Here is a 50,302-nt window from a genome sequence, read left to right as displayed (position 1 = left end):
TTCGCGTCCGTGTTCCCCTGGCACAAGGTACCCAGAGAGGCCACCTGCTCATGGGAGTCATAGGCATAGAAACCGCCCACCAGGCGCTTGCGGGTGCTGTAGGTCGTGCGCACGCGGCCGTCCAACTGGACCGGCACGCCGGCCTGTGGCTGTCCGGCCGTATCCAGGGCCAACAGGGTGACGCTGGACTTTTCCCCGCGCGACATCCAGCGGCCCGTGCGCAGGCCGACCACGACGGCCGAGGGCCAGACCCGCGCCGTCTGGGCCAAGGTCTGGATCTCGCCGGAAGGATCGGCGAAGGAAGCCTCGAACAGCCAGGACTGGGGCGTTGACGGGCGCGGCAGATCTGCCAGATCCACCCGCGCCCCACCCTGCGCGTCCAGGGTCAGGGCATGGCGATCCAGGATCAGCCGCCGTAGACCGGCAGCCCCCGCATCGGCAGATTCCGGATTCCCGGATTGTGCATCGTCCTCGCCGGATCTCTGCACGCCAAAGCTGAAGTCATCGTATTCAGGGAAACTGGGCGTCAACGGCCGCGCCACCGCTGACAACATGGCGGGCAGATCGCGCGCCGGACCACCTGAAATCCAGGACAGCTGCAGATCGGCGCGGACCGATTGCGGCGCCACCAGCGTCCCGCCGACCTGCGCCTCATCCCCCGCTATTTTCAGCGAACCCGTCAGCAGCGGCAGCTTGAAGGACTCGACCCGGAAATCGCCGGCATGCAGCCAAGGGGTCCAGTCGTCATCCGCACCTGCCGAAGGCTGCAATTCGATCGAATAGCTGCCCAAATGCGCCTTGCGCGGGATCGTGTAATCCAGCAAGGCATACTGGCCCCCGCCCGGTTGGGTCTTCCAGTCCAGCGCCAACGTTTCAGCGTCTCCCGAGCCCTCGTGCGACAGGCGTACCTGCGTGGGCAAGCGATCGGCGGGCAGATTTTCCACGCCGTTGCGGCTCAAGCGGCGCAGGAACAGCTTCATGGAAACCGTTTCGCCCACCCGCAGCAGCGTGCGATCCAGCACCGCATGCGCCACCAGATCGGGATCCCGGGACCGGCTGGTCGGCACATTGAAACGCCAGGGCTCGATCCCCCGGTCCCAGCTCGACCAGGCAAAGGAGAAATCCGCCTGACCATGGGCCTGAGGATGGTCGGCCGCGATGCGCGCCGTGACGAACACGCCCGACTGCTCCGTACCCTCGCAATACCCGTCCGTCGGCACGGGCGTGTCCGCGTGCCAGACCCCTTGCGCATCGGTCTCGCCGTCCAGCAGACGCTGGCCGTCGCAATTCAGTACGGCCACCCGGGCGCCCGCGACCGGTTGCCCCCGATCCAGCGTCGTCACCCAGACCAGGGTATCGTCGCGGCCGGTCTTCAGATGTACCGCCAGATTCGTCACCAGCACGGCCGAACGCACGTGCATGATTTCCTCGTCCGCCGACGCGCCTGCGCGCTTCAGCAGCGCGGCCCCCAGACGAGGGGAAGCGACCTCCAGCACGTGCAGACCGGGCTCGGCCAGAGGGATGCCGACCATCTCGATGTCCTGGCCTGCCGCATCCTTGACCCCGGGCAGCGTCAGCGTCCGGACCGCATCCTTGGGGCCGAACACCGAACGCGAGCGCACGTCGATGCGGCGCTCGTTTTCCTGGGCCTCGCGCGGCACGCGCAGCGCCAGCCGGTCGGCAAACTGGCCGGCCGTCAACGAGCCCTCCTGGAGCCCCTTCACCCGGGCATACCATTGCAGGGCCTGGACGTCGTCCGTGATCACCTGGTCGCTCACCTGGCCGGCGGACAGGACGAGATCCCGAGTCTGCAAAGGCGACTCCACCCGACGCAGCGCCAGCGGCGCCAGGGCGTGCCGATCCTGGCCCGGCGCGCCTTCGACGAAGCGCTCGACGATGCCGAACTCTCCGGAGGCGAATTTCGCCAGGGGCGGCATGGCGTCCAGCGGGATCGTCAGGGGAAAGCGGTCCGCATTGGCCAGCGGCGACCCCATATCGTCGCGCAGCGCATCGGGCAGTGTCAGCGTCAAGGTCGACCGCTCCGCGAAGGGGGGATCGAATTGCAGCGTCTCGATCGCGTCGCTCGACGCATCCTCGCCATCGGGGCCGAACTGGCGCGCCACGCGCGGCCCCTGCGGGGTGTCCAACGCAACCCGTGCCGCCAGGTCCCGGGGCACCGGCCTGGAGAAAGCCACGAGGATGGGGAACAGCGGCGAGCACGGCGCCTGCGCATTCGTGCGCGTGCAGCTCATGACCGCGTTGAACGCAGTGCGGACCTCGAAGTCCTCGGCCAGCCCGACCCTGGACGGCACCCCGGGCTGGCCAGCCTGCCCTGCGGAACGCACACCGGCCTCCACCACCAGCCGCACCCGCGCCTTCGGCGGCAGCAGGCGCTTGCATTGCAGCAGGCGAGCGTCCGCCCCGGCATCCTCTTCGCCGGACAGACCGGTCGCCTTCAGGATCAGCTCGCGGTCCACCCCCGTCACCAGACGCGTGGGCACGGCCTCGCCCAAGCCCTCGACCTCGCAATACGCATGCTCCAGCAAAGACTTCGTATCCGGCGCGGCATTGAAGCGCAGCACGAAGACCTGATCCTCCGAAATCGTCCGGCCCCAGGGCCGGACCAGCCGGGCACGCGGCCCGCCCGTGGCGAAGCGCCGCGCGTCACCGGCCAGCGGCTGGCCCTGCACGTCGCGAAAATCCGGATTGGGGCGCGCCTGGCACGACACCGCCCCCGCCAGGGGCTTGGCGAAGACATAGATCCAATGCTGCGGATCAGTCCAGCGGCCCGAGCCCTTGACCGCATCATCGTCGCAAGAAATCAGGAACGGATCCGCCGCGCCGTCATTGCCCAGCGACACGGCGGGCACGTCGAAATCCGCCTGCACCCGGGCGATCCGGGCCATCATGCCCTCGGGGGAGAACCGTGTGACCGACAGGGCCGAGGCCGAGGAGGACACGCACAGGACCAGCGCCGCCAGCGCGGTCCGTGTAAGAAGATGCCGCATGGGGTGCTCTCCCGGGTCATTGCTGTTTTTATGCTTGGGGATCAGGTTACCATCCTGACGAGTACGTCGTCATGACGGGATGGGACACCGACGAACGTCGACTGCGCGTGTGTACGCACCGCACGCGGTACGCGCTGCCCGCCCTATGCGATAATCCCGGACTTCCAGCCCCGGACATCCCATGCTCCGGACGGAAGCGGGCCTCTAGCTCATGCCTGGTTAGAGCAGTGGACTCATAATCCATTGGTGCCGAGTTCGACTCTCGGGGGGCCCACCAGCATTCTTCTCGCCTGTCGCCGCCGCGAGACACTTCCCCACCCCCACATGTGACCAATCATGGCCACTCCCGCTGAAATACGGAGAAATCCGGCAACTGTGTAAGCGCTGGCAAATCCAGCGGTCCACGCTCCGCCGCCAGGGTCATAATTTCCATCATGAAGACCCTGCACACCCGCCGCGCCGGCCGGCTGATTCTTGCGCTGGCCCTGGCATCCGCCCTGGGCGGATGCGCCGTCTACGAACCTGCGCCCACCTACTACGACGATGGCGGGGTCGTTTATGGCGGCCCGTCCGTCTATGTCGCGCCACCCGTCTACGTGGCGCCGCCGACCTATTACTTCGGGTTCAGGTCATGGGGCGGACACCGGGGCTACGGCCACGGCTGGCACGGCGGTCCGGGTCGGCACGGAGGCCACGGCTGGCGCCGCTGACCCGGATCGACACCCTGCGCCTTACTGTGCGGCGGCGCGCCGGGCGCGTTCTGCCTCTACCCGCTCCGTCACGTCACGCGCCATGGCCACCGAGCCGATCGCCGCACCGCGTGCATCCTCGACCAGCGCAAAGGTCATTTCCACATAGCATTTGCCGCCGTCCTTTTTCAGGCCCCGCGTCAGGGTCGGACGCCCTTCGAGCTTTGTCCGGCCACTGGCCAGCGCAGCATCGAAACCGGCCCAGTGCGCCGCACGCAGATGTTCCGGAATGATCAGATCCAGGCTGGCGCCCAGCGCCTCGGCTGATGTAAAGCCGAACAGCCGGCTGGCCGCCTGGTTCCAGCGCACGATTTTGCCCGCACGATCTGCATAGATCAGGGCATCGGTCGTCTGCTCGACGAGTCGCTCCGCCAGATCACCGGGTTGCGTCTCGGCGTCCCGGATGTCGCTCAGGATGCGGCAGAACAACGCCGCCGGCATCGAGGTCCGTTCCGGCTCGGATTCGCCGGTCAGATGCAGGATGTCCAGACCCTGAGTCGATGCCAGGACACGGCGCAGCCCCTCGTTCTGGGCGAAACGCGTGCGCAGCGCCCGCTCGACCAGGCCATGGTGGGCATCGGCCCCGAATTCGAACTGCGCATCGCCCCAGTAGGCGAACTGCTTGTCCGCCCCCTGGCCGCACGCTTTGGCGTCCCAGGCCGAGGAGGCAAAAGCCTGCGCCCGGGACGCATGGCCCGGGGGAAACTTGATGCCCTGGATGAAGCCCTCGACGGATGCCAGCAACTGGCCTTCGAATTCAAAGGGCGACAGGCTGAAATTGGACAGGGCGACGCCGCGCCAATCATCAGAGGTGAACGAGACGTTGATCGTCTTGCGGGTCATGCGAGGCCTCCCATCAGCAACAGATCGAAATGACCTCGGCCGGTCGCCGGCTGAGGCTGACATAGACGTGACCGACGCCACTGTCGAAATAGGCGGCCTCGTGCCGGCCGAGTTCGACCGTCTCGCCGTTTTCGAACAGAATCCGCACCCGCCCCGAAAGCACCATGACGAATTCCTGTCCCGGATGACGGATGGTTTCCGAAAAATCGCCCGCCTCGCGCGCATTGATCAGCGCCACCAGCGGCTGCATCTTCTTGCCCGGAAACGCGCCGCACAGCACGCTGTATTCGTACTGATCGGTCTCATAGCGCTGCACGTCGTCGAAGCGATCCTTGACGACCGTCGGGCTGGCGGCTATGTCCGGTGCCAGCCGCGCGTTCGCGGGCATGAACAGGCGCGTCATGTCGATGTCCAGCGCGCGACCAAGCTGCAACACCTTTTCGTAGCTGAGCGCGATCTGTCCGCGCTCGGCCTTCGACACGGTGGACACTGCCAGACCGCTGCGCTGAGCCACTTGCTGCAACGTCAGTTGCCGTTCCTTGCGCGCGGCGCGAATCCGCGCACCGACCTCGTGCCGCCCCGCCAGGCCCGGATCGACGACCGGGACGCTGGCGCCCGGAAGCACCTTGGCAAGGACCTGAGCAGCGCGGGTTTTCATGCGGCGGCATCCTGACGGCGCGCCACACGCAGCCAGCCTACGAACGCCAGCGCCATCAGCACGAAACCGATGTAGCCATAGATCGGATACACGATCCCGACCAGCTTGATGAAACCGACGAAACTGCCCGCCAGCGCCAGCACGCCCGCCACGACGGCGCCGACGCGGAACTTGCCGGTTTCGGCAGGCACGATGCGCGCCATGAAGGCATAGAGCATGCCGACTGCCGTATTGAGGATCATGCCGAAAATCACCAGCGACATCAGATGGCCCAGCCAGGGCGAGATCTGCGTGGCGATCGACAGCATCGGCATGGGCATGCCGCCGATCGTGTCCATGCGCAGATACATCGCCACGGCGATCAGCAGGATCAGCAGGCCCAGCAACAGGCCGCCCAGGGCGCCGCCCCAGAACGCGGTCGAGCGCGATTTGGCCCGTCCGCCCATGATCACCAGGAACGGCATCCCCGCCACAAGGTTGTAGGACACGTACAGCAAGGCCGCGACCAGCCACTGCCCGGCGCCCCGGGGCTGGGTCTGCGCGGCTGCCGCGAGTGCCTCATGACCGGCGTGGGGCGACATCAGCACATAGCCGGCCACCACGACCGTCATGAACATCAGGAACGGCGTGACAGTGCCGATGAAGGCGATCACGCTGCGGATGTCCAGGCATACGATCAGGATGGTGAAGACGGTCGCCAGCACGCTGCCCCAGACCTCGGGGACGCCCAGCCACTGATTCAGCAGCGAGCCGGCACCGGCCAGCATCACCACGGTGATCGCAAACAGGAAGAAAGTGATCAGCACGTCGAATACCAGGCCCAGATGGCGGCCCAGCATGGCGTGGACGACTTCCTTGTGAGATTCCGCCGCCAGGCGTTGGCCCATGGTGGAAAACGCCATCGACAGCAGGGCGAACAGGGCGCCCGAAACCACGCAGCCGATCAGGCCGACGAGGCCGAAACTGGCGAAAAACTGCAGGATTTCCTGCCCCGACGCGAAACCCGCGCCCACGATAACCCCCACGAACGCGCCTGCGATCCTGCAGACGTCCTTGAACGAATCCATGCCTTTGTCTCCCTAAGGTCTAGTGATGTTGCCTGGTGATGAAACGGTTCGGACTCAGACGGTCGGCGACGACCCCCTCGCGCGTCAGAAATTCCGGCAGTGCCCGGCCCAGCAGCAGCGCACACGCCGCGGCCGACGCCCCCGCCGAGGTCTGGATGCCGTAACCGCCCTGCCCGGCCAGCCAGAAAAACCCCTGGCACTGCGTATCCCAGCCGATGACGAAATCGCCATCGGGGGCGAAGCTGCGCAAACCCGCCCAGACGTGCCGAGGCCGCCGGATGCGCAGACTGGTCATTGATTCGATATGGTGGATGCCCAGGGCAATGTCCAGTTCCTCGGGCACGACGTCATGCGGCGCTACCGGGTCCGCATTGGCCGGCGAGCCCAGCAACTGCCCCGCGTCGGGTTTGAAGTAGAAGCTTTCATCGATGCCGATGACGGCTGGCCAGGCGCCGACATCCTCTCCTTCCGGGGCGGCAAACGTGAACGCGGAACGGCGCCGGGGCTCGATCCCCAGCGTTTGCGCGCCGCATAACGCGGCCACCGGATCGGCCCAGGCGCCGGCGGCATTGACCACGGCACGCGCCAGCACAGAGGTGCCGTCGCCAAACGTCAGCGCCCATAGGCCATCCCGCGTGTCGCGCACGGCACCGGTCAGTTCGGCCTTGCAGCGCAACTGCGCGCCCAACCGTGTCATGCCGCGCAGAAAGCCCTGATGCAACTCGGCCACGTCGATATCCATGGAATCCTGATCGTGCACGGCACCGATCATCCGCTCTGCTTCCAGGCACGGCACCAGCGCCTTGGCGTGCGCCGCATCGATCATGTCAGCCCGCAGGCCATCGCTCCGGTACATCGCCAGCGCGTCTTCCAGCAAGGACTCCTGCCCCGCCGTGCCGATGTACAGCACGCCGCGCGGATGCAGCAAAGGATGCGCGCAAAAGCCTTCCGGCGGCTGCTCGAAGAATGCGCGGCCAGCCCGCGTCAGGGCACGGATCTGTTCCGTGCCATAGCTTTCCATGAACATGGCCGCCGAACGGCCCGTGGAGTGGTAGCCCGGCTGGGATTCGCGTTCGAGCACCACCACGGACGCGCCTTCCCCGGCCAGCCGATAGGCGACCGATGCCCCCGCCATGCCGGCACCGATCACGGCAAAATCGAATACAGAATCACTCATGACGCACAGTCCAATTTTTCCAATAGGAAAATTATCGTATAGGAAAAAAATGGACAATACCCGGGTTTACCCTTGCTCATTCGACACCGGCCGCAGGAGCGGCGGCCGGGTGTCTTCAGTGCTCACCCCGGAAAGCTCACACCATATTCACGCCCGCAAGCCTCCAACTGCGGGACGATGGCGGGATGCAAGACCAGACCTTCACGCAATTGCTCCCGCTTGCGGGCCACCCCTCGATCACCCGGCATCCGCACCGGCCCCGCGCCCGGACGAGGCGGATTTTGGCGACACGCATCGCCCAGCCAATCGGTCTGACGCGTAAAGCCCGCCAGCCCGCCGAAGGCCTCGGGGTCGTAGAGCGACAGGAAGACCGTCGCCCCCCAGCCGTCCGGCGGATCGGCACGACCATGCGCGGCCAGCCCTCCGGTCAAGGCCTCGACGAGCAGGGCCAGGCCATAGCCCTTGTGCCCCGACTCCAGACCGCCCAGCGGCAGGATCGTGCCCGGAGGGTCCTGGGACAGCACGGCGGGATCACGACTGGGGCGGCCCTGCGCATCCAGCAGGCAGTCATGCCCGTACGAAGTGCCCGCCGCGTCCATGCGGGCGGTCAGGCCGTTGGTGACGATCGACGCGGAAATATCGACCATGAAAGGCGTGTCCGACGTCGGGATGCCGGCGGCGATCGGATTGGGCGTGAACACGCCGCGTGTACCCCCATGGGGCGCCACGCTGGCCCCCGCCGGATCGGAGCTCGCCAGCACCGCCATCAGCCCGCGCTCGGTCGCCCAGGAAAGATAAGCGGCCAGGCAGGCAATATGATGGCTGCGCCGGATGACGAGCGTCGCCGTTCCGTACTGGCGCGCGCGCGGCTCGAGCGTCTCCAGGCCACGCCGCACCAGCCAGGGCCCCGGCAGCCGCCGGCCGTCCCACAGCAGTGCGGCCCCCCGGTCCGACAAGACATCGGGCGCGCCCGATGCCGTCATGGTTCCGGCCCGGATTTCTCGCACATAAGGCGCCAGCAGCGCCAGGCCATGCGTATCGTGTCCCAGCAGATCGCCTTCCACCAGGACTTCCGCAACCACCTGCGCCATCTCGGCGTTCATGCCTGCCGCCGACAGCAGCCGCTCGGCGAAACGCTGCAGGGACTCGGCGCAATGGCGCGTGCTCATGAAGCCCGTTGCGCCGTGGGATGCAGCAATCCGCGCGCCGCCAGATTCGCGTACAGGGCACGGATACCGAAGGTCCAGGGCGGAATTTCCGTCGACAGGCCCACCGTATTGACCAGGGCGCCCAGCGCCGGAGCCGAGATCGTGACGACATCACCCACATGGTGCGTGAAACCGCCCCCCTGGGCATCCCGGTCCTTGATCGGCGAGAACATCGTGCCCAGGAACAGCATGAAGCCATCCGGATACTGATGGTGGGCGCCATGGACCTGCGCCACCAGTTCCAGGGGATCGCGCGTGATCTGCACCATGTGGCTGGCGTCTTCCAGCACGAAGCCGTCATCGTGGCCCTCGATCCGCAGCGACACACTGATGTTGCGCACGGCCTGCATGTCGAAGCGCTCATCGAACAGCCGCACGAACGGGCCGATGGCGCACGATCCGTTGTTGTCCTTGGCCTTGCCCAGCAGCAAGGCGCTGCGGCCCTCGATGTCGCGCAGGTTCACGTCATTGCCCAGCGTGGCGCCCACCACCCGGCCATGGCTGTTCACCGCCAGGACCACTTCGGGCTCCGGATTGTTCCAGTGCGAAGTGGGCAGCAGGCCGACCTGCGCGCCGCTGCCGACCGAGGACATCGGAGACGCCTTGGAGAACACTTCGGCGTCCGGCCCGATGGCGACTTCCATGTACTGGGACCAGGCGCCCCGGCGCTGCAGTTCGGAGCGCAGCCTGTCCGCCTCCTCCGAGCCCGGGCGCACCCGGGACAGGTCGGTGCCGATGAGCTGCTGGATTTCCTGCCGCAGCACCTGCGCCCGGGCGGGATCGCCATGCGCCTGCTCCTCGATCACACGCTCGAGCAGGCTCACGGTGAAGGTCACGCCGCAGGCTTTGATCGCCTGCAGGTCGCAAGGCGCCAGCAGATAGGGCACGCAGTCATCGCGTTGCGTGCTGGCACGCAGGATCGCCTCGACCGGACCGATGAGTTCCGCCTTCGCGGTGCGGGCGATCTCGACCGCATCGGCGCGTTCGAGCAGATCCGCCATCGTGGCCGCATGCGGCGTGATGTCGAACACCTGGCCGTCACGCACTGTGACCACCGCCGGACCGGCCACGGGGTCCGGACGCCAGACGCGGCCCACCAGGACGGCATCGTTCGCGTCCTTCGGCAACCATGTATCGGATAAAACGTTCATTGTTGACTCATGCCTCCCAAGACACCAATTTCCCTGGATTGAAGATGTTGTTGGGGTCGAACGCGTGCTTGATCATCCGCATCAGGCCCAGCGCCGCCTCGCCGTGTTCGACCTTGAGGAATTCCATCTTGTGGATCCCCACCCCATGTTCGCCCGAACACGTGCCGTCCATCTCGATGGCGCGATGCACCAGCCGATGGTTGATCTCCTCGGACATCTGCCATTCCGTCTCGCTTTCCGGATCGATCAGCATCTGCACATGGAAATTGCCGTCTCCCACGTGGCCCACGATCGTGTAGGGGAAAGGCACGTGCTGCAAGTCTTCAGCCGTCGCGGTCACGCAATCGGCCAGGCGCGAAATCGGCACGCAGACATCGGTGGCGACACTGCGGGCACCCGGCCGCAGCTGCAGGCCGGAGTAATGCGAATTGTGGCGCGCCGTCCAGAGGCGCGTACGGTCCTCCGGACGCTCCGCCCATTCGAAATCCACGCCGCCGTGTTCTCGCGCGATTTCCTGGACGATCTCCGCCTGCTCCTGGACCAGGGATTTGCTGCCATGGAATTCGAACAGCAGCAGAGGCGTCTCTTTCAGGGACAGCTTGCTGTAGCGGTTGACCGCATTGACCGCCCGCTCATCCATGAATTCGACCCGGGCGATGGCCGTACCGGACTGCATGATCTCGATCACCGCCTGCACGGCATCGGCCAACGTGGGGAAATTGCACACGGCCGCCGTGATGGATTCGGGCAAGGGATAGACTCGCACCGTGATCTCGACGATGATGCCCAGCGTCCCCTCGCTGCCCACGAACAAGTGCGTCAGATCGTAGCCCGACGAGGATTTTCGGGCCCGGCTGCTGGTGCGGATGATGTCCCCTTGAGCCGTCACAACTTTGAGCGACACCACGTTCTCACGCATGGTCCCGTAGCGGACGGCATTGGTGCCGGAAGCCCGGGTCGCCGTCATGCCGCCAATCGAGGCATGCGCCCCTGGATCGACCGGAAAGAACAACCCCGTATGGCGGATTTCCTCGTTGATCTGGGTCCGGATCACACCGGGCTGCACCGTGACGGTGAAGTCTTCCGCATCGATCGACAGCACCCGGTTCATCTGGGCGAAGTCCAGGGTGATCCCGCCCTGGATGGGCAGCACGTGCCCTTCCAGCGAAGAACCGATGCCGAACGGCACGATGGGAATGCCGTAGCGGTTGCACAGCTTGACGGCGGCCACCACTTCGTTCTCGTTCAGTGGAAAGATCACCGCATCGGGCGGGCACAGCGGATACGGCGATTCGTCCTTGCCGTGATGATTGCGCACCGCTTCGGACGTGACGAAGCGATCGCCGAACAGCGATTCGAACTGGGGAATGCTCTCGGCGGGCAGCGGGCGTCGAACGGATTTCGGAAGATTATTCATGATTCAATGATTGTTGCGAGCTTCACCGCGGGTCTCGATGACGTTCAGATACAGCGTGGCGGGCTCCATGCAGGCGCCCGTGCCATGCTGGCCGACGGTAGTGCGATAGATTTCTTCCCAGGGCGTCTGGTTTTTGAAGATCGGGGGACGCCAGGCATCGCGCCGGTCCTTGAGTTCCGCGTCCGGGATCAACACATCCACGCGCCGGGTATTGAGATCCAGCCGGATCATGTCGCCTGTCTTGAGAATCGCCAGACCGCCCCCGATGGCGGCTTCCGGCGTGACGTTCAGGATCGAGGGGCTCGCCGACGTACCGCTCTGCCGGCCATCCCCCATCGTCGGCAGGGTATCGATGCCCCGCGCGATGAGCGCCGCCGGCGGCTGCATGTTCACGACCTCGGGGCCGCCAGGGTAGCCCACCGGCCCCACGTTGCGGATCACCAGGATCGTTTTTTCGTCCACCCCCAGCGCGGGGTCTTCGATGCGGGCGTGATAGTCTTCCGGCCCCTCGAACACGACCGCTTTCAGTTCCACCTGATTCGGATGCGCCGGGTCCGACAGATAGCGCTGACGGAATTTCTCGTCGATCACGCTGGTCTTGATCACCGCATTGTCGAACAGATTGCCGCTCAGCACCACGTAGCCGGCATTGTCGCGCAGCGGCTTGTCGTAGGCGCGGATCACCTCGCGGTCCGGTTCTTCGACGCCCGCCAGGTTTTCAGCCAGGGTCCTGCCCGTCACCGTCATCACGCCGCCGTCGAGCTTGCCTGCGGACATGAGTTCGCGCATCACGGCGGGCACGCCACCGGCCCGATGGAAAGCCTCGCCCAGGAAGCGCCCCGCCGGCTGGCAATCCACCAGCAGCGGCACGTTCGGCCCGAGTCGCTGCCAATCGTCGAGCGTATGCGCCACACCCATGTGCCGCGCGATCGCGATCATGTGGATCGGACAGTTGGAAGACGCCCCGAGCGCCGCTGCCGCGACGACCGCGTTTTCAAAAGCCGCCTGCGTCATGATGTCCGACGGGCGCAGGTTCTCATGCACCATCGAGACGATGCGCTTGCCCGTTTCATAGGCCATCCAGCCGCGCTCGCGATACGGCGCGGGAATCGCCGCACAGCCCGGCAGCGACATCCCGAGCGCCTCGGCCAGCGAGTTCATGGACAGGGCCGTCCCCATGGTATTGCAATGTCCGACGGAAGGCGCCGACGAGGCCGCCGCGTCCATGAACTTTTCGTAATCGATTTCACCCACCGCCAGGAGCTTGCGGGCTTCCCAGATCAGCGTGCCCGATCCGGCCAGCTTGCCGCGCCACCAGCCGTCGAGCATCGGCCCGCCGGAGAGCACGATCGCCGGGATGTTGACCGTCGCAGCCGCCATCAGGCAGGCGGGCGTGGTCTTGTCGCAGCCCGTCGTCAGCACGACCCCGTCGATGGGGTAGCCGTGCAGCACTTCCACGAGCCCCAGATACGCAAGATTGCGATCCATCGCCGCCGTCGGGCGCTTGCCGGTTTCCTGGATCGGATAGACCGGGAATTCGAGCGGAATGCCGCCGGCGTCACGGATCCCGTCGCGCACCCGCTTGGCCAGTTCCAGGTGGTGGCGGTTGCAGGGGGTCAGGTCCGATCCCGTCTGCGCGATGCCGATGATCGGTTTGCCCGACTGCAGCTCCTCGCGCGTAATGCCGTAGTTCAGATACCGCTCCACATACAAGGCCGTCATGCCCGGATCGTCCGGGTTGTCGAACCAGCGGCGGCTGCGCAATTGAGTCTCTTCAGACGCTGACATGTCAATTCCCTACCTGCTTTCAAAATATGGCGCACGGAACCGCCCCTCCCGGGGTGATTCCGGCACATGCGTCCGACGCCCGCATCTCGCGAACAGGCGCCGGTTCTTCACCAGCCAGCCTTACGCGCCCTTCTGCGCCTCGGCGGCCGCCTTGACCACGGCGTCGATCGTGTCGGGACCGATGGCATCACGCAGTTCTTCGACCACCGGCTTCACCTTGTCGCGGATGATCTGCTTTTCCGCAGCCGAGAAAGTATCGATCTGCACACCGTGTTCCTTGATGAACGCCATCGCCTTCACATTGCCTTCCTGACTGATCTTGCGCTGGTAGGCCTGAGACGTCTTGGCGGCCTCCTGGATCACCTGTTTCTCATCGGCGGTCAGGCCGTCCCACCACTTCTTGGACGCCAGCAGCACGAAGGGCGTATACACGTGGTGCGACAGGGTCAAGTACGGCTGAACCTCATAGAACTTGCTGGTCTGGATCGTGCTCAGAGGGTTTTCCTGGCCGTCCACAGTCTTCGTTTCCAGGGCGGTGAACAGTTCCGTGAAAGGCATCGGAATCGCATTGGCGCCCAGCGCCTTGAACACATTGAGCGCCACCTGGTTCTGCATCACGCGCAGCTTGATGCCCTCGATATCCGAGGCCTTGGTGATGGGGTGACGGGAATTGGTCAGGTCGCGGAAACCGTTCTCCCAATACAGCAGGCCGATCAGCCCCTTGGCGGGAAGCGCGTCCAGCAGCGCCTGGCCCGGCTTGCCATCCAGCACGGCATAGGCCACTTTTTCGTCATCGAACAGGAACGGCAGGTCGAACACGCCGAAGCCCTTGACCATGCCCGCCAGCGGTGCGGTCGAGACGAAGGTCATTTCCTGGGAACCACCGACCAGAGCGCTCTGCATCTGCTCGTCCGAACCCAGGGCGCCATTGCCGTAGGTCTTGACCTTCATCTTGCCGTCGCTCAGCTTGGCGACTTCTTCGGCAAAGAATCGCGTGGCCTGCCCCGTCGGACTGGTGTCGGCCAGGCCGTAACCGAAGCGAATGATGCGCGAGTTGATGTCCTTGGCCAGGGCATCGGCCGAGCCCAGGCCGAAGGCCATGGCGGCGGCCAGCCCCATCGCCAGGCCCTTGAGGTGCAGATTCTTCTTGAGTGTGAGAGTTGCTTTCATCTTGCTCCATCCTTGGAAATGACGACCGGATCGCCTGCCCAGCGGAATGCTGGTGCGACAGTCCCCCGGCCTTAATAAAACCAACGCAAAGGCGTCAGCACGATCTGCGGGAACAACACCATCAACAGCACCATCGCCGTATACGCGATCACGTAGGGCAGCACCCCCTTGATCACGTCCTCCATGCGCACCCGTGCGACCCCGCACACCACATTGAGCACGGTTCCCACAGGCGGCGTGAGCAGACCCGCGCAGCCCACGATCACGAAAATCACCCCGAAGTAGACGGGATCGATCCCCGCCTTGTTGATCACCGGCATCATGACCGGCGCCAGGATCAGGATGGTGGGCGTCAGATCCATGGCCGTACCGATGACGGTGAGCAGGATCACGATGCTGATCATGAGCAGCGTGGGCGAATCCACCAGCGGGCCCAGCAGGTCGATGATGGCTTCGGGCAGATCCGCCAGCGTGATCATGTAGGACGTCACCAGCGCCGCCGCCACCAGGAACATCACCACGCTGGTGGTCATGGCGGTATTCACGAGGATCCGGAAGAAGACCTTGAGCGAGATTTCGCGATAGACCACGATACCGACGAACAGGGCGTACATGGCCGCAACCGCCGCCGCCTCGGTCGGGGTGAAAATACCGCCGCGTAGCCCTCCGATGATGATGATGGGCAGGAACATCGCCCAGATCGACCCCCGCAGCGCAATCAGCCGTACCGCCCAGCCTTCCTTGGGCGAGGTCGTCATGGTGCGCACCCGGCGGCAGGTATACGCCCACACGAAGGTCAGGGTCAGCCCCATCAGCAAGCCCGGGACGATGCCCGCCATGAACAGCTTGGTCACCGACACATTGGCCACCACCCCGAAAATGATGAACGAGATCGAGGGAGGAATGATGGGACCGATGATGCCGCCCGCCGCGATCAGGCCGGTGGACTGACTCATGTCGTAGCCCCGGCTGCGCAGCATCGGCACCAGCATCGATGCCAGCGCGGCGGCGTCCGCCACAGCCGAGCCGGACAGCGCAGCCAGCAGGATGCTGGCCATGATGACCACGTATCCCAGGCCGCCATGGATGTGGCCCACGAAGGTCACCGCCAGGTGGACCAGCCGCCTGGACATCCCGCCGGAATTCATGGCCTCGCCCGCCAGGATGAACAGCGGCACCGCCATGAGGGCGAAATTGTCCGCGCCGGTCAGCAGGTTCTGGGCGATGATCTGCGTGTCGAAAAAGGACAGATGGAACATCAGCGCGATGGCACTGAGCAGCAGCGCGAACGCAATGGGCATGCCGAACGCCATGAAGCCCAGCAGCACGCCAAGAAAGATCAGGACGTTCATGTTCAGATCTCCTCGGCGCTATCGACGGACGTGCAAAAGCGCGCGATGTTTTCCCGGGTCGCGGGCGTCCTCAGAGCGACGACCAGATCCAGCAGGATCATGAGCGCCATCACCACCGAGGCGAACAGCGCCGCGCCACTGAACACCGCGATCGGCATGCCGACGACCGAGGTCACGGTATCCATGCCGATCACCGTCTGCCGCCAGCTACCGTCGATCATCAGCCACAGCACCCACAGAATCACGCCCTGACGGACGATGTGCGTGATCTTTTGCGCTTGCGGAGAGAAACGCTGCACCAGCATATTGATCGCGATGTGCTGGCGCGAACGCAAGGCGACGACGGCGCCGACGAAGGTCAGCCACACGAAGCTCAGGCGTGCGACTTCCTCCGACACCGTAATGCCGGAATTGAAGCCATAGCGCAGCACGACGTTGCCGAACACCAGCAGCAGCATGGCCAGAACGCAGATCGCCAGCAGACACATCAATGCATAGAAGAGCGCATCGGCGGCCTTTTCGGGCCAGCCGGCCGTCTTGTCTCCCACCTTCTGATTACTCATGAAAGTCTCTTTTGTGGTTGGAATTCATCAGGACCCAGGGCGGCGGCCCGGTACAAGGCCAGAAGCCGACCGAACCGAGGAAAGCGAAACCTGGCGCGTCATGACGGGCACCCGCCCGATCCGCTGTTCGATCGCGCGGCAGGTCGCCAGCAGAGGCTCCACATAGACGCGTTCGAGATCGGGTTGCTGCCGGAATTTCAGCGTGCTCACGCTGACGGCGGCGATCGGGTAGCCTTCACCATTCAGAATCGGCGCACCGAAGCATTGCACGCCCGGTTCGTTTTCTTCGTCGTCGGTCGCCCAGCCTCGTTCCCGGACATCGTTCAGCCGGCCCCTCAGCTTGTCAGCCGACATGATCGTGTTGGGCATGCGCGGATGAAACTCCAGATGATCCAGCAGGAACTCCCGCTCGGACGCGGGCAAGAAAGCCAGATAGGCCTTGCCGACCGCCGTGGAATTGAGCGTCGCGCGGGCGCCGATGCCCGACACCAGGCGCACCGCACTCAGGCTTTCCAGCTTTTCGATATAGATCATGCAGCGATCCCCCGGAACCGCCAGGTGAACGGTTTCGCCGGTGCAGTCGCGCAGGTTCGTCAAGTCTTCGGATGCGATCAGCCGAAGCTCGGAACCGCCCCAGCTCTGGCTGGCCAGGCTGATGAGGCCCGGTCCCAGCACATAGCCTTTGCCCAGGATGCTTTCGGCCAGCAGGCCTTCGGCCAGCAGGCCCGCAGCCGTCCGGTGGACCGTCGCGCGCGGGTAACCGCTTTGCTGCGCCAGTTCGGCAACGGAGACCGGTTCCTTGCTGGCTGCGACCAGACGCAGCAAATGGACGAACTTGGAAAAAGCAGCCGTACCCGCCGGCTTTTGAGCCGGCCGGGAACCTTGCGATCCGGATGAGGATGCCCACATAGTGAACTCTTTGTCTACAACATGGGCACTATGGTAAAAAAAAACAACCGCTCTGAAAACTAGGGTTATCACGGGCGGCCTCGGCCGCTTCGAACTACATTAATGGTCAGATCATCTACGTGGATGGCGGGGTGATGTCGATCCTGTAAATCCCCCGGCTCCTTGCAAGGCTTTCCGAATCCGGCATGAAGACTTTTTCCCTCTACCTCATCACGGCACTCGCCGAGATCGCGGGCTGCTATTTGCCATGGCTCTGGTTGCGCCAGGGGGGATCGGCCTGGCTGCTGCTGCCCGCCGCGCTCAGCCTGGCGGCCTTCGCCTGGCTGCTGACCCTGCATGAAGCCGCATCCGGCCGGGTCTACGCCGCCTACGGCGGGGTCTACATCGGCGTTGCCATCCTGTGGCTCTGGGCAGTCGACGGCGTGCGTCCCACCGTCTGGGACATCGGCGGCGTCGCCGTCACGCTGGCCGGCATGGGACTGATCGCGTTCCAGCCGCGCTAGCCGGGATCACCCGATCTGAGCGGACTCCGGCTCGCTCACGCGCGCCAGCGTGATCACCCGGGCGGGCGGCAGATTGGCCCAGATGGATCGATCGCTACGCAACTCGAAACCGTCCGATAACTCAGCGGCGGGCAGGCCACGCAGCGCATAGGTGAACTGGATCAGCGGACAGCCCGGCCGCAGCAGCGTCCGGCACTGATCGAGTACGGCGGACACCACACCTGCTTCCAGAGAACGCAGCGGCAGGCTGGACACGATGGCATCGACCGGTATTCCTGGCGCGCTGGCATCCAGCACATCCGACAATTGGGCGGCATCGCCCTGCAGGATCGCCACTCCCGGGAACCGCTGGCGCAGATGCCGCACAAAGGCCGGGGCGCACTCCACCACCCGCAAGCGCTCCGCCGATACGCCCTGATCGAGCAAGGCCTGAGTCACCACGCCAGTCCCGGCGCCCAATTCCACCACCAGACCATCGCCCTGGGGATCGATCCGGGCCGCCATACCCTGAGCCAAACGCTCCGAACTGGGCCAGACGGCCCCGACCCCGGCTGGTGCCTTCAGGAATTCACGCAGAAACAGCCCCGTCGGCGCCGCCCGGATCACTCCGGCCATGCGACGGGAATCGGCCGCATAGCGTAATCCAACCGCCCCGACAGCCCGCAAGCCTTCGATCAAGGGCAACAGCCCGACACCCGCGTTTTTCGGCATGGAGACCCCTTCCAGTTCTCAAGAAAAAGCGATGCCGATAAGGTATCAAATGCGATGCCGAACCGGAGTATGTGTTCGTGACAAGGAGAATGCACCATACTGGAGCACACGAAACATCTTGGTCACACCCCTTACTTGTCGTACAGCCCAGCCACGTTTTCCGGCGCAGCGCCTTCTCCACCCTGCTTCGCCACCATCCGGCTGTCCAGGACACGCCGCAGGCGCACCGCGTCGCCAAAGCGCGCCCCACTCATTCCCTGCGCGTTGAGCAGCACCATGGCCAGGTTGCGCCCGTCAAGCCGGACCATCATCACCAGGCAGTCGCCGGCCTCGCGGGTGGTGCCGGTCTTGGAAGCCAGGATGTCCCAGCCTGGGCGGCCCACCAGCATATTGGTATTGCGAAACGTCCGGCCGTCCACGCTGTATTTCGGATCCGTGGTGAATTCCCTGATCAGCGGCTGTCGGGATGCCGCATGCACCAGCTTGGCCAGATCCCTGGCCGAAGACACGCTTTCATTCGACAGGCCGATGGGTTCGACAAACCGGGAATCACCCATGCCCAAGGCACTGGCCCGGGCGTTCATTGCCTCGACGAAAGCCGTCATGCCGCCTGGATAGCTGCGCCCCAGGGCATGCGCCGCGCTGTTTTCAGACGAGGCCAGCGCCAGGTGCAGCAGATCGGTGCGGCTCAGGCGCGCGCCGGTCGACAGGCGCGAAGGCAGCTCGCTGGGCACGTCGACGTCGCTGGCGTCGATGGTGATCTTCTCGTCCATGGGCAGACCGGCACCCATCACCACCAACGCCGTCATGAGCTTGACCAGCGAGGCGATCGGCCGCACGGCGGCCTCGTCACGCGCGAACAGGACTTCGGAGGTGTCCATGTCCTGCACGAACGCCGTGGTGGCCTTGAGTTTTTCGATTTCCTTGGCCGGGTCTTGCGTGACCAGGGATGCCTTGGCCACGGCATCGGGATCGAGTGCTTCGGGCACCGCCCCCCAGCGTTGCACGGCGATGCGCCGGCCGTAGCCGTGCAGGCAGATCGGCAGAGAGGGCTGGGCATTGCAGGGATGGAAATTGGCGACCTGGGCCCGCACGGGCAAGGGCCAGCCCGCGCCCGCAAGCAAGGCCGCCGTCATACACACCAGTCCCAGGATCCATCCCGAATGCCGCCAGGCCATGATGATCCGACTCCAGGCAAGAAACGCAAGAAAACGTCAGCCGCGTCCCACGAACGGCATCCGGGTCGCCATGACCGTATGAAACAGGACATTCGCATCGAGCGGCAAATTGGCCATGTACAGCACCGACTGCCCGACGATGTCCACGTCCATGCGCGGCTCCACCGCCATGTCGCCGTTGGCCTGAAGAATGCCGTCTGCCATGCGCGTCGTCATGCTGGTGGCCGCATTGCCGATATCGATCTGGCCCACGGCAATATTATATTTACGCCCATCCAGCGCAGCGGTCTTCGTCAGACCGGAAACCGCATGCTTGGTCGCGGTATAGGGCATCGAATTCGGCCGTGGTGCATACGCCGAAATCGAACCGTTATTGATGATGCGACCGCCCTGGGGCTGCCTGGCCTTCATGACGCGAAAGGATTCGCGAATGCACAGAAACATGCCGGTCAGATTGACATCGACGACCTGCTGCCACTGCGCCAGCGTCAGGTCCTCCAGGAGCACCGCCGGCGCACCGCCCCCGGCATTGTTGAACACCACGTCCAGACTGCCGAAGTGGCGCACGCAGGTCTCGAAAAGACGAATGACGGACTGCTCGTCCGTCACATCGGTGGGGACTGCCAGGGCGCGATCGCCGGCACCGGAGTGCGCCGCGACCTCTTCGAGCGGCTGCGCACGGCGCCCCGCCAGCGCCACCCGGTAGCCCGCATTCAACAAGGCCAGTGCCGCAGCCCGACCGATGCCGGAACCCGCCCCGGTGACGATGGCAATTTTCGAGTTGTTGGAACCCACGCGAATCTCCTGGCGCAAGCGATGCCCGGCATGGCACCGGGCAGATACACAATGCAAATCATCTTACTATCATTGTGGATCAAAACCTGCACAGGAATCACGCATCCTCAATCAAAAAATCGAGGGGCGGCGTCCTCAGCCCTCGGTCACCGCCGGATATTCACGCGGCCGCAGCAACTCGGCGGGCTGCAACAGATCATCGAGCTCTTCGGCGCTGAGCAACTGGCGCGCCAGCACCACGTCACGGACATTCAGCCCCCGCTGGAAGGCCTCGGCGGCCACGGCCGTCGCCATCTTGTAGCCGATGACCGGATTCAGCGCGGTGACCAGGGAAATCGAACACTCGATATTCCGGCCCAGCAGCGCGCGGTTGGCCGTGATGCCGTCCACGCAGTTTTCCGCCAGCGTGATGCAGCCATTGCCCAGATGCTTGAAACTGCGCAGCAAAGCGCAGGCGATCACCGGCTCGAAGGCATTGAGCTGCAACTGACCGGCCTCGGCGGCAAACGTGACGGTGGCATCGGTGCCGAAAACTTCGAAGGCGATCTGATTGACCACCTCGGGGATGACCGGGTTCACCTTGCCCGGCATGATGGACGAACCCGCCTGTACCGCCGGCAGATTGATTTCGCCCAGGCCGGCGCGCGGGCCGCTGGAGAGCAGGCGCAGATCGTTGCAGATCTTGGACAACCGCACGGCAATGCGCTTGAGCGCCCCGGACACCTGCACGAAATCACCGCAGTCCTGGGTGGCGCAGATCAGGTCGGCCGCCGTGGCCACAGGCACTCCGCTGATCCGCGCCAGATGTGCACAGGCCAGGCGGGCATATTCCGGATGCGCCGTGATCCCGGTGCCGATCGCGGTGCCGCCCAGGTTGATCTGCTGCATCAGCACGGCCGATTCGCCCAGGCGCGCCCGATCGCCTTCCAGCATCGTCACGAAGGTGCCGAATTCCTGGCCCAGCGTCATGGGCACGGCATCCTGCAGTTGCGTACGGCCGATCTTCAGCACGTCATCGAACTCGGCCGATTTACGGGCAAAGGCATCGCACAGCACCTGCATCGCCCCCTGCAATCGCCCGATGGCGAACCAGAGCGCCAGGCGAATGGCCGTGGGGTAGACGTCATTGGTGCTTTGCGCCATGTTGACGTCTTCATTCGGATGCAGATACTGGAATTCGCCACGCCGATGGCCCAGAATTTCCAGCGCCCGATTGCAGATGACTTCATTGGCGTTCATGTTGGTGGACGTACCCGCCCCGCCCTGCAGCACATCGACCACGAAATGATCGTGCCATTGCCCGGCCCGGATTTCCTCGCAGGCCTGCACGATGGCATCACGTTTTTCCGGCGACAGCAGACCCAGATCGGCATTGGCCTGGGCCGCCGCGCTCTTGATGCTGGCCAGCGCGATCACCAGATCGGGCAGACTGGAAATGGGAGTCCCGGTAATCTGGAAATTTTTCCGAGCACGCTCAGTGTGAACCCCGTAAAGAACATCCTGAGGGACTGCAAGATCTCCGATGAGATCATGCTCGATTCGCGATGCGGTCATGCTTTTTCCGAATAAGAGAATGTGAGGACGACGACCCGTGCCTGTCGCCAGACGAGCCCTCGAGTGTAACGAGAGTCACAAATCCCTGAAAACCGAAAATGTCGAAAAACCCGAAACGTTGCTTTTTTGGCAACGCGGACCATGGAGGGGCGGCCCTCTGCCGCATGTCGCTCATCACTGGATCAGTTGATTGATCTCGATGATGGGCATCATCACCGCCAGCACGATCACCAGCACGATGCCCCCCATGGCCAGAATCATCACCGGTTCGAGCACTGCAGTCAGGGTCAGGGCCCGGCGCTCCAGATCGGCGGCCAGCACTTTTGACGCGCGATCCAGCATGGCGGGCAGTTCGCCCGTGCGTTCGCCGCTGCCGACCAGATGAATCAGCAGCGGCGGAAAGACCTTCTGCGCCTGCAGGGCCTGTACCAGCGAACCGCCTTCACGCACCCAGCGAGCGGCATCGGTGGCGGCCGCCCGCAACTTGCGATTGCGCAGCGTGCGTCCTGCAGCATCCAATGACTCCAGCAGAGGCACGCGGCTGCCCGTGAGGATGGCCAGCGTGGCAGCGAACCGGGCCACGTCCACACCCTGAACATAGCGCCCCAGCACCGGCAGGCGCAGCAGCCTGGCATGCCAGGCCAGCCGCGCCTGGGGGGAGCGCAAGCGCAAACGCCATAGCACGAAGGCGACCGCCAGCCCCGCCATCAGCCATAGCCCCCATGCCCGGACGCCCGCGCTCGCCGCCAACAACAGCCGCGTCAGCCAGGGCAAGGCCTGATGCGCTTGCGTGAAGGCGCTCACCACCTGCGGCACCACGTAGCTGAGCAGGAAAATCACGATTGCCACCGACACCACCGTAACGATGCCCGGATAGATGAAGGCGGTCAGCACCTTGTTGCGCAAGGCGCCACGGGTTTCGATGTAGTCGGCCAGCCGTTCCAGAACGCGGTCGAGATCGCCCGACTGCTCCCCGGCATCGACCAGCGCCCGGTAGATATCCGGAAAATCGCGGGGATGGGCGTCCAGGGCCTGGCCCAGGCGCAAACCGGCGCGCACATCGTCGCATACGGCGGCCAGCACCCGTGCGACCTGCGGACGTTCGGCCTGTTCCAGCGTCGCGCGCAGCGCAGCCTCCAGCGGCAGCCGGGCCGCCAGCAGGCTGGCCAACTGGCGCGTCAACCACCCCAGATCCGCGTCCCGCAGCCGCGCGTGCGCGCCGATGCCCGCGCGCCCCCGGCGGCGCGCCTCGACCACGCTCAGGGGCAGCAGCCCCCGATGACGCAGCATCTGGCGGGCGCCCCGCTCACTGTCGGCTTCGATCCGCCCCCGCTCTTCTCGGCCGGCGGCATCGACCGCCTCATATTGATAGGATGGCATGCCGATGGCCCTCGTTATTTCACGGATCGCGCGCGACGCGCTCGATCTCGGCCCGGGCGACGATGCCCGCCCGAACCCAACGCTCGCCGTCCTGGCGCAGATCGAGCATGCCGCCGCGCCGCGCGGCGTCCCGCAGGCTCTGTTCCCCACAATTTTCGTGGACCATGGCACGCAGCGTGTCGTCCAGCACGAACAACTCATGCACGCCGGTGCGGCCGCTATGCCCCGTGTGCCCGCACGCCGGGCATCCCGCCGGATCACGCTCGGCCGTCCCGTCCCCTCCGGGCCTGCGGCACTCGACGCACAACTTGCGCACGAGCCGCTGCGCCAGAACGCCCTGCAGCGTGGAAGCCAGCAGGAACGATTCCACCCCCATGTCCAGCAGGCGCGTCACCGCCGACACGGCATCGTTGGTGTGCAGCGTGGCCAGCACCAGATGGCCGGTCAGCGAAGCCTGGACGGCGATCTCGGCGGTTTCCAGATCCCGGATTTCACCGATCATGACCACGTCGGGGTCCTGGCGCAGAATGGCCCGCAGCGCCGAGGCGAACGTCAGATCGATGCGCGGATTGACCTGCGTCTGACCGATGCCGAGCAGGTCGTATTCGATCGGATCTTCAACCGTCAGGATGTTCGTCGTCGCGGCATCCAGACGGCTGAGGGCCGCGTAAAGCGTGGTGGTCTTGCCGCTGCCGGTCGGGCCGGTCACCAGCACGATGCCGTGGGGCCGCCGGATCAGCCCGTCCAGCCCCCGCAGCACCTCGGGCGCCATGCCCAGCCGGTCCAACTGAAGGCGGCCCGCTTCCTTGTCCAGCAGGCGCAGCACGACCCGTTCGCCGTGCCCTGTTGGCAGCGTGGACACCCGCACGTCGATGGGCCTGCCGCCCACGCGCAGCGCGATACGCCCATCCTGGGGCAGGCGTTTTTCGGCGATGTCCAGACTGGCCATGACCTTGATGCGCGACACCAGGGCATTGTGCAGCGCACGGCGCGGACTGACGATATCGCGCAGCGTGCCATCCACCCGGTAGCGCACCACCGAATGGGTCTCGAAGGGTTCGATGTGAATGTCGCTGGCGCCATCGCGGGCGGCCTGGGTGAACAAGGCATTGATCATGCGGATGATGGGCGCCCCCTCGCGGGTGTCGAGCAGGTCCTCGATCTCCGGCAGATCCTGGAGCAGACGGCCAAGATCGACGTCGTGGGCCGCCTCGTCGACGATGGCGGCGGCGTCCCCCGCGTGGACATAGGCTGCGGCCAACAGCGTACCGAGGGCTTCGTCGGACACTTCCCGCGTCGGCATCACGCCGTGCACCCGGCGGATTTCCGCCAAGGCCCACGGCGGCGTGCGCGCCGAGATCGTCAGCGTGTCGCCCGCCGCACCGGTCTCCAGCAGCGCGCGCCAGGCGTGCGCCCAGGCGTAAGGCAGACGGTGGCTCATTGGCGGACCGGTGCGGCCACCGCCGCTGCACCGCCGGGCGCCGTCGCACCGGCCGGCGCCGCGGAAAACTCGTCGGCGCGCCGGAAGCCGCGCAAATCCAGCAGCCCCGTCTCCGGGTCTCGCTGCAGCCCGGGCAGGTCGGTCACGGCGTCGTCCTGCATCAGCCACGATGCCTGGATCGGCAAGCCTGACTGCGCCGCCCGCATGAAGTTGTAGCGATCGAGCGTCAGACGGGCGCCGTCCTGGGCGGTGCGCACGATGTGCGGCCGCAGGAACAGCATCAGGTTCGTCTTGCTGTGGCTGCGCTTCTGGTACTTGAACAGATTGCCCAGCACGGGGATGTCGCCCAACAGGGGGACGGATGCCGTGGAATCGTCCATCATGTCCTCCAGCAGACCGCCGAGCACGATAATCTGGCCGTCGTCGACCAGCACATTTGTCTCCAGGGCCCGCTTGCGGGTCACGATCGAACCATTGGTCAGCGACGAGGCCGGATCGAGGCTGCTGACCTCCTGGTACAGGGCGAGCTTGACCGTGCCGCCTTCGGAAATCTGCGGCCGGATGCGCAGGGTCAGGCCCACGTCTTCGCGCTGCACCGTCTGGAAGGGATTGCTGGCGCCATCGCCCGAGGTGGTATAGGAACCCGTCACGAACGGCACCGTGCGGCCCACGATGATGCTGGCCTGCTCATTGTCCAGCGTCATCAGATTGGGCGTGGACAGCACATTCACGCCGCCCTGCTTCTGCAGGGCTCGGGCCAGGACGCTGAGATTGAGAATCTGCGTCCCCAGAGCGCTGACCGTCCCGTTGACGACGCCCAGGTTCAGGCCCTGGCCCAGGGCGTCGATCGTGGTGCGTGTGCTGGCCGGATTCAGGCCGATCCCCGTGCCCCCCAGGTTGGCGCCGCCGAAGAACGCGGCGCCATTGCCGTTCAGGCCGTTGCCGCCGGCCATCCATTGGACGCCGAACTCGGCGGCCTTGTCCGCATTGACCTCGACGATCAGGCTTTCGATCAATACCTGAGCGCGCCGCTGGTCGAGCTGGTCAATGACTTCGCGCAGACTGCGGTACAAGGGTTCCGGCGCCGAAATGATCAGGGTGTTGGTGGTGGCATCGGCCTGAATCGTGGCGCCCGCCGCCGAGAAGGCCAGATTCTGATTGCCGGCAGCCGGCAGCGCCGTCGTGGCGGCGTCCGTCTGGGACGACAGCGCGGCATCGGGCGGGCCCTGCTGCCCCATCGTCTCCTGCGCGGCGACCGAAAGAGAGGGGCCGGACAAGGATTCGGCGCTCCCGCCCCGCCCCATCAGCGCCCCCCGCAACACTTCGGCCAGATGGGTGGCCTGGGCATTGCGCAGATAGACGACATGCAGGTTCCCGGTGCGGGATTCGGGCGTATCCAGGCGCAGGATCAGCTTGCGCGCCTGCTTCAGGCGCTCGGGCGTGATGGCGCGCAGCAGCACCGAATTACTGCGGGGGTCCGCCAGCACGGACACGTCCCGGGTCTTGCGGCCGCTGCCGTCCTGCAGCAACTGCTGCGCCAGGGCGGCCACGTCGAGTGCCACGCCGTATTCGATCGGCACGACGTCCGTGTTCACGGCCAGCGGCGTGTCGACGCGGTCGATGATCTGGGCGATACGATCCAGATTGTCCGCATAATCGGTCACCACCAGGGAGTTGCTGCCCTCCTGCGCGGCCAGGGTATTGTTGGCCGCCACCAGGGGGCGCAGCACCGGCACCAGATCGGCGGCATTCTCGTAGCGCAGGGAGAAGACGCGGGTCTGCAGTTCACCTCGACGCCCCTGCGCCGGGCCCGACACCACAGCCCCCCCCTGCAGCTTGGCATCGGCCTCGGGCACGACACGGCTGACGCCGCCGACCTCGACCACGGCAAAGCCTTGCATGCGCAGGGCACTCAGCAGCATGGCATACGCCGTGTCGGCATCGACCGGCGTGTCCGACACCAGCGTCAACTGGCCGCGCACACGCGGATCGACCACAAAATTACGCCCCGTGAAACGGGCCAGGGCGCGGACCACCGAACTCAGCTCGGCTTCCTGGAAATTGAGCTGGGTCATCGGCCCAGCCGTGCCGGCAGCAGCGGCGGCAACAGGCACCTCGGGCCGTTCGGGAATGGGTTGCAGCCGTCGAGGCTGCGGCGCCTGCCGGAGTTCCCTGGCCGCAGCGCCCGGGCGCCCGGCCGGCGTCGGCGACTCCGCCCCCACCGAGGTATAGACCACCAGGGGCGATTCCTGGGCTTGACGGGAGGCGTTCGGCGCCGCGCAGCCGGCCAGGGCCAGCAGAGTCAGCAGGGCCAGGTATCGGACAGTTTCTGTTTTCATGAATGCATCCGCAAGGGGGTTGCTCCGTCGGGACCGGCTTTCGGCCCCAGGACATCCAGCAGGCGGCGCAGCGCAGCCTGTGTTTCGATCGGCACCGAATCGTCTGGCCGGGCCTTGCCATCGAAGCGCAGCCGGCCGGCCGGCGTCACGGTTCCGCTGCCCTCCAGGCTCAGGGGACCTCGGTCCGTCCTCAGCGTCAGGGCATACATCGGCTCCGGGCCGGCGGCGGTCTCCACCGAGAGGCGGTAATCGCCCAGCGGCGCAACACGGCTCAAAGCGGACCGTGCGTGCTGCCAATGTGCCAGCAGCAGGGGCTGTCCCGGTGCAGCCTGCGCGCCGCCGCGACCGACGCGGAGATCCGGCCACCGCAGCAGGAGTTCCCCGCCGGGCTCCAGCGTATTGAACACCGCGTGCAGGGTCGTCAGGACCGTAGCCGGGACCTGCAGCGTCTGGCCGGAAATACGCAGTCCGCCCCAGACAGGACGGATCTCCAGCGGGCCGAGCAGCCAGGCGTGCGACAGCACCAGGTGCGGGCCACCGGCCCATGCCAGGTGCCAGCGCACAGGCTCGGGCAGGCCGCGCCGCAAAGGCCCCGTGCCGACCGCCAGCGAGGCCTGCGCCGACCACAGGCTGCCCCGGGCATCGGTGATCGTGACGGGCGAGGTCTCCGGCACCCAGGCCATGACCCAGCGGGCGGGCAGCGCGCTCAACGCCGTCAGCGCGGCCACGGCGACCAGCGCCAGAACCCCGGCCAGGCACATGGGACGGCGCGTCGGATCTACCCCGTGCCGCGCCCACCGGTATCCGTGCCCGGAAAAGTCCGGCGCACTCATGGCAGAGCCCCCATCGGCAGCATCAATTCGACGGTTCCGCTGAGCAGGCCCGGGCGGTCCCGGCCATCAACGTGGCTGCGCGCCAGTTCGAGACGCCACACCCGCACCCGGGCGACTTCGGGCAGTTGCGCCAGCCAGGCCAGCAGGCTCGCAACGGGCGCGCGGTCCACCGTCAGCACCCGTCGGAGCTGATCACCCTCCGCGCGCACCGGCCCGAAGCTGCCGTTCGCCTGCAGGCCGGCCCGCTGCAGGCTGTCCTGCAGCGCAGCAGCGGTTTCCTCGACCGACAGGGTTCCGCGCCGGCTGCGGCCCAGTGCCCGGGACTCCAGCACGATGGCGTCGAGCTCGGCCGTCTGCGCCTGCAGCACGGGCAATTGCTCCCGTACCTGGCGCAGCGTGTCCAGTGCGGGGCGCAGGCCAGCCAGCCACAGAACGGCGGCCCCCAGCAGCAGGATCATCAAGCCCAGCAGGCGCTGCTCGCGCGGACTCAAGTGCCGCCAGGACGCACCCCAGCGATGCAGCATGGGCTGCACCCGCGTGAGCCAGGCGCCCCGCCAGTGGAGCCTGTTCGGGCCGCTCATGGCTCGTCTCCCGCCGGCCGCACCGCGCCTTCGGCAGCATCCGGCCGGGTGGCATGCCAAACATGTGGACGGACGGCATCGCGCGCCAGCCGGAGCCCCTGCCCGGCCGCCGTCCGCGCCAGGGCCGCCTCATCGACCAGCGGCCGGTAGCCTTCCGCCAGCGTCAGCGTCAGCCGGTTGTCTTCGTAGCGCAGGCCGAGCACATGGCCCTGCGCGAATCCCAGGACTTCCGCCGTCGCCAGGGCCAGGGGCATGAAATCGTCTGCGGCCGCATCACCACCGGCCAGCCGCAGGGCGTCACGCTGTTGCCGGGCCTGATGCAGGGGATCGATGACCACAGGGATCTGCGGATAAGCCTGCTGCACAGTCTGGCGCATGGACTCGCGCAACGCCTCCAGCCGGCCGCCCTGCCTGGCCGCATGGACGTTCAGGCCCAGGACCCAGACCGCGCAAGCGACGGCGGCCCAGGCGAACGGCCGGCGCCAGCGCCCCGCCCCACCCGCCGGACGGCGGGCCGAGCCGATGAAGGACCAGGCCGGCAGGGGAGCCAGCCAGCGAGGCCCCGCAGGCAGTTCGAGGGGCCGGTCGGGATGCGGATCGCCCTCTGGCAAAGCCAGGGCATGCGGCACCAGGGACACGACGTTCAGACCAGCGGACGCCAGCAGCGACCAGGCCCGTTCCAGGGGCTCGCGCGCCGTCCACGCCACAGCCACTGTGCCATCGGTCCGGCGCGGACCGTGGGCCACCAGCAGGTGATCCGGGTCGGACAGTGTCATGGGTTCGACACTGCTGCGGACCGCGTCGCCGAGCCGCCGGGCGGCGACGGGCGGCACCGTGACGCAGGTGACCACCGTGTCGCCGTCGCGCACGATGGCGTGCACGGGCCACGCGCCCGCCAGCGCAGCCAGGGGCTGCGGCTCCAGGTGTCCCGAGCGCAGCAGGCGGCCATCGCGGTCCACCAGCACAAAGGCCAGCGGCATGGCGGACGTCAGTTCCGACAGAGGAGGCAGCAGCAGCCGCACGTGTTGTCTCATCATTCTTTTTATCTTGTCATTCGTAGCTGACCCAGCGGACCGAGGCTCTCCCCTGCCTGTCACGCTGGAGCAAGGCCCGCAGCCCGACTATCGTATCACCCACCGAGACCTCGCCCGCCACGCTGAACCAGTCGCTGCGGACATCCAGGCGACGCACCTGCTCCGCCTGCAACGCCGGCAGGCGGTTGATGAGATCGCCACGATTGACGAACCACAGTCCCCGGTCGCGCTGGGCGGCCAGGTCCCGCGCCCCGGCCAGGCCCAGCCCCTCGATCACCGCGCCCAGCACTTCAGCAGACGCGGTATTGGCATTGAGCGGCACCGTTTCGGGGAGATAGGCTGCATAAGGACGCAGCGCTTCCACTCCCGGCAGGCCCAGGCCCTCGATGCCTTGCAGGTCGTCGAGGCTGCGCAGCCCCATCGCGACGGGCGCCCGCCCCAGCCCCGGCTGGCTGTCGGCGACACGCTGCGCAAGCACGCGGGCCAGCGACGGGTCCTGCCCCAGCCATTGCAGCAGTCGTTCCAGAGCAGCGACGGCGGCGGGGCTGGCCTGACCGTCCGCCGCCAAATCGCGCAGATTGAACTTGCCCTGCGTATCCTCGATCCGCCCGGAGAATAAGGCGGCGCGGGGGTTGTCGGCCGGTCCCACGGGTAGGTCCGCCAGCGTCTGCGTCCATAGGCCATCGAGCCGGGTCGTGGCGTTCTCGCGCGCATCCAGATGCAGGATGACGCGGGACCAGTCCAGTCCGCCGTGCAGCAACCAATGCGCCTGAGCCAGATGCCGTTCGGTGGACAAGACCCGCACCAGCCGGCCCTGTCCTTCGATCAGAGCCGTCGCCAGCGCGGCAGCAGCGATCACGACCAGCATGGCGGCGATCACCGCCATGCCGCGTTGACGGAATCCGGCGGCCCTCATGGCAGCAGCACCACTTTGCGGTAGGTTCGCCGGGCGCCGTCTTCCTGGCGATGCAGCACGAACTCCAGGCCTGCGGTCTCGTCCGCCGACGCGGATTCCGTTCCCGTGCGCCGCCCGCCACGGGCAGCCGCACGCGGCGCGGCGGTCGCAGCCGCCGACGCGGCCTGCGGGTCCATCCAGCCCTGGCCGGGTCGCCATTCGCGCAGCGACCAGGCGCGCATGCCATCGAGGACCGCGACCGCCGTCCCCGGCTCGGGCAGGGGCAGGCGGTACGATGGGGCGCCAGCCGCCCGATAGAGAACGCCCTGATCCACGTACCAGCGCAGCCGCTGCCACCTGCCATCGCCCGTCGAACGCACCAGGAGCAGCCCCGACTCACGGGCCCAGGCGATGCCTGCTGCAGGAAAGGACAGGCCGGGCGAAGCCGGCCCGCCCACGGCCGCCTGCCAGGCAGGCAGGACATCCGCCCCGGCATGACGCCGCAGATCGCGCTCCACCTGGCCCAGGGCCCGCACCAGGGACAAGGTCTCCTCGGCGCGCGCATCAAGCCGTTCGGAGACACGGTGCACGGCATCGAGCCCGCGCCAGGAGATCAAGCCCAGCAGCGCCAGCAGGACCAGGGCGACCAGCACCTCGATCAGGGTGAATCCACGCTGAGCATGGGCCGGGATCTTCATGGCAGACGCGAGGCCAGACCGTCGAGTTCGGAAAGCACCGGCCCGTCTCCCAGCCGGACGCGCACTGTCACGCGGCGGAAACGCGCATTGGGCGTAGCCTGCACCCACTGCTCGCATTGCAGCGCCAGATCCGCCTGCGGACAGGGCCGTCGATGCCGGCCGACGGCCGGAAAGTCTCCCTGCAGGCGCATCTCCGCCAGGACATTTTCCGCCGACTGCAAGGCCAGGCTGCGCAGCCTGAGCGCCTGCGTGCCGCCGATGCCCACGCCCAGCGCACGGATGCTGGCCGCCAGCGCGACGCCGACGATCGCCAGCGCCACCAGCACTTCGATCAGCGAGAAGCCGCGCTGGCGATCGCTGCGCCCGGGGCGGCCCGGCGCGCTCACGGCCGGACCTCGTAATGCCCGTTGCCCGAGCGCGAGAGGCGCACGGTCCGGCCGCCGGCGCTCAGTGTCACGTCCAGCGGGGAATGAACCCAGTCGCCATCGAAGACCAGGGCGCCGGCCGGCCGGATGCCGACCAAAACCGGTCCATCCGAAAGCCAGGCGCGCGGCCGCAGGGGCACATCCGCCGAAAAGCGCTCATCCCGCGCCCCGGCTGACCGGGCCGCCACCCGAGCCGGCAGGACCAGCGGGCGCGGCAGTCGCTCGAACGCGAACCCCTGCTCGCCGGGCCGCCAGGCGATGCGCGCGCCGCCGGCCCGGGCCTCGATCTGAGCCGTCATGAACAGCCCTGCCAGTCTCTGGGCATCCTGGCGCAGCGTACGCATCCGCGCATCGCCGAACGCTGACACGCTGGCCGCTCCCATCGCAACGCCCATGATGAGGAGCACGACCATCGTCTCCAGCAACGTGAACCCGCGCTGCGGGTCAACGCGCATCGATCCCGATCTCGGCATCCACGCCCTCACCCCCGGGCTTGCCGTCGGCACCCAGGGAAAACACATCGACTTCGCCCCGCACGCCGGGATTCAGATATTGATAGGGGGCGCCCCACGGATCGCGGGGCACGCGGTCCATGTAACGGGACTTGCCGGCCGGCCCACCGGCCAGGATGTCCAGTCCCTGTTCGACGGTCGGATAGCGGCCATGATCCAGACGATAGAGCTTGAGCGCCTGCTGGATAGAGGCCACGTCCTGCCGGGCCGCGATGGTCCGGGCCTGGTCGGGGCGGTCCATGACGTTGGGCACGACGAGCGCGGCCAGGATGCCCATGATGACCACCACCACCATGATCTCGATCAGTGAAAAGCCGCGCTCCAGCGTCGCGCGCGAAAGATAAAGACCTGGTTTCATGATGCTCCACGATGCGCGGATCGCCGATCCGCCTGAGGTCCGGTCCACGAAACGCGCGGCCGGCACTATACTGGACCACTTCGACGTTCCGGACCTCGTGCCCCGCGATCCATGCCCGTCCTTCCTCTTCCCGTGACCGGATTCCTGCACCGCCACGCGCCCGGCCTGCTGCACGCAGCGGCCCTGCTGGCGATCGCCGGCGGCATCGGCTTGTGGGGCGCCCTGCTGCTGGCGCCGCAACCCGATCCGGCGCCTCCGATGCTGGCGGTGGAACCCGCCCCGGCGCCGTCCCTCGACGCCCTGGCCGGCTGGTTCGGCAGTGGCCGGGGCCGTCTGCAGGTACGCATGACCGGCCTGATGGCCGCCGGCCCCAGAGGCACCGCGATCCTGTCGATCGACGGCGCTCCGTCGCGGGCCTTCCGCGTCGGCGACACCCTGGCTCCCGGCGTCATGCTGGCCGAGGTCCACGCACACGGCATCGTCGTCAACCAGGACGGCATGGACGAGGCCATCGCCGCGCCCGCAGCAGCGGCCCCCGCCACGGGTTTCATCCTGGCTGGCCCGCTGCACACCGGCCACTGACACCATCCTCCACGCCGCCATCCGCCTAGGCCCCCAGCAAGGCGGTCACGCCCGCCGCCGCCAGAAAAGGCCCGAACCCGAAGGCCTCGCCCGGCGCCAACCGGCCCATCACCCGCCGCGCGAGCGCCACCGCCAGGCCCAGGACAGCGGCCGCGAACACCACGCGCGGCAAAGCCGCCCAACCCAGCCAGGCCCCCAGAGCAGCCAGCAGCTTGAAATCGCCCCGGCCCAGGGCAGCCCGCCCCGTCAGCGCCCGGAACACCCCGTCGACGCACCAGAAAGCCAGATAACCGCCCGCCGCGCCCACGACCGCATGCGCCAACGGCGCGAAGGTCGCATCCACATTGACCAGCAGACCCAGCCACAGCAGCGGCAGCGTCAAGCGATCCGGCAGGAAGCCGGTCTCTGCGTCGATCCAGGCCAGGGCCAGCAGCACCGACACGAAAACGATCGCGGCCAGGGCTGCGCCCGTGGGGCCGAAACGCCAGGCGCACGCCAGGGCCAGCAGCGCCCCCACCGACAGGAAGATCCGCCGGGAGGCTACGTGCACGGGCATCTGCTCGGCCGGCAGGGTGTCATCCAGCGTCCGAGGCAACCGCCAGGCGGCCCGGGCCAGCGGCACGCCCAGTGCCAGGGAAAACGCGAGGGCGGCGCACCCGGTCGCCACCAGCCCCAGGTTCCAGGTGATCCACAACATGCTCATGCCTCCCCTGCCCGCCTCGAACCTCGCCTCAATGCGACCACAAACGGGCCAGCAAAGACGGCGATGCCGGCGGCGGCGCATCGGACACCAGCCGGAAGCCCACGTGCGACATGGGGCTGGCGGGGTCCGACGCCTGACGCGCGCTGGGCCGGTAGGACAGGCAATAGTTCTCATTGCACAGAAACGATCCCCCCCGGATCACCCGCTTGGGCGCACTGACCGGCACCCCGGGATCGGATGGATCGTAAGACTGGGGCGGCCCCTGCGGATCATCGATGGGCTTGCCTTGCGCAGCCTTCGCCTGGCGGGCGAAATAGCGCGCATCGTACCAATCGGCCGCCCACTGCCAGGCGTTGCCCGTCATGTCATACAGCCCGTAGCCGTTGGCCGGAAAGGACGTCACGGGCAGCGTGCCGGCCGCGCCGCCCGCCTCGGGCTTGACCACCGGAAAAGTGCCCTGGCCGAGATCCCAGTAATTGGCCATGGGCTGGCCATCGGGCATCAACTCGTCGCCCCAGACATAGGTGGCCTGCTCCAGCCCGCCGCGTGCCGCGTACTCCCATTCGGCTTCGGTAGGCATGCGTTTTCCCGCCCACCGGGCATAGGCCTGGACATCGGCATAGCTGACCTGCACCACGGGGTGATCACCCTTGCCTTCGATCGAGCTGCCCGGTCCTTGCGGATGCCGCCAGTCGGCACCCGGCACGTATCGCCACCACTGGCTGTAGTCCGACAGGTCCACCGGCCCTGCAGTGCCGACGAACACCATGGCCCCTGGCACCAGCACCGTATCGGGCGGCCTGGGCGTGCCGGGCGGCAACTGAACCCGGATCGTATCCCAGTCAGGTTTGCGCTCGGCCGTAGTCACGTAGCCGGTTCGCCGCACGAACTCGGCGAACTGATCGTTGGTGACATGGGTCACGTCCATCCAGAATCCCCGCACCCGCACCGGATGGGCCGGCCGTTCGTTGCGCTGCGCCAGCCTGCTGTCGCTGCCCATCAAAAAGACGCCGGGCGGTATCCAGGCCATGCCTCCGGGCGTGTCCTTGCCGTCGCCCAGGATGACGGCCGGTTCGGCCGGCCCCGCCGGCACGGACGCCTGGAACCAGGCGTACCCCCCCGCCGCCGCAGCCACCAGGACCGACGCGGCCAGGGCGAGAAATCGCAGGCGATTAATAGACACTGGACGGATAGACGCAGGTCTTGCCCAGTTGCAGGCTGATGATGTCCTGGTCCGGGCCGTTCGTATGGCCATCGGGCGGGCTGCCGGGCGTAGCGCCGACGAAATCGTAGACGCTGGACTGGCTCCAACCGCTGTAGATCCGGTTCCAGTTATCGAGATCCGCCTTGTCCACGATGCCATCGATATTGCCGTCGCCCTCGCACACGACCGCCGACAGCATCAGACGGTCCAGCCGGCCCTTCAGATCCTTGTAGGCCAGGTCGTCGCCGGTGGTCCAGCCCGGCTTGGGCGTGCCATCGAGATTGATCTTGCTCATGCCGGCTTCGTCGAGCAGCGGCGCGGGTTTGGCCTGATCGACCTCGTAGAGCTCGTACTCCACCTCGTCGTGGATGCCCTTGGCCGGATCGAAACGCTTGAAGGTATTGCGCACCAGCTTGTAGCGCTCTTCCCGGACGGCCACCGACTGGTCCGGCATGACGGTGTACATCACGGCGGCGTTGTTGTTGGTGTAGCGGACCTGGTTCACCTGGGCGCAGGTGTCGTAGGAGGCGATCGCATTATCGCCGTCCATGGGGGTCAGGTCGTCATGCCCCACACCCCACCAGAAGCCGCTGTTGTCGCCGCACACCGATTTGGACGTGGCGATCTGCATGCAGGTGCCGCCGCCTGCCGCCGTCGTCACGACGCAGGGGCCGTTTCGCCCGCCGTCGGCCTGTTGATTCAGACCGCTGATGGCGAAATTAGTCTGTCGCAGGGCCGGCTGCGCCGGATTCTTCAGGTAGGCCTGGATCCCCACGGAGTCGACCGGACGCGACATGGGCAGTTCCTGGCGCACATCGATGCCTGCCAGCTCGCCGAACAGTTCGAACAGGTCCACGCCGTTGACCATGTGCTCGACGTCGCGGTCGGGCTCCGCGACCCCACGCCCTGCCACGATCAGCGGCACCCAGACACCGGTCTGATAGGCCGTGCCCTTGGCCCGGGAAGCGTCGAAGGGCTGCTTGACGGCCAAGCCCAGCGAGCCGTTGTCGCCGACGATGACGATCAGGGTATTGCTGGCCTCGGGGTCGTAGTTCAGACTGCCGTCGGGATTCCAGGTTGCGATACCGGTTTCCACCAGCAGGCGGCCGAACTCGGTGTCCAGCGCCTGGGTCATGCGGTTCTGCAGGGCCTGCATGCGCAGCACGTCGGCGGCCGAGCCGTCGCTGGTGCAACTGAGATTGTCGAACGTACCGGCATTGGGATACCCGCCCGGCCCGACCAGATCGGACATGAGGGCCGCAGGCGGCTGCTGCCAGGGCGTATGGGCCGAGGTATAGCTGACCGTGGCCATCCAGGGCTTGCCGGAGGCGCGCGTATTGATCCAGTCGATGGCCGCATCCGTCTCGATGGTGGTACGGTAACCGCGGGCGCGGGGATCCTTGGGCAGCACCTTTTCCGCCCGGCCCTGATCCAGGATCACCAGAGGCGAGACGTAGTAGCCGTTGTACCGGGAAAAATCCAAACCGGCCGGTTTCGGGTCCGCGCAAGTGGCGTTGGGCACGAGGATGCCCCCGGCCGCCAGGCACTGCAAGCCCGCCACGTCCTGCTCCGGCGTATCCTTGCGGACCGGCGTGCAGCGATTGTCCGGAAAGTGGCAGGCGCCGCCTACGGCCCCGTCCACGGCCATCGCCCCCGGCACGAAGCCGCACTGATTGGAGGTGCCGCCCGGCACGACGCCACCGGCCTGCAGGTCGATGGACTCGGGCAAGCCGCCGATCCAGCCATAGAAATAATCCCAGCCGAACAGGGCCGGCGTGGTGATGTCCGCCTCGTTGTTTTCCGGACCGGCCAGGTGAAACTTGCCGAACATGGCGTTTTCGTACCCCGCCTTGCGCAGCAACTGGGGCGTCGTCGTCTCGTAGGGCGAGAGCTGGGCGTTGGCCAGATCACTGGGGCCGAGGGCCTGGTAGATGTGCGTGCGCGTGGGGTAGCGCCCGACGAAGAAGCTTGCCCGCGCCGGCGAACATTCCGGCTGCGCCCACGTGTTGCGAAAGCGGATGCCCGCCTGGGCCACCGCATCCATATTGGGCATTTTCGGGGCATTGGCTCCGCCATAACCGAACGACGTCATCTGATCGATGCCCACGTCGTCCATCATGACGAAAAGGATGTTGGGTTTGCCGGATTCGGCCGGCGCCGCATCCGCCACCCGGCGGCTGGAGCCGCCATCATTGCAAGCAGCCAGCAACACGACCGAACCGACCGCCGCGCATCCAGCAAGAAACGAGCCTCTTTTGTCTCTTTTCATCCCCACCTCTTTTTACCTTTGTGCCTGCATTGAAGGAAAAAATTTGATGCATGTCAAGAGATACAAAAGATTTAACCTTCAATAACTGCCTATGTAATGCCGTCCGTCGTCGGAGACGATTGACCGATCGTACCGGCAATGATCCGCGCCAGCCAAGCATCGCGGGAACCTGTTTCGGGAATTTGCAGCAGGCCATCCAGCAGGAGCAGCGCCAGACCATGCACCAGCGCCCAGCAGCCGTGCGCGCGAGTCCTCTGCTGCTCCGGTCCGGCGCCGGTGTTCAAGTGCCGCATCAAAACATCGAACGATTCCGCACGGGCCTGATGCAGTTCGGGGACGTCTTTAAACTGCCGGGCGCTGAACATCAAGCGGAACAAAGCCGGTTCGGCCAGCGCGAATCGTACATACGCAAGGCCGCTTTGCAGCAGAGGACTGCCTGCGCCGCCCCCGGCATCCGCCACCAACGCCAACTGTCTGGCCAAGCGCCGAAAACCTTCGGCTGCGATGGCCGCCAGCAGGCTGTCCTTGTCCGGGTAATGTCGGTACGGCGCCATGGCCGACACCCCAGCACGGCGCGTCAGTTCGCGCAGCGAGAGTTTGTCCGGCCCCTGCTCACGGACCAGTTTGACCCCCTCGGCCAGCAGCATCTGGCGCAAGTCGCGATGGTGATATTTTTTTATCGATTTTCCTGTGGATGCTAATGTTGACATCGTACACATCATACCCATAAAATCAGCATTGATTTGATGTTTACATTGTAAACAAATCCTTAACTAACTATTACCTCGACCCTCACCCGATTCCAGACGGCACTGATAAGGCGGTTCATCATGGCACTCTTGATCGCAGGACTGACCCTGTTCCTTGGCGCTCACTCGATCCGCATCGGCGCGGACGAATGGCGCAGCCGGCAAATCGCCCGCTTCGGCGCAACCACCTGGAAGATCGGCCATTCGGCGGTTTCACTGATCGGCCTGGGCCTGATCATCCTGGGTTTCGGCCAGACCCGGCAAGCCCCTGTCCTTCTATGGCCCCCCCCTGTCGGCATGCCGCACCTGACCGCCCTGCTGGTGCTGCTCGCCTTCGTCCTGATTGCCGCGGCCTATGTGCCGCGCAACCACATCAAAGCTCGCCTGCACCATCCGATGCTGCTGGGCGTGCAGGCCTGGGCGCTAGGCCACCTGCTGGCCAACGGTGAACTCGCCGGCGTCATCCTGTTTGCCAGCTTCCTGATCTGGGCCCTGCTGGATCTCAGGGCGGCTCGCCGGCGGGACCGGGATCAGGAGACACGCTATGCGGCGGGCACGCTGCCGGGTACGATGATCAGCCTCGTGGTCGGCGTGCTGATCTGGCTGGGTTTTCTTGTAAAGCTGCATGGGGCGCTGATCGGGGTGCCGGTGTTGGGGTAGGCTTACAGGCCGCGGGAACAATAGAAGGGAACTACCATTCATGGCGCTAAGCCTTCGATTTATTGCGGGCCGTTACACAATTGCCCGCCCTCCCCCCGACAGTTCAATTCCCGGCTGGGCTTGCGGACCCGGTTTTTCCGCTATCGTCCGTGCCGATGACGAACTGACCATCGTTTGCATGGAAGACAGAGTGCCTGACTCGGTCGAAAGTGAACCGGGCTGGGCTTGTCTCCGGACAATAGGCCCGTTTGATTTTCAGGCAGCCGGGATCGTTCATTCGCTGATCACCCCGCTATCCACCCATGGCATCGGCGTTTTTGTCGTATGCACATTCGACGGCGAGCATTTGCTTGTGGCCGAGAGCGACCGCATCAAAGCGCGCGATCTGCTTCTTGCTGCGGGCCATGAATTCTTCCACGAGTCCTGAGTCCCGGATGTGGCGACCCCTTGCATGGGGTGCAAGGGGTCGCCAAAAAACAAGGGCCCACAGACCGAAATCTGTGGACCCTTGGCAATGCTGGTCGGGACGGCGGGATTCGAACTCGCGACCCCTTGCACCCCATGCAAGTGCGCTACCAGGCTGCGCTACGCCCCGAAAGAACGTGATTCTAGCATAGAAACTTTCACGCTGCTTGTGTTGCGGAGCGTGAGGCAAACAACGGTTTCGGCTGACGCCGTTCGACGTACAAACAAGGCCCGCTCTGCTTCTTTGCCTGGGCCTTGGCCTCGCTGGCGGCCTGGGCGACCTGATGTCGCGACTGGTACACACCGGGCTCGACAGACACGGCGCCCAGCGACAAGGTCGGCGGGTCGTAGCACCGGCGCTGACCCTGACGGTCTTCGGCCTCGTAGCTGCCGGCAGCCGACCGCCCCGTCTCGTCCAGCAGGCGGGCCATGCCCAGGGAAAAGGCGTCCAGCATGGCTTTGCAACGCATCTGCCAATCCGGGCTGCGGAACAGCAGAATGAAGTCATCGCCGCCGATATGCCCCAGGAAGTCCAGCCCGGCGTCGATGTGCGCCGACAGGACCCGTCCCAGCAACTGGATCACGTCATCCCCGCAGTGGTAGCCGAACACGTCATTGAAGGGCTTGAAATGATCCAGATCGGCATAGCACACCACAAATGCCTGGCCATCGGCCAGGCAGCGCTGGACCTGCCGGTCGATGGGCACGTTGCCCGGCAGTTGCGTCAGCGGATTGGCATGCTGCGCGGCGCGCAGTTGCAAGCGGTTGAGCGCCTGCAGCAGGTCCTGGCTGGTGCCGATGCCCAGGTAGCGGCCCTGGCCGGTGATGATGAAATCGTTGACCAGGCCATGCCCCTCGGTCTCGGCCAGCCAGCGGCTGAGCGTCATCAACGGCGTATGCATGTCCACGACCAGCGGCGCGACGTCCATGAACTGGCGGCAAGGTTTGGGGCCGTACAGTTCGCGTTGGTACGGCAGTGAAAACCGCTCGATCAGGCTGGCCCGGGTCAGCACGCCGACCGGCACGTCCTCGTCCACCACAGGAATGGTGTGCAATTCAGGGTGCAGCCGGAACAGGTCGAACACCGCCTCGTTGGGCAGGGTGGGCGACACGCATGGCACGCGGCGCAGCAGGCGCAGCGCCCGGCCTTCCGTTCCGTCGTGGGCCGGGTCGGACTCCAGGCCACCGCGTGTGTCGGCGTGCCGGCGCTCCGCCAGGCTGGCGATCAGCCCGGACCAGCACGTCCGGACAGGATCGGCCGCAGGACGGTCGATGTAATAGCCCTGGGCACAGGCCACCCCCAGATCCGCGACGCAGGCCAGTTCGTCCAGGGTCTCGACGCCTTCGGCGACGACCACGACACCGGCCACGGTGGCGATGTCGCAAACCGAACGCAGCACCTGCTGGCGCAGCAGGTCATCCTGGATGCCGGTCGTGAAGACCTTGTCGGTCTTGATGAATTCGGGCCGCAGGTCCAGCCAGCGCCCCAGATTGGAAAAGCCCGACCCCAGATCGTCGATGGCGAACTGGACTCCCTGGGCGCGCAGGCGGGTAGCGATCGGGATCAGATCGGCCCAGCACCCGCCATGGTTCTGTTCAGTGATTTCGATCACCAGACGGGCAGGCTCCAGGCCGGATTCGGCCAGCAGCGCGGCCAGGTCCAGCGCTCCGTCGGCCACGCGCAGCAGGGCCATCGGACTGATGTTCAAGAACAGGCGGCCCGGCAGGCCCAGCGCCGCGAAGCGCCGGATCACGACGCGACAGCAACGGTGCTCGAGGGGAATGTCCAGGCCGCAGGCGCGCGCGGCCTGGAACAGGCGGTCCGGCGCGCGCAGCGGGCTGTCCTGCGGCCCCCGGATGAGCCCCTCGTACCCCAGGAGCGCGCCTTCACGCATCCACAAAATGGGCTGAAAAACGGCGCTCAATTCTCCGTGGAGCAGCAGTTCGGCCACATCATCCCGGCTCTCGGGGAGAATATGGCCAGGCAGGGGCGAAGCACACAACGCGGGGGCCGGAAGACAAGACATGAAATGCGTGACTGAACGTAGTGTCACACACCTTAAACGAAACTCATGACACTGAGATGAATCCGCCCGCCGCCGCGATGCGAAAGGTCAAGAATTCCGCTCGAACGCGGAAAGAACTACAGCAAACCCAACTGCAGGCGTGCGGGCTCGCTGATCATTTCACGGCTCCAGGGCGGGTCCCAAACCAGATCGACCGTAGCCTCGTCCACGCCTTCGATATTGAGCAGCTTGTTGCGGGCTTCGTCGGCGATCATGGTGCCCATGCCGCAGCCGGCCGCCGTCAGGGTCATCTTCATTTCGATGCGGAAACGATCCGGAGCGCCGGCAGGCAGGACATTGCATTCATACACCAGCCCCAGGTTGACGATGTCCACGGGGATCTCGGGGTCGTAGCAGGTGGACAGCATGGCCCAGGCGGCTTCCTCGACGGATTCCGCCGTGGCGGGGCCTTCGTGGACGTGCCGGACGTCCTCGACCGGTTCGAAGCCCAGGGCGTCGCCGTCCTTGCCCTCGATGCGGTAGAGATTGCCTTCGACCATGACGGTGTAGGTGCCGCCCAGTTGCTGGGTGATGACGGCCTCGCAGCCGGCCTCGATGGTGACGGGCGAGCCGTAGGGGACGGTGACCGCCGGGCAGTCCCGGTTGACGATCACTTCCTGACGATTGAAGCTCATGAGGTTTACCTTTGGTTCATCGCATTATTCAGTGACGGCCGTATCGCCCGCCTGGACGATGGCGTTGTGCAGGGTATGCCAGGCCAGCGTGGCGCACTTCACCCGCGACGGGAATTCACGCACCCCCGACAGGACTTCGAGTTTGCCCAGATCGCAATCCGGGTGGGCCTCGGTCAGCATGGCGTGGATGTCCCGAAACAGCGCCTCGACCTGCTCGATCGATTGGCCGCGCACGGCCTCGGTCATCAGCGAGGCGGACGCCGTGGAAATGGCGCAGCCGTGGCCGATGAAGCTGACGTCCTGGACGATGCCGTCGCTGACCTTGGCGTAGACCGTCAACTGGTCGCCGCACAGCGGGTTGTGCCCGTCGGCGCGGTGCGACGCGTCGTCCATCGCATGGAAATTACGCGGCTTGCGGTTGTGATCGAAGATGACTTCCTGGTACAGGTCGCGCAGGCCGTCGTCGTTATCCCTCATCGGTTCATACCCCAAACAGTTTCTGTGCCTTGCGCACGCCTGCCACCAGGGCATCGATGTCACGCCCGTCGTTGTACAGGGCGAAGGACGCGCGTGCAGTGCCGGGGATGCCGAAATGCGACATCAAGGGCATGGCGCAATGATGGCCGGCGCGGATGGCCACGCCTTCGGTATCCAGGATCGTGCCCAGATCGTGCGGGTGGATGCCGTCCACCAGGAACGACAGAATGCCGGCCTTGTCCTCGGCCGTGCCGACCAGACGCACGCCCGGCAGCGCCCGCATGCGCTCGGTGGCCTCGGCCAGCAGCGCGGCCTCGTGCGCAGCGATGCGATCCAGCCCGACGGACAGGACGTAGTCGATGGCGGCGCCCATCACGATCGAGCCGCCGATGTTCGGCGTACCCGCCTCGAAACGCTGCGGACCGGTGGCCCAGGTGCTGCCCTCGAAGCTGACCGTGCGTATCATGTCGCCGCCGCCCTGCCAGGGCGGCAGATCGGCCAGGATCGAACCCCGGACGTAGAGCGCACCGATGCCGGTGGGGCCGTAGAGCTTGTGACCGGAAAAGGCATAGAAATCGCAATCCAGGGCCTGCACGTCCACCGGGGCGTGGGCCACGGCCTGGGCGCCATCGATCAGCACCAGGGCGCCGGCCGCGTGTGCCAGACGCACCAGTTCGGTGACCGGATTGACCGTACCCAGAGCATTGGACACGTGCGCAAAACCCACCAGACGGGTGCGCGAGTTCAACTGGGCGCGAAAATCGTCCAGGTCCAGTTCGCCGCGATCGGTGATGCGTACGTGGCGCAGCACCGCACCGGTGCGCGCACACAGCAGTTGCCAGGGCACGATGTTGGAGTGATGCTCCATCCCCGTGACCAGGATCTCGTCTCCCGCCTGCAGGGACTGGCCCCAGGTCTGGGCCACCAGATTGATGGACTCCGTGGTGCCCCGTGTGAAGACGATGTCCTGACTATCCGGTGCATTCAGCAGCACGCGCACGCGGTCCCGCGCCTGTTCGTACAGGTCGGTGGCATGCTGCGACAGCCAATGCACACCACGATGGATGTTGGCGTTGGACTCTGTGTAGAACGCCTCCATCGCCTGGATGACGGCGCGCGGCTTTTGCGTCGTGGCGCCGTTGTCCAGATAGGCCAGGCGCCGCTTGCGCACGGGCCGCGCCAGGATCGGAAAATCATCCGCCCAGGGCGAAACCAGGCCCTCGGCCAGCGATGCGCTTTGTGACGAGGTCAGCGGGGCGTTCATGCGGCTTCCTCCAGGACGGCGCCACCCGGCAGCAGCGTACGCACGGCGCGCTCCACCCGTTGGCGCAGCGGATCGGATTCAATGCGCACGACGCTGGCGGCGGCAAACGCATAGATCAGGATGTCGCGCGCAAGCGCCTCGTCCAGGCCGCGTGAACGCAGATAGAACAGGCTGTCCGCGTCGATCCGGCCGACGGTGGCGCCGTGGGCGCATTTCACGTCGTCGGCGTAGATTTCCAGCTCAGGCCGGGCGTCGGACTTGGCCAGGCGCGACAGCAGCAGGCTGTCATTGCGCTGCACGGCGTCGGTGCCGTCGGCGCCGGGCGCCACCAGAATGCGGCCGGAGAACACGCCATGCGAGGCGTCGGCCATGATGCCGCGATAGGACTCGTGGCTGACGCAGCGCGGCTTATCATGGCCGATCAGGGTGTGATGATCGACGTGGCGGCGCTGATCGACGTAATACAGACCGTTCAGCAGGGTCTCGCAGCGTTCGTCGGCAAAACGCGTGGTGATGTCGTGGCGTGCCAGCCGCGCGCCCAGGGACACCGAGTGCGAGGCGAAATAGGAACCGCGCCCCTGGACGGCGTCGATCTCGCCCAGGTGCCAGGCCTGCGCGGATTCCTGTTGCAGCTTCAGGTGCGTGATGCGCGCGTCCTGATCCAGACGCAGGCGCGTGGCCGCGTGGCGGAAATTGGCCACGCCCGGGGCGCCCACATAGTGTTCGACCACCGTGGCCTGGGCACCGGCCTCGGCCTGGATCAGGTGGCGCAGGAAGTGCGCCGCGCGCGGCGAGGCGGCCGCGCAGACCAGATGGATCGGTTGTTCCAGGGCGATGCCGCGGCCCAGCCGGACCCAGGCGCCATCGCTGGCCAGAGCCAGGTTCAGGGCGCTGGTGCTGTGGCCCTCGGCTGCGTCGCCATAGGCGGCGCGGATGGCCTCGGCATGATCGGCCCAGGCTTGCGACAGAGGCAGGATCGTCGCACCGGCCGGCAGCGAACCGATTTCGGACAGGGCGGCGTCAAAAGCGCCGTCGACGAACACCAGCCAGTGGCCCGGTTCGGCGGCCTTCAGGGCGGCGACCTGCCCGGCCACGGATTGGGCGTCGCCATCATCAAAGGTGGCGGCGGCCAGCGGTGCCAGCGAAGTGTGGCGCCAGGCTTCGATGCGGGGCGTCGGCCAGCCTTCGCTCATGAAGCGATCCAGCGCCTGGCGGCGCATGTCGGCCAGCCAGGGCACTCCGGCGCCAGGCAGCCCCCCGGCGCGCCGGCCGAACGTATCGGCCCAGGCTTGCAGGTCCGGCCCTGTCTTGGAGAGGTCCGACGCACTCATGCCCTCACCCCTCGGGCGGCGGGCTTGGCGGCAGGCGTCACGCCTTCGATCCAGCCGTAGCCTTTTTCTTCCAGTTCCAGAGCCAGTTCGTGACCGCCCGAACGCACGATCCGGCCCTGGGCCAGCACGTGCACGTAGTCGGGCACGATGTAATCCAGCAGGCGCTGATAGTGCGTGATGACGATCATGGCGCGTTCGGGCGAGCGCAGGCGGTTGACGCCGTCGGCCACCGTCTTCAGGGCATCGATGTCCAGGCCCGAATCGGTTTCGTCCAGAATGGCCAGCTTGGGTTCCAGCAGCGCCATCTGCAGGACTTCGTTGCGCTTTTTCTCGCCGCCGGAAAAGCCTTCGTTGACCGAGCGGTACAGGAATTCATCGCGCATGCCGACGAGCTTCATCTCGGCCTTGGCCTTCTTCACGAAGTCCATGGCGTCCAGTTCGGACAGGCCGCGCTCGCGGCGCATGGCGTTGACCGCCGCGCGCATGAAGTAGGCATTGGAGACGCCCGGGATCTCGATCGGGTACTGGAAGGCCAGGAAGATGCCGGCGCGGGCGCGTTCCTCGACGCTCAGTTCCAGCAGGTCGCGGCCTTCGAATTCGATGGTGCCGGCCGTGACCTTGTAGGCTTCGCGGCCGGTCAGCACCTGGGACAGCGTGCTCTTGCCGGCCCCGTTGGGACCCATGATGGCATGAACCTCGCCCGGCTTGATGTTCAGGCTCAGGCCCTTGAGGATTTCCTTGTCCTCGATCGAGGCGTGCAGATTGTCGATTTTCAGCATGAGAGGGCTCCTTAACCTACGCTGCCTTCCAGGCTCACGCCGAGCAGATTCTGTGCTTCGACCGCGAATTCCATGGGCAATTCCTTGAAGACTTCCTTGCAGAAGCCGTTGACGATCATCGAGACCGCATCCTCGGCCGACAGGCCGCGCTGCATGGCATAGAACAGCTGGTCCTCGGCGATGCGCGAGGCGGTGGCCTCGTGCTCGACGTTGGCGCTGGGATGCTGGACTTCCATGGTCGGAAAGGTGTGCGCGGCGCACTGGCTGCCGATCAGCAGTGAATCGCACTGCGTGTAGTTGCGCGCGTTCTCGGCCTTGGGCGTCATGCGCACCAGGCTGCGGAAGGTGTTGCTGCCGTGGCCCGCAGAGATGCCCTTGGAGATGATGGTGCTGGTCGTATTGCGCCCCATGTGGATCATCTTGGTGCCGGTGTCGGCCTGCTGGCGGTGGTTGGACAGCGCCACGGAATAGAACTCGCCCACGGAATCGTCGCCGCGCAGGATCACGCTGGGATACTTCCAGGTGATGGCCGAGCCGGTCTCCACCTGGGTCCAGGAAATCCGCGAGCGCGGCCCGCGACAGTCCCCGCGCTTGGTGACGAAGTTATAGATGCCGCCGACGCCGTTTTCGTCGCCGGGGTACCAGTTCTGCACCGTGGAATACTTGATTTTGGCATCGTCCAGCGCGACCAGTTCTACCACGGCGGCGTGCAACTGGTTTTCGTCGCGCATGGGCGCCGTACAGCCTTCCAGGTAGCTGACGCTGGCGCCCTCGTCGGCGATGATCAGGGTGCGCTCGAACTGGCCGGTGTCGGCACTGTTGATGCGGAAATACGTAGACAGTTCCATCGGGCATTTCACGCCCTTGGGGATGTAGACGAACGAGCCGTCGGAAAACACCGCCGAATTCAGCGCCGCGTAGAAATTGTCGGTGGGCGGCACGACCGTGCCCATGTATTTCTGTACCAGTTCGGGATATTCGCGCAGCGCTTCGGAGAACGAACAGAAAATCACGCCGACGTCGGCCAGTTGCTTGCGGAACGTGGTCGCCACGGACACCGAATCGAACACCGCGTCCACCGCCACGCCGGCCAGCTTGGCGCGCTCATGCAGCGGCACGCCCAGCTTTTCGTAGGTGCGCAACAGTTCGGGATCGACTTCGTCCAGGCTCTTGGGGCCGTCCATCTTGGACTTGGGTGCCGAGTAATAGCTGATGTCCTGGAAATCAGGGTCCGCGTAATGCAGCTTGGCCCATTGGGGCAGGCTCATCTTGAGCCATTCGCGATAGGCCTTCAGGCGCCATTCGAGCATGAACTCGGGCTCGCGCTTGACGGCGGACAGGCGGCGGATCACATCCTCGTCGAGCCCCTTGGGGAAGGTCTCGGTTTCGATCTGCGTGACGAAACCGGCCTCGTAGTCGCGGTCGAGAAAGGAATCGAGCTTGTCGTTGACGGTACTCATTTGGACAGACTCCAGTTCGTGATATTCGGAATGGCCCGGCGCGCGCCGGCCTTGGGCGCGGGGACCAGGGCGGCGGATGCGGGCGTGGGCGCAGTGAGCGCGCCGGGACCCTCGCCGTCGAGCATGTCGGCCACCGTGACGGATTCCAGCGTGCGGCGCACGATGCGATTGATGCGTTGCCAGTGAGAACGGATGTGGCAGGCACCCTCGACGCTGCACGCACCCGGCAATGCCGTACATTCGGTCAGACCGAAGGGCTGCTCTTCGAGCGCGTCGATGATTTGAGCGACATTGATGTGCTCGGCCTCGCGTCCCAGGCGGTAGCCGCCGTGGGCACCGCGCGTACTGGCAACCAGGTCGTGCTGGGCCAGCAGTTTCAGGACTTTGCTGACGACGGGCTGGCCCAGACCCAGGTCACCCGCCAGTCCGGCTGCGCTGCAAACGTGCGTCGGACGGGCAGCCATGTGCGTGAGCACGAGGATTCCGTAATCGACGATCTTGCTGATCCGCAGCATCGGGGGTTCCAGGGGTGGGCTTGAAAGCCAAATAGTACCTCTTTGGTACGATATAGGTCAAACCCTAGTATCCTGTTCGGGTCGAGACTGTTGCAGATTCCACATCCGGGCGTAGCGGCCGTCCAGCGCCAGCAGCGCCGCGTGGGTGCCCTGCTCGACCACGCGGCCGGCTTCCATCACCAGAATGTGGTCGGCATGGACGATCGTCGACAGACGGTGCGCGATGATGAGCGTGGTGCGCCCCTGGGCGATGCGTTCGAGCTGCGACTGGATGGCGCGCTCGGTGCGCGTATCCAGGGCGCTGGTGGCTTCGTCGAAGACCAGGATCGGGGGCGATTTGAGCAGCGCGCGGGCAATCGCGACACGCTGTTTCTCACCACCGGACAATTTTAACCCACGTTCACCGACCGGGGTTTCGTAGCCCTGAGGCAGCGACACGATGAAGTCATGAATGTGGGCAGCCCGCGCCGCCTGCTCGATGTCGTCCTGAGTGGCGTCGGGGCGGCCGTAGCCGATGTTGTAGCCGATGCTGTCATTGAACAGCACCGTGTCCTGCGGCACGATGCCGATATGGGCGCGCAGGCTGGCCTGGGTGTAGTCGCGGATGTCGCGGCCGTTCACCCGCACACAGCCCCCGGTCGGATCATAGAAGCGAAACAGCAGGCGCGACAGGGTCGATTTTCCGGCGCCCGAAGCCCCGACCACGGCCAATGAGCCGCCCGCCGGCACGCTGAAACCCACCCGGTGCAGGATCGGACGATCTGATTGATAGGCAAAATCCACCGCCTCAAAGGCCAGGCTGGCCTCGTTCGCCCGCAATTCGACGGCATCGGGGCGGTCGGCCACCTCCTGGCGGTTGCCCAGCAGGTCGAACATGCGCTCCATGTCGGCCAGCGCGTGCTTGATCTCGCGGTAGACGAAACCCAGGAAATTCAGCGGCGCGTACAACTGGGTCAGGTACGCCGACACCAGCACCACGTCGCCCACGGTCATGTGGCCTTGCACCACGCCGCGCGCCGATTGCCACAGCAGCGCGGTCATGCCCAGGGTGATGATGACGCCCTGCCCCATGTTCAGCAGATTCAGCGACACCTGATTGCGCACGGCCGAATCCACCCAGCGCGTCATGTCGGTGTCGTAGCGGCGGCTTTCGTAGGCCTCGTTGCCGAAGTACTTGACGGTCTCGTAGTTCAACAGCGCGTCGACCGCCCGGCCATTGGCCTGACTGTCCAGCGAGTTCATGGTGCGCCGATAGACCATGCGGCGTTCGGTGACCTTCAGCGTGAACAGCACATAGGCGGCGATGGTGCCCAAGGTCAGCGCGGCAAAGATCCAGTCATAGCGCCACAGCAGCACGCCCGTGACCATGGCGATCTCCAGCAGCGTGGGCACGATGTTGAAGACCATGAAATTGAGCAGAAAACCGATGCCCTTGGTACCGCGCTCGATGTCGCGCGTCAGCCCGCCGGTGCGCCGGCCCATGTGAAAGCGCAGCGACAACGCCAACAGATGCCGGAAGACCTGGCTGGCGACCTGCTGGATGGCGCCCTGGGTCACGCGGGCGAACAAGGCGTCGCGCAGTTCGCCGAACACCGAGGTCGCCAGACGTGACAAGCCATAGCCCAGCAGGGCTGCCAGCGGCACAGCCATCAGCGTCGGGGCAACGCCCAGCGCATCGACGATATCCTTGAGCCAGACCGGCGTAGCGACGTTGGCGACCTTGGCCACGACCAGACAGATGAAGGCCAGCACGACCCGGCCGCGAAAGGCCCAGACGTACGGCCACAGGGTCTTCAGGGTCAGCCAGTCGTCACGCCGCTCGGGTGCGGGGCCGGTATGGGAAAAACGCATGGAAATATCCGGAAATCAGGCAAGGGACGAATGGCGGAGTGCACGGCGCCGGGTCCGCATACAATAAGGGCATTCCTGGAGGAAGCGCCATCTGATCGACGCATCCCGAGCCCCGGTGAACGGGAAAGATTGTATGACTGTTTCAGTTTTCGATTTCGAAGCGGAATTAAGCGCCTGCGCGGCGGGCGACCGCGCCGCCTTCCTGGCGCTGTACCGCCATGAGTCCCCCGCCATGCGTGCCCTGGCGCTGGCCATGCTGGACGATCCCGGCGCGGCCGACACTGTGTTGCACGAAACCTTCGTCCTGATCTGGCGCAACGCGGCCGGCTACAGCCCGGCCATCGGCACCGCACGCGCCTGGGTTTACAGCATCCTGCGCTACCGTGCGTCGGCCCATGCGCGGCAGATGCGCGCCGATGGCCGCCACCCGGCGGAAAATACGCCCCTGCCCGCCCTTGATCTGCCGTCCGACGCGCCGGCCGGCACCGTCGCCGGCGCCCTGTCCACCCTGCCCGGCCCGCAACTCGACGCCCTGCTGCAGGCCTACCTGCACGGCGGCGATCCGGCCCGCATCGCGGCCCGCCTGGACCGCTCCGAGCCCGACATCGAAGCCTCCCTGTCCGCCGCCCTGGCACACATCGACGGGGCGGTGCGCGCATGAGCAACCACCACAAACACCGCTCCTACTCCGACGACGAGATCGCCCGCTACGTGCTGGGTCTGGACATGCCCGACCGCGTGGCGGACATCCAGTCGCGCCTGGCCCACGACAACGCGGCCGCCGCGCGCGCGCTGAAATGGGAAGCCTATTTCCTGGGCATCGTCGACGCCCTGCCCGCCCAGCCAGCACCCGACGCCGTGCTGGACCGCATCCGCCAGAGCCTGGGCATGGAGATGGAAGACATGCCTGTCATGGGCGAATCGCGGACGGACGGTGCCGATCCACGCACCGCATCCGGCGACGAGCCGTCGCGCCGCCGCGCCCCGCGCGGGAC

General features: G+C 66.1%; 48 protein-coding genes and 2 tRNA genes. 8 read left to right on the top strand and 42 right to left on the bottom strand.

Annotated elements, in window-relative coordinates; all coding sequences use genetic code 11:
- Window positions 1-3,008, bottom strand: a 3,008-nt coding sequence (locus WA983_RS14955; RefSeq protein ID WP_424312263.1) for an MG2 domain-containing protein, incomplete at its 3' end; no start/stop codon positions are given.
- A 198-nt stretch (window positions 3,009-3,206) separates the two neighbouring features.
- Here WA983_RS14955 and WA983_RS14950 point away from each other — a divergent pair.
- A tRNA-Ile gene (locus WA983_RS14950) sits at window positions 3,207-3,285 on the top strand.
- Window positions 3,286-3,442: 157 nt separating this feature from the next.
- Window positions 3,443-3,718, top strand: a complete 276-nt coding sequence (locus tag WA983_RS14945; protein WP_424247321.1) for a hypothetical protein — start codon at window positions 3,443-3,445, stop codon at window positions 3,716-3,718.
- Between the two features lie 21 nt (window positions 3,719-3,739).
- Here WA983_RS14945 and WA983_RS14940 read toward each other — a convergent pair whose 3' ends face one another.
- The 12 genes from WA983_RS14940 to WA983_RS14885 all read right to left on the bottom strand — a co-directional run bounded on the left by WA983_RS14940 (window position 3,740) and on the right by WA983_RS14885 (window position 17,060).
- A complete protein-coding gene (locus WA983_RS14940; RefSeq protein ID WP_424247319.1) occupies window positions 3,740-4,600 on the bottom strand; it encodes a PAS domain S-box protein in 861 nt (286 codons plus the stop codon).
- A 13-nt stretch (window positions 4,601-4,613) separates the two neighbouring features.
- Window positions 4,614-5,258 carry a helix-turn-helix domain-containing protein gene (locus WA983_RS14935; protein WP_424247317.1) on the bottom strand — a complete coding sequence of 215 codons (645 nt, stop codon included), beginning with the start codon at window positions 5,256-5,258 and terminating at the stop codon, window positions 4,614-4,616.
- A complete protein-coding gene (locus tag WA983_RS14930; protein WP_424247315.1) occupies window positions 5,255-6,325 on the bottom strand; it encodes a hypothetical protein in 1,071 nt (356 codons plus the stop codon). Before WA983_RS14930 ends, WA983_RS14935 begins: the two co-directional genes overlap by 4 nt.
- 19 nt (window positions 6,326-6,344) lie before the next feature.
- Complete coding sequence (locus WA983_RS14925) at window positions 6,345-7,502, bottom strand: NAD(P)/FAD-dependent oxidoreductase (RefSeq protein ID WP_424247313.1); 1,158 nt, start codon at window positions 7,500-7,502, stop codon at window positions 6,345-6,347.
- Window positions 7,503-7,624: 122 nt separating this feature from the next.
- Window positions 7,625-8,671 carry an Ldh family oxidoreductase gene (locus tag WA983_RS14920; RefSeq protein WP_424247312.1) on the bottom strand — a complete coding sequence of 349 codons (1,047 nt, stop codon included), beginning with the start codon at window positions 8,669-8,671 and terminating at the stop codon, window positions 7,625-7,627.
- The gene (locus tag WA983_RS14915; RefSeq protein WP_424247310.1) at window positions 8,668-9,861 is read right to left on the bottom strand and encodes a fumarylacetoacetate hydrolase family protein; all 1,194 of its coding nucleotides are present in this window, start codon (window positions 9,859-9,861) and stop codon (window positions 8,668-8,670) included. The genes WA983_RS14920 and WA983_RS14915 overlap by 4 nt, the downstream gene beginning before the upstream one ends.
- Window positions 9,862-9,868: 7 nt before the next feature.
- Complete coding sequence (locus WA983_RS14910; RefSeq protein ID WP_424247308.1) at window positions 9,869-11,278, bottom strand: FAD-binding oxidoreductase; 1,410 nt, start codon at window positions 11,276-11,278, stop codon at window positions 9,869-9,871.
- A gap of 3 nt (window positions 11,279-11,281) precedes the next feature.
- On the bottom strand, window positions 11,282-13,066 hold the full coding sequence (locus tag WA983_RS14905) for an IlvD/Edd family dehydratase (protein ID WP_424247306.1): 1,785 nt from the start codon (window positions 13,064-13,066) through the stop codon (window positions 11,282-11,284).
- Between the two features lie 120 nt (window positions 13,067-13,186).
- Window positions 13,187-14,236, bottom strand: coding sequence for a TRAP transporter substrate-binding protein (locus WA983_RS14900; RefSeq protein ID WP_424247304.1), 1,050 nt, complete (start codon window positions 14,234-14,236; stop codon window positions 13,187-13,189).
- A gap of 71 nt (window positions 14,237-14,307) precedes the next feature.
- Window positions 14,308-15,588, bottom strand: coding sequence for a TRAP transporter large permease subunit (locus tag WA983_RS14895; protein ID WP_424247302.1), 1,281 nt, complete (start codon window positions 15,586-15,588; stop codon window positions 14,308-14,310).
- A gap of 2 nt (window positions 15,589-15,590) precedes the next feature.
- Window positions 15,591-16,151, bottom strand: a complete 561-nt coding sequence (locus WA983_RS14890; RefSeq protein WP_424247300.1) for a TRAP transporter small permease — start codon at window positions 16,149-16,151, stop codon at window positions 15,591-15,593.
- Between the two features lie 27 nt (window positions 16,152-16,178).
- Window positions 16,179-17,060, bottom strand: coding sequence for an IclR family transcriptional regulator (locus tag WA983_RS14885; protein WP_424312262.1), 882 nt, complete (start codon window positions 17,058-17,060; stop codon window positions 16,179-16,181).
- 185 nt (window positions 17,061-17,245) lie between these two features.
- Here WA983_RS14885 and WA983_RS14880 point away from each other — a divergent pair, with 185 nt between their 5' ends.
- The gene (locus WA983_RS14880) at window positions 17,246-17,563 is read left to right on the top strand and encodes a YnfA family protein (RefSeq protein ID WP_424247297.1); all 318 of its coding nucleotides are present in this window, start codon (window positions 17,246-17,248) and stop codon (window positions 17,561-17,563) included.
- Window positions 17,564-17,569: 6 nt separating this feature from the next.
- Here WA983_RS14880 and WA983_RS14875 read toward each other — a convergent pair whose 3' ends face one another.
- From WA983_RS14875 to gspG, 15 genes are all read right to left on the bottom strand, one after another.
- Window positions 17,570-18,178: a class I SAM-dependent methyltransferase gene (locus WA983_RS14875; protein ID WP_424247327.1), complete on the bottom strand. Its 609-nt coding sequence runs from the start codon at window positions 18,176-18,178 to the stop codon at window positions 17,570-17,572.
- A gap of 227 nt (window positions 18,179-18,405) precedes the next feature.
- Complete coding sequence (locus tag WA983_RS14870; protein WP_424312261.1) at window positions 18,406-19,452, bottom strand: serine hydrolase; 1,047 nt, start codon at window positions 19,450-19,452, stop codon at window positions 18,406-18,408.
- A gap of 36 nt (window positions 19,453-19,488) precedes the next feature.
- Entirely contained in the window at window positions 19,489-20,253 is a 765-nt protein-coding gene (locus WA983_RS14865; RefSeq protein WP_424247325.1) for an SDR family oxidoreductase, read from the bottom strand.
- Between the two features lie 129 nt (window positions 20,254-20,382).
- Window positions 20,383-21,801 carry an aspartate ammonia-lyase gene (locus WA983_RS14860; protein WP_424247294.1) on the bottom strand — a complete coding sequence of 473 codons (1,419 nt, stop codon included), beginning with the start codon at window positions 21,799-21,801 and terminating at the stop codon, window positions 20,383-20,385.
- Between the two features lie 174 nt (window positions 21,802-21,975).
- On the bottom strand, window positions 21,976-23,181 hold the full coding sequence (gene gspF, locus WA983_RS14855) for a type II secretion system inner membrane protein GspF (RefSeq protein WP_424312260.1): 1,206 nt from the start codon (window positions 23,179-23,181) through the stop codon (window positions 21,976-21,978).
- Between the two features lie 19 nt (window positions 23,182-23,200).
- Window positions 23,201-24,622, bottom strand: coding sequence for a type II secretion system ATPase GspE (gene gspE / locus WA983_RS14850; protein ID WP_424251170.1), 1,422 nt, complete (start codon window positions 24,620-24,622; stop codon window positions 23,201-23,203).
- The gene (gspD, locus tag WA983_RS14845) at window positions 24,619-26,961 is read right to left on the bottom strand and encodes a type II secretion system secretin GspD (RefSeq protein ID WP_424251172.1); all 2,343 of its coding nucleotides are present in this window, start codon (window positions 26,959-26,961) and stop codon (window positions 24,619-24,621) included. Before gspD ends, gspE begins: the two co-directional genes overlap by 4 nt.
- A complete protein-coding gene (gene gspN / locus WA983_RS14840; RefSeq protein ID WP_424251174.1) occupies window positions 26,958-27,794 on the bottom strand; it encodes a type II secretion system protein N in 837 nt (278 codons plus the stop codon). The genes gspD and gspN overlap by 4 nt, the downstream gene beginning before the upstream one ends.
- Window positions 27,791-28,375, bottom strand: coding sequence for a type II secretion system protein GspM (gspM, locus tag WA983_RS14835; RefSeq protein WP_424251176.1), 585 nt, complete (start codon window positions 28,373-28,375; stop codon window positions 27,791-27,793). Before gspM ends, gspN begins: the two co-directional genes overlap by 4 nt.
- Entirely contained in the window at window positions 28,372-29,412 is a 1,041-nt protein-coding gene (gspL, locus tag WA983_RS14830) for a type II secretion system protein GspL (RefSeq protein ID WP_424251178.1), read from the bottom strand. The genes gspM and gspL overlap by 4 nt, the downstream gene beginning before the upstream one ends.
- Window positions 29,413-29,425: 13 nt before the next feature.
- Entirely contained in the window at window positions 29,426-30,325 is a 900-nt protein-coding gene (gene gspK, locus WA983_RS14825; protein WP_424251180.1) for a type II secretion system minor pseudopilin GspK, read from the bottom strand.
- Window positions 30,322-31,002, bottom strand: coding sequence for a PulJ/GspJ family protein (locus tag WA983_RS14820; RefSeq protein ID WP_424312259.1), 681 nt, complete (start codon window positions 31,000-31,002; stop codon window positions 30,322-30,324). The genes gspK and WA983_RS14820 overlap by 4 nt, the downstream gene beginning before the upstream one ends.
- Complete coding sequence (gene gspI / locus WA983_RS14815) at window positions 30,999-31,388, bottom strand: type II secretion system minor pseudopilin GspI (protein WP_424247607.1); 390 nt, start codon at window positions 31,386-31,388, stop codon at window positions 30,999-31,001. Before gspI ends, WA983_RS14820 begins: the two co-directional genes overlap by 4 nt.
- On the bottom strand, window positions 31,385-31,882 hold the full coding sequence (locus WA983_RS14810) for a GspH/FimT family pseudopilin (protein WP_424312264.1): 498 nt from the start codon (window positions 31,880-31,882) through the stop codon (window positions 31,385-31,387). Before WA983_RS14810 ends, gspI begins: the two co-directional genes overlap by 4 nt.
- Window positions 31,872-32,297 (bottom strand): type II secretion system major pseudopilin GspG, encoded by a 426-nt coding sequence (gene gspG / locus WA983_RS14805; RefSeq protein ID WP_424247611.1) that lies wholly within the window; start codon window positions 32,295-32,297, stop codon window positions 31,872-31,874. The genes WA983_RS14810 and gspG overlap by 11 nt, the downstream gene beginning before the upstream one ends.
- A gap of 111 nt (window positions 32,298-32,408) precedes the next feature.
- Between gspG and WA983_RS14800 the strand changes: the two genes are divergently transcribed.
- Window positions 32,409-32,879, top strand: a complete 471-nt coding sequence (locus tag WA983_RS14800) for a type II secretion system protein N (RefSeq protein ID WP_424247613.1) — start codon at window positions 32,409-32,411, stop codon at window positions 32,877-32,879.
- A 25-nt stretch (window positions 32,880-32,904) separates the two neighbouring features.
- Here WA983_RS14800 and WA983_RS14795 read toward each other — a convergent pair whose 3' ends face one another.
- From WA983_RS14795 to WA983_RS14780, 4 genes are all read right to left on the bottom strand, one after another.
- Window positions 32,905-33,582: a prepilin peptidase gene (locus tag WA983_RS14795; protein WP_424247615.1), complete on the bottom strand. Its 678-nt coding sequence runs from the start codon at window positions 33,580-33,582 to the stop codon at window positions 32,905-32,907.
- A gap of 28 nt (window positions 33,583-33,610) precedes the next feature.
- A complete protein-coding gene (locus WA983_RS14790) occupies window positions 33,611-34,837 on the bottom strand; it encodes a formylglycine-generating enzyme family protein (RefSeq protein ID WP_424312258.1) in 1,227 nt (408 codons plus the stop codon).
- Window positions 34,755-37,055 (bottom strand): sulfatase-like hydrolase/transferase, encoded by a 2,301-nt coding sequence (locus tag WA983_RS14785; protein ID WP_424247619.1) that lies wholly within the window; start codon window positions 37,053-37,055, stop codon window positions 34,755-34,757. Before WA983_RS14785 ends, WA983_RS14790 begins: the two co-directional genes overlap by 83 nt.
- An 89-nt stretch (window positions 37,056-37,144) precedes the next feature.
- Complete coding sequence (locus WA983_RS14780; RefSeq protein WP_424247621.1) at window positions 37,145-37,765, bottom strand: TetR/AcrR family transcriptional regulator; 621 nt, start codon at window positions 37,763-37,765, stop codon at window positions 37,145-37,147.
- Window positions 37,766-37,885: 120 nt separating this feature from the next.
- On the opposite strand from WA983_RS14780, the gene WA983_RS14775 reads away from it, so the two are divergent.
- A complete protein-coding gene (locus WA983_RS14775) occupies window positions 37,886-38,464 on the top strand; it encodes an NnrU family protein (protein ID WP_424247623.1) in 579 nt (192 codons plus the stop codon).
- Between the two features lie 40 nt (window positions 38,465-38,504).
- On the top strand, window positions 38,505-38,891 hold the full coding sequence (locus WA983_RS14770) for an ACT domain-containing protein (protein WP_424247625.1): 387 nt from the start codon (window positions 38,505-38,507) through the stop codon (window positions 38,889-38,891).
- Between the two features lie 91 nt (window positions 38,892-38,982).
- On the opposite strand, the gene WA983_RS14765 is transcribed toward WA983_RS14770, so the two are convergent.
- From WA983_RS14765 to WA983_RS14720, 10 genes are all read right to left on the bottom strand, one after another.
- Window positions 38,983-39,059, bottom strand: a tRNA-Pro gene (locus WA983_RS14765).
- A 28-nt stretch (window positions 39,060-39,087) separates the two neighbouring features.
- Window positions 39,088-40,956 (bottom strand): GGDEF domain-containing protein, encoded by a 1,869-nt coding sequence (locus WA983_RS14760; protein WP_424312257.1) that lies wholly within the window; start codon window positions 40,954-40,956, stop codon window positions 39,088-39,090.
- 116 nt (window positions 40,957-41,072) lie between these two features.
- Entirely contained in the window at window positions 41,073-41,630 is a 558-nt protein-coding gene (gene sufT, locus WA983_RS14755) for a putative Fe-S cluster assembly protein SufT (RefSeq protein WP_424250621.1), read from the bottom strand.
- 24 nt (window positions 41,631-41,654) lie between these two features.
- Window positions 41,655-42,107 carry a Fe-S cluster assembly sulfur transfer protein SufU gene (gene sufU, locus WA983_RS14750; protein ID WP_424250619.1) on the bottom strand — a complete coding sequence of 151 codons (453 nt, stop codon included), beginning with the start codon at window positions 42,105-42,107 and terminating at the stop codon, window positions 41,655-41,657.
- Window positions 42,108-42,111: 4 nt separating this feature from the next.
- Entirely contained in the window at window positions 42,112-43,371 is a 1,260-nt protein-coding gene (locus tag WA983_RS14745; protein ID WP_424250618.1) for a cysteine desulfurase, read from the bottom strand.
- Window positions 43,368-44,702 (bottom strand): Fe-S cluster assembly protein SufD, encoded by a 1,335-nt coding sequence (gene sufD, locus WA983_RS14740; RefSeq protein WP_424312256.1) that lies wholly within the window; start codon window positions 44,700-44,702, stop codon window positions 43,368-43,370. Before sufD ends, WA983_RS14745 begins: the two co-directional genes overlap by 4 nt.
- Window positions 44,699-45,481, bottom strand: coding sequence for a Fe-S cluster assembly ATPase SufC (gene sufC / locus WA983_RS14735; RefSeq protein WP_424250616.1), 783 nt, complete (start codon window positions 45,479-45,481; stop codon window positions 44,699-44,701). The genes sufD and sufC overlap by 4 nt, the downstream gene beginning before the upstream one ends.
- A gap of 11 nt (window positions 45,482-45,492) precedes the next feature.
- Window positions 45,493-46,941 (bottom strand): Fe-S cluster assembly protein SufB, encoded by a 1,449-nt coding sequence (gene sufB, locus WA983_RS14730; protein WP_424250614.1) that lies wholly within the window; start codon window positions 46,939-46,941, stop codon window positions 45,493-45,495.
- Window positions 46,938-47,456 (bottom strand): SUF system Fe-S cluster assembly regulator, encoded by a 519-nt coding sequence (locus tag WA983_RS14725; protein ID WP_424250612.1) that lies wholly within the window; start codon window positions 47,454-47,456, stop codon window positions 46,938-46,940. The genes sufB and WA983_RS14725 overlap by 4 nt, the downstream gene beginning before the upstream one ends.
- A 57-nt stretch (window positions 47,457-47,513) precedes the next feature.
- Window positions 47,514-49,307, bottom strand: coding sequence for an ABCB family ABC transporter ATP-binding protein/permease (locus WA983_RS14720; protein ID WP_424250610.1), 1,794 nt, complete (start codon window positions 49,305-49,307; stop codon window positions 47,514-47,516).
- A 133-nt stretch (window positions 49,308-49,440) separates the two neighbouring features.
- On the opposite strand from WA983_RS14720, the gene WA983_RS14715 reads away from it, so the two are divergent.
- On the top strand, window positions 49,441-49,968 hold the full coding sequence (locus WA983_RS14715; protein WP_424312255.1) for a sigma factor: 528 nt from the start codon (window positions 49,441-49,443) through the stop codon (window positions 49,966-49,968).
- Window positions 49,965-50,302: hypothetical protein (locus tag WA983_RS14710; protein WP_424312254.1), on the top strand; the 338-nt coding region annotated here is incomplete at its 3' end. The genes WA983_RS14715 and WA983_RS14710, both read left to right, overlap by 4 nt.

It is taken from the genome of Castellaniella sp., assembly GCF_049650445.1.
Taxonomy (GTDB): domain Bacteria; phylum Pseudomonadota; class Gammaproteobacteria; order Burkholderiales; family Burkholderiaceae_B; genus Castellaniella.
Note: the sequence above shows the minus strand (reverse complement) of the source record. Positions and strands in the feature narration are given on the sequence as shown.

What these genes read in the sequence shown, in the direction of transcription:
- WA983_RS14945 (WP_424247321.1), top strand. Translation starts at nt 3,443, where the DNA reads ATGAAGACCCTGCACACCCGCCGCGCCGGCCGGCTGATTCTTGCGCTG.
- WA983_RS14940 (WP_424247319.1), bottom strand. Translation starts at nt 4,600, where the DNA reads ATGACCCGCAAGACGATCAACGTCTCGTTCACCTCTGATGATTGGCGC.
- WA983_RS14935 (WP_424247317.1), bottom strand. Translation starts at nt 5,258, where the DNA reads ATGAAAACCCGCGCTGCTCAGGTCCTTGCCAAGGTGCTTCCGGGCGCC.
- WA983_RS14930 (WP_424247315.1), bottom strand. Translation starts at nt 6,325, where the DNA reads ATGGATTCGTTCAAGGACGTCTGCAGGATCGCAGGCGCGTTCGTGGGG.
- WA983_RS14925 (WP_424247313.1), bottom strand. Translation starts at nt 7,502, where the DNA reads ATGAGTGATTCTGTATTCGATTTTGCCGTGATCGGTGCCGGCATGGCG.
- WA983_RS14920 (WP_424247312.1), bottom strand. Translation starts at nt 8,671, where the DNA reads ATGAGCACGCGCCATTGCGCCGAGTCCCTGCAGCGTTTCGCCGAGCGG.
- WA983_RS14915 (WP_424247310.1), bottom strand. Translation starts at nt 9,861, where the DNA reads ATGAACGTTTTATCCGATACATGGTTGCCGAAGGACGCGAACGATGCC.
- WA983_RS14910 (WP_424247308.1), bottom strand. Translation starts at nt 11,278, where the DNA reads ATGAATAATCTTCCGAAATCCGTTCGACGCCCGCTGCCCGCCGAGAGC.
- WA983_RS14905 (WP_424247306.1), bottom strand. Translation starts at nt 13,066, where the DNA reads ATGTCAGCGTCTGAAGAGACTCAATTGCGCAGCCGCCGCTGGTTCGAC.
- WA983_RS14900 (WP_424247304.1), bottom strand. Translation starts at nt 14,236, where the DNA reads ATGAAAGCAACTCTCACACTCAAGAAGAATCTGCACCTCAAGGGCCTG.
- WA983_RS14895 (WP_424247302.1), bottom strand. Translation starts at nt 15,588, where the DNA reads ATGAACGTCCTGATCTTTCTTGGCGTGCTGCTGGGCTTCATGGCGTTC.
- WA983_RS14890 (WP_424247300.1), bottom strand. Translation starts at nt 16,151, where the DNA reads ATGAGTAATCAGAAGGTGGGAGACAAGACGGCCGGCTGGCCCGAAAAG.
- WA983_RS14885 (WP_424312262.1), bottom strand. Translation starts at nt 17,060, where the DNA reads ATGTGGGCATCCTCATCCGGATCGCAAGGTTCCCGGCCGGCTCAAAAG.
- WA983_RS14880 (WP_424247297.1), top strand. Translation starts at nt 17,246, where the DNA reads ATGAAGACTTTTTCCCTCTACCTCATCACGGCACTCGCCGAGATCGCG.
- WA983_RS14875 (WP_424247327.1), bottom strand. Translation starts at nt 18,178, where the DNA reads ATGGCCGGAGTGATCCGGGCGGCGCCGACGGGGCTGTTTCTGCGTGAA.
- WA983_RS14870 (WP_424312261.1), bottom strand. Translation starts at nt 19,452, where the DNA reads ATGGCCTGGCGGCATTCGGGATGGATCCTGGGACTGGTGTGTATGACG.
- WA983_RS14860 (WP_424247294.1), bottom strand. Translation starts at nt 21,801, where the DNA reads ATGACCGCATCGCGAATCGAGCATGATCTCATCGGAGATCTTGCAGTC.
- gspF (WP_424312260.1), bottom strand. Translation starts at nt 23,181, where the DNA reads ATGCCATCCTATCAATATGAGGCGGTCGATGCCGCCGGCCGAGAAGAG.
- gspE (WP_424251170.1), bottom strand. Translation starts at nt 24,622, where the DNA reads ATGAGCCACCGTCTGCCTTACGCCTGGGCGCACGCCTGGCGCGCGCTG.
- gspD (WP_424251172.1), bottom strand. Translation starts at nt 26,961, where the DNA reads ATGAAAACAGAAACTGTCCGATACCTGGCCCTGCTGACTCTGCTGGCC.
- gspN (WP_424251174.1), bottom strand. Translation starts at nt 27,794, where the DNA reads ATGAGTGCGCCGGACTTTTCCGGGCACGGATACCGGTGGGCGCGGCAC.
- gspM (WP_424251176.1), bottom strand. Translation starts at nt 28,375, where the DNA reads ATGAGCGGCCCGAACAGGCTCCACTGGCGGGGCGCCTGGCTCACGCGG.
- gspL (WP_424251178.1), bottom strand. Translation starts at nt 29,412, where the DNA reads ATGATGAGACAACACGTGCGGCTGCTGCTGCCTCCTCTGTCGGAACTG.
- gspK (WP_424251180.1), bottom strand. Translation starts at nt 30,325, where the DNA reads ATGAGGGCCGCCGGATTCCGTCAACGCGGCATGGCGGTGATCGCCGCC.
- WA983_RS14820 (WP_424312259.1), bottom strand. Translation starts at nt 31,002, where the DNA reads ATGAAGATCCCGGCCCATGCTCAGCGTGGATTCACCCTGATCGAGGTG.
- WA983_RS14810 (WP_424312264.1), bottom strand. Translation starts at nt 31,882, where the DNA reads ATGCGCGTTGACCCGCAGCGCGGGTTCACGTTGCTGGAGACGATGGTC.
- gspG (WP_424247611.1), bottom strand. Translation starts at nt 32,297, where the DNA reads ATGAAACCAGGTCTTTATCTTTCGCGCGCGACGCTGGAGCGCGGCTTT.
- WA983_RS14800 (WP_424247613.1), top strand. Translation starts at nt 32,409, where the DNA reads ATGCCCGTCCTTCCTCTTCCCGTGACCGGATTCCTGCACCGCCACGCG.
- WA983_RS14795 (WP_424247615.1), bottom strand. Translation starts at nt 33,582, where the DNA reads ATGAGCATGTTGTGGATCACCTGGAACCTGGGGCTGGTGGCGACCGGG.
- WA983_RS14790 (WP_424312258.1), bottom strand. Translation starts at nt 34,837, where the DNA reads ATGGCCATACGAACGGCCCGGACCAGGACATCATCAGCCTGCAACTGG.
- WA983_RS14785 (WP_424247619.1), bottom strand. Translation starts at nt 37,055, where the DNA reads ATGAAAAGAGACAAAAGAGGCTCGTTTCTTGCTGGATGCGCGGCGGTC.
- WA983_RS14780 (WP_424247621.1), bottom strand. Translation starts at nt 37,765, where the DNA reads ATGTCAACATTAGCATCCACAGGAAAATCGATAAAAAAATATCACCAT.
- WA983_RS14775 (WP_424247623.1), top strand. Translation starts at nt 37,886, where the DNA reads ATGGCACTCTTGATCGCAGGACTGACCCTGTTCCTTGGCGCTCACTCG.
- WA983_RS14770 (WP_424247625.1), top strand. Translation starts at nt 38,505, where the DNA reads ATGGCGCTAAGCCTTCGATTTATTGCGGGCCGTTACACAATTGCCCGC.
- WA983_RS14760 (WP_424312257.1), bottom strand. Translation starts at nt 40,956, where the DNA reads ATGTCTTGTCTTCCGGCCCCCGCGTTGTGTGCTTCGCCCCTGCCTGGC.
- sufT (WP_424250621.1), bottom strand. Translation starts at nt 41,630, where the DNA reads ATGAGCTTCAATCGTCAGGAAGTGATCGTCAACCGGGACTGCCCGGCG.
- sufU (WP_424250619.1), bottom strand. Translation starts at nt 42,107, where the DNA reads ATGAGGGATAACGACGACGGCCTGCGCGACCTGTACCAGGAAGTCATC.
- WA983_RS14745 (WP_424250618.1), bottom strand. Translation starts at nt 43,371, where the DNA reads ATGAACGCCCCGCTGACCTCGTCACAAAGCGCATCGCTGGCCGAGGGC.
- sufD (WP_424312256.1), bottom strand. Translation starts at nt 44,702, where the DNA reads ATGAGTGCGTCGGACCTCTCCAAGACAGGGCCGGACCTGCAAGCCTGG.
- sufC (WP_424250616.1), bottom strand. Translation starts at nt 45,481, where the DNA reads ATGCTGAAAATCGACAATCTGCACGCCTCGATCGAGGACAAGGAAATC.
- sufB (WP_424250614.1), bottom strand. Translation starts at nt 46,941, where the DNA reads ATGAGTACCGTCAACGACAAGCTCGATTCCTTTCTCGACCGCGACTAC.
- WA983_RS14725 (WP_424250612.1), bottom strand. Translation starts at nt 47,456, where the DNA reads ATGCTGCGGATCAGCAAGATCGTCGATTACGGAATCCTCGTGCTCACG.
- WA983_RS14720 (WP_424250610.1), bottom strand. Translation starts at nt 49,307, where the DNA reads ATGCGTTTTTCCCATACCGGCCCCGCACCCGAGCGGCGTGACGACTGG.
- WA983_RS14715 (WP_424312255.1), top strand. Translation starts at nt 49,441, where the DNA reads ATGACTGTTTCAGTTTTCGATTTCGAAGCGGAATTAAGCGCCTGCGCG.